Raw genomic sequence first — 51,985 nt, 5'->3', positions numbered from 1 at the left:
CAAATTAATAATTATTATTGTAACTATATCTTATACATTATCGACACGCGGATATTTATTTAAAAATGCTTTATTTGCATCCAGTATTATTTCAAAATATTCCCAATACGAATCGCTAAATACTTTTAAATTTTCAATAAATATATCATAATATCCACTATCTCGCTGAAACTCTAATAATAATTGCTTCATTCGAGTTTATGTATTCTAAATATTTCTCAATAGCTTCTTTGTTTTCTTCTATATACATATCTATATTATTTACCGAATCTATTATGGCTGAATTAACTCCCTGCATATTTACTTCTTCATGGAATTTGAAGGTAGTAGTCGGCAATAGTTTTGGTAAGCGTTCGGCAAAAAAAGATATCGAGAATTGAAAGAGGTTGTAACGGAATCACTGAAACATCTAAAGGTCTGATAATAGATATTGTAAATAAAGTGATTACCCGGAATGTCAACAGATTATTGATGCTTGATGGCGCAAAAGCAGTGAGGAAGATTTTCGGAAATAGAGAGGAACTACTAAGATGTCAACTGCATAAAGAGCACACTTTCAGAAGGTTATTCGCCTGAATCTGTTTTCATTCATTTTATCCCGTTCATCAACCGTGTGATTTTGTAGGAAAAGAGAAAGAAGCAGAGTTTTATACTTATCCCCTACTCCCTCGTTTTTATAAAGTCTGAATTTAAAGTTCTGTTGTCGAAAAAATTAAAAATGGTATGAACATGAAAATAATACTCATACCATTTTTTGCCAAACCAGACTCACACTTAATTGTTATTTCCAACCATTCGGAATGTCATCATAGTTTGAAAGTTTTGTACAGTTTCTAAAGCAATACGAAAATCCTTCCACATTTGGACGCAGCCACAAAGCAGGTGCTACGCCTGTTAAGTTTTTGCACCCATAAAAACACCAAGAAAAGTCAGTAACATTGACATTGTTGTCAAACAGTCCTTCAGGAATTTCTGTTAAGCTACTACAATCTCTAAAACAACCGCTAAAGTCTGTTACGTTAACATTATTTGCAAACAGTCCTTCAGGGATTTCTGTTAAGCTACTACATCCTCTAAAACAATCATCAAAGTTTGCTATATTAATATTATTTGCAAATAATTCTTCTGGTATTTCTATTAAATTGACGCAATTACTAAAGCACCAATTAAAATTAGTTGCATTAATATTATTTGCAAATAGCCCTTCCGGTATTTCCGTTAAGCTGATACATCCACTAAAAGAACCGGAAAAGTTACTTACATTAATATTATTTGCAAACAGTCCTTCCGGTATTGCTGTTAAGCTGATACAATCATCAAAGCAACCTCCTAAGTTCGTTGCATTAATATTATTTGCAAACAATCCTTCCGGTATTGCTGTTAAACTACTGCATTCACTAAAACACGCAGCAAAATCTGTTGCATTAATATTATTTGCAAATAGCCCTCCTGGTATTTCCGTCAAGCTACTGCATCCATAAAAACAACCTCGAAAGCTTGTAGCATTAACATTATTCTCAAACAGTCCATCATAAATTTTTGCTAAGCTGGTGCAACCATAAAAGCACCAACTAAAGTCTGTTGCATTAACATTATCTTTAAACAATCCCTCAGGGATTTCTGTTAAGCTAGTACAACCATAAAAGCACCAACTAAAGTCTGTTGCATTAATATTATTTTTAAATAGGCCTTCAGGAATTTCTTTTAACTCAACGCAATCAGCAAAGCACCAATTAAAGTCTACTGCATTAACATTGTTTGAAAATAGTCCTTCAGGAACTTTTCTCAATTTACGGCACCCTCTAAAAAAAGCATCAAACTCAGTTTCTCCAATATCCGGTAAAGGCGTGAGCACTTCAATCACATTCGTATCATATGAAAATTTAATTGGCAGATAATCATATGAAAATTTAATTGGCAGATAATCATAGGAAAGAACTTTTACTGTATATATACCTTCTTTTTCATATTTATGAGATATTGGTGAAGATTCTGTTATCCTGCTTGTTGTGCCATCACCCCAGTCAACATCAATATAATATTTTTCCTGTTCTTTTGGCGTCCATAAAATAGGAAATACGTATGATTGTCCCTCATATACACTAATTTTGAACGCAAATACTCCTTCATGGGTTTCTGTAGGAGTTGGAGTAACTTCCACTGTCGGAGTCGGTTCTATTGTCGGCTGCATATCCTCAACCGGGAATTTGCTTATTTCCTTAAGTAAGTACCTTTTCAACAGGGAGAAATCTGTCGAGGTTACTTTACCGTCACCATTCAAGTCAGCCGGAGTAATATCATCAAGCGTTCTTTGTTTGAGCAATACTCTCTTCATTATCGTTAAATCGGTTGAGTTAATTGAGCCATCTGCATTCAAGTCACCGTACAGTGTAGCGGCACCGGCAGACATCATGCTAATAGCCATAGTTGCAGCGATCATTACCAGTAGTAATAGTAATCCTTTTTTTCTCATTTGTGCTTCCTCCTTTTTTTGGTTTTATTTTATCTTTGAGTTTATCACTCAAACCTTGATTTCTATTTGAATCATCTTCGAAAAGCAAACAACACGAAGATATATGCATAATAAAACCTTTTTCCAAAGTATATGACTTTTACACCAAAAGCAAATTTGCATATTTATTCGGCTTGAATATTATTTAGTCCTGAATATATGAATATATTGAATGCCCCAAATTTAACATTTCGCCATATATTAGTATATTTTTAATCTATAATGATTATAGTTAACTTTTCCATCATTGATATATTGTTATAAATATTACCATAGCAAAAGATATGCGTCAATATATCTTTGAATAAAAAGTATATTGACCCATTATAAAGGCTTTTTCCAGCTATTCCAGCCACTCTTTCTTTTTTATCTTAATATTTTCATCCTATCTACTATATTCTAAAAATGATTTTTAAAGCGCATCAATGTCAATTCATTGCGCTTTTAAACATAAAAAAGGTATGAACAGCGATAATACTGTCCATACCTCTTTTGGTTATTATCATAATTGTTACTTCCAATTATTTGGAATATCATTATTATTGTAATTCTCTAACGTCATTTCAATAGAGATTAATCTGTTAAGTTTATCACTCAAATCTATTAATTCCTATCAAACTGCCCTCCGGAATATTCCGGATACATCATTTTGCGAATTTGCGATTTTCTAATATCTGCAATATAAGCACGGCAATATGCAAAGCCATTACACAAACACCAATAATGCTCCCGGAGTTAAACAGTAGCCATGATAACAAATGAGATATTATACATATAATCAGCAAAATTTGCACTGCACTTCTCACATTTACTTTCTTCATCCCGGCCAAGAGCAATAAAAGAATAATAATTGACAAAAATGCAGTAATAATCGAAAACCAATTTCCGTATCCCCATGGCATCATACTAAAATACGAGAAATAACTCGTCACCCGCTCTGTCGGACTGGGTGCAAATGTCATAGAAACTCCAAACGGCAACGCCATTAAAATTATTGTAATCAGCATACAACATACAGATACAATTTTCCTCATCATTGCCTGTCTCCTTTACCTTTCTCAGTGCTTGGCTATAACCTTGTCCAAAACGCAATTTTTCTATCTTTGCAGAATAGCTGTTTTCCGAATCACCTTTTACATGTTTAAATTAGATTCCTGTTTCCACCTCAATAATCTCTTATAATAATTATAATATATTCCTATAATATTTGCAAATTACCTTCAAGCAATCGGCACCCACAGCTCATTTTTAATTTTATGTCCTAGCCCTGGATAACGTTCAATGCAAGAATTGCAATTTGAAGGGATATCAGCGGAAAATCCTTTAGCTGCACACCATTTTCTCTTACAGCATTACGAGTCACAGCATGCAGCTTTTTAAATGCCCTTGTAAAAGCATCAAATGAGTTATAACCATATTTCAATGCAATATTAATAATCTTTTTAAACTACTATTATACTCATAATAATCAGCTATCTTTTTAAAGCAATTGTCAATTTTCCATCTTCATATGAGATATGAAAAGAGGACTTTATACTATCTTTAAAAATACTGCCTGTTCTGAAAATTGAAAGCATAAATCCTATTAAAGCAGAATTTATTATTAGATCTGTTTTACCGTATGAAATGAAAGGTAACGATAATGCCGGCAATATCCCATACCCAAGGTTGAAAATAATATAAATGATCACTTGCAAATCAAAAGTAAGCATTACCGATAACGATACCAAAGTTCCCAAAACACTTTTTTGCTTAGCAACATGATACAATCCAAGAATAGAAAATGATATAAAAACAACTAATATCCCACCAAATGTAATCCAACCAAAATTGTACGTCAATGTAGCAAGAATATAGTCTGTGTTAAAAGCAGGTATCACGGGAACATTACTACCAAATTGAGCCGGTACGGTTCCCTTTCCCGCAAATTTAGAATTCGCCAACAAATCTCTTATAAGACAGTAAGCATAACCTGCTCCACTCCGGTCGGAATATGGATTGACTGCAATAAGCAATCTGTTTATTAAATCAGGATTTCGTATTATATGTATAACATCTGCAATAACAGTAATAACAGCAGGTATAAAAGCAAATAATAAACCTTTCTTTTTATCGATTCCAAACCATCCCTTTACAATAGATAAGCAAAGTATAACAAGTGCCGATATCGTAAACAAAGCAAAACCGGTAGACGACGGTACAAGTCGTAAGATAATTGCAAAGGGAATATAACCTATACCGCATAATATAATACCTGTATATCCCTTGTGCCGCAAAGCATAAACGAGCAATGAATATACAAGCGGTAATATTAAAGAAAGGTAGCTAAAACTTACAGACAATCTGCTAAACCAAATTCTGCCTCCAACCGGAGTACCTAACAAAAGGCCTAAAACTAAAGCTGCAAAAGTGACAAAATAGCATTCTTTAACGTATTTGCCCAAAAAAGAGAAGTTAATTAAATAACATATTAAAAATACAGAAAAAGCAATAATATAAGAAACAAGGCCCAATCCGGGCAAAGAGTATCCGGTAGAATCAATGAAGTAGTTTGAAATCATACCCGTCAACATCAACATGGCAGTAAAAGCAATCATTGCCCACTGAGGCTTCGGTCTATGAATTTTATCCAGCTCCCTTCCAATGGAAACTGCATCACCCATTTGCAATATTGCTTTCTGTGTTGCAGTTTTTTCATCTTCCCCCTGTGAAATATATGCGTCTCTTTGATCACAAAGATGATTTTCAATTTCTTCCGTAACAATATTATGAGCCTTTTTCCAGCGTATTTGATCACAAACAGTCTTACTATATTGCTTTATTTCATCAAATGGTTGCATAGCTTACCCCTCCATTCAGAATCTTGTTGACTGCAGAAGAAAAAGTAATCCACTCTTGATGTTTTTCCTTAAGATGTTTTTTGCCTTTAGAAGTAAGATGATAATACTTCCTTACCTTACCATTGCTTTCCTCTTTTTCATATGATTCAACAAAACCATTGTCCCTGAGATTGTGTAAAATAGGATAAAGTGTGCCTGCTTTTAAATTGAAAGTATCGTCAGATTTTTGAGCCAAGGTTTCAATCATTTGATACCCATACATATCTTTTTCTTCAAGGAGCTTCAAAATAAGTATTGTCGTACTGCCTGCCATCAGGCTCTTGTCAATAGACATATATAGACCTCCTATATATAGATAATCTACATATATTATATATGTAGATTATCTATATGTCAATAAAAATTATTAAAATTATTCAACCACTGATTTTCAGACGAATTTGTAAAAGTTTTGATTAATTAGCAAAAATATAAAAGATTTATTGCCGGATTTTATATTATATAAAAATAACCTTTCCTACTTTTACATCTTGAGATTACATAATACGACTAATTTAAAAGCGTAATTACCGATATTTCCGGCAGATTGAATACCCTAATTGCAAAATCACCGTTGCCCAATCCTCTGTTTACAATTAATGTCTTGCTATTAACTTAGTACTTACCAGTATCATATTTAGGGAAAAACTCTCTTTCAGGCGAAAGCAATCCGCCGATAAAAGATATTCTTATCATGCCTCCATGAATATGCCAAGACGGGGTCAAATCTGCTCCCCAATTAGAATAGCTATCAGCATAGAGTGGGTTATGAGTCAGTAAAATGTTATATGGACCGGTATCGAAACCGCCTAAAATGATCCGAATTTGCTCAGTGTCAAAAAACACGTTTTAAATCCTGTTCATGATTACCGACAAATATAATTGCAAAATTAATAAAGACTTCAAAATCATTATCTTTTGCATTAACCACGTCTCCCGCCATAACAATAATATCAGGATTTTCTCTTGTAATTTTCTTTACAAGTCTATTATTGTTATTTCCGAAGTTCTTATTTGTGCAAATCAGATAATTGCAATATTTTAAAGCCTTTAAAAGATGTCGGAATTTAAATCACAATATCATATCAATCATCGCCCATATATGGATGTACTATTAAGCTGTAATGAATCATATGTTTGTTTAATTTCATAGCCTCATCTATCTTTTCAATAAGAAGTTCAAGCTCTTTTGATTTATAGTGGTTATTTGCATCTATAATAATATCCTTAAATTTTTTAAGGGATTCCGGTGGAATAATCGTTACTCCACAATAAGCCAACCCCGCTGATGGCTGCGTCGAATCCAAGAAATAAGTATCCATAAAAGAAAAATCATACTTATATTTTCTAATTATTGGTCCTATATATCTGTCACTAACAGGAATACAATTGAAATCTTTAGGCTCATAATCACAATAGCATTTGCCCTCTTCAAAGAAATCTATTATTCCAAAATCATGATTATCTATCATTTCAAATTTATGCTTATCCAAAGTATCACGCTCCCATAAAATATATATGCATCCCCTTAAGAAAAAATAACTAAGTTGTACATTATTTTAGATCAATTCCGAAAAATTCTTTATAAAGTTAAACAAGCTAAATAGTATGTTCGTACAAATACTGCCCATACCATTTAGCTTGTGATTATTTTTTCTTTTTAATTATTATCTCCAGATACTTGGAATATCTTCATAGTCGGATAGTTTAGTGCAAATCAATTTAAGTAATTGAACTATCTGCGTTTAAACCCTAAGTGCATATCTTTTTTCTACATTTATTAGCCAAAATATACTTGTATCAAACCGACCCATATTCCGGCTTATTGTTGATTTTTCAGATATTCAATATACTCTTCCAAACAGAATCCCTTTGATTTTATAACTTCTGCATGTTCTTTCCCGACGTATCTGAAATGCCACGGTTCATATACGACCTTTGTTATCGATTGCTTGCCTTCAGGATACCTCAAAATAAACCCATATTTATGGGCATTCTCCATAAGCCATTTGAAAGCTTTCGTATTCTCAAACTCAAAATTTGCATAATTGAAATCCACAGCCAAGCCAATCTCGTGCTCGCTTGTCCCGGGTTTTGAAACTGAAGTAACTGCCAATTTCTCAGCTTCTTCTCTTGATTTTCCTGAATCCATATACTGCTTGACCTTATCATTATACAATCTTTCCTGGGCACTTCTGTCTCTATATCCCGACTGAACCCATATGACGCCCCTGGTTTCACGCCTGCAATCCTCAATAAGCTTTTTAAGGTCGCCTATGGCCCTTGAATCAAACGTTCGGAATTCATCCAAACTTGTTAGTTCAAAAGTATAATCATCGGGCACCGGATTATCCGCATTCACCAATATCAAACGCCAATCATCGATTTTCTTTGATTTTATATCTTCTTTTTCTTCTTCGCTGTCATCCTTTGCTTTTTTATCCGTGTAATCTTCATTCATGCCGTTAATGAGTGTATTGTCTGCATTAACGCTATTGTTATTCGCAGTATCGGCCTCATCCGTTGTACCTATCGCATAAGAGTTGACAAGCTTTTCTTCATCTTTACTCTTTCCTTTATTCTGAAAAAAAGCAACACTGCATACGGCAATTAACGCAAGCATGACCAATGTCCTAATTCGAGCATACCTCAACCTTTTTTTCTTTCTTGAAAAAATTTTTCTTTTGTACATTTTTCCCACCCTTACAACACCGTATAAAAATATATAAGCCTCTGAAATCCATATAATATAGAATTCTATCACTTATTTGTCGTTTTTGGAAGAAAAGTTTTATCTTTTTTTAAAAAATTTAGCGATTGAAACATATTTTTAATATCTTTTTAAAAAATATTAATAGAATAACATCAATATTATGAAAAATCCCTGTGCATATCCATGAAATCAGGTATTGCACAGGGATTACATATGTTTTTACAGCATTCTATTTAACTTTATAAACCGCCTCATCCGAGAAAGCAAGTCTTTGACGGGAGATAGGATCTATTACTTCTATCTTCCCTACAACTTCATAGCTTCCGCCGTCAAGATTCTTTAAGGATACATTCAAGCGAATTTTCTCGCTCGGCTTTGTAATCAGCGTATCCTCTATAATAACCTTTAGATACAACACACCTTTATTATCTACCAAATACTTGTAATTGTAACCTTCCAGTGGAGGCGTATTTCTATCGGTCAGGAGCTGAATATTGTTTACAACGGTCTCGGGATCAATAAAGCTTCCATCCTTTTTAATCTTTATGTTAAGCTCATAATCCTCGGTTCTAAGGTCACTATCCGGTTCTTCCGGTGCATTGATCGTCACATCAAAAGAAGCTTCGCTTCCGTTATTCCGTCTTCCTGAGAATACCGGCTCCTCAACCTTACATTGTTCAGTCTGTACAGTGTTTCTGCCATATCACGGGTATACTTCGCACCCGATTCACTCGCCTTCACTATAAAGTCATAACAGCGGAGATTTGATTTCTTGATGTTGAATTTATACGTTACCACTTCTGTCTGATTCGGTTCAAGTTCAATTTTCTTCGGATATCCGTTTTCATCTACGGCTTTAATCCATGGATGAGTCTGTTTATAATTTTTAAAGTCGCCGGTAGGCACCAAATTCCAGAGTTTGGTGTCATACTCGTAAGTAACATCATAAACCTGTTTCTTCGCTCCATTGTTTGTAAATGTAGCTTCCACAGAGAACTCACTGCCTCCGTCCCACTGGTTGGCAGTTGTCTCATCAAAGCTGACATCTATCTTTGACATCCATCCCAAAAGATTGTAGCAGAACTTGTAGTCCTCAACGGCTTTTCCGCCGCCGCGGTCTACAAACTTTGATATACCGCATCCGATATCGTTTGTAGTTATTACTATTCTTCCGTCAGGTGCATCCTCGTTATCTATATTTCTTACCGCCATGTTTGGTAGTATTTCACCGGTATCCGTATTCTCAATATTGAGAATTACAATATCCTCGGGCAGCAAATCGTCAAGATACCTGTTGTCATCGTTGAGCCATTCTTCACCGTCACCCAGCATTGATATTTCTGTGTTCTTGTTGTATATGCCCGGTGCAAATACACGGGATGTCTTTTCAGGATTGATTGTATAAATATTGTCAAACAGTGCGTGCATTTTTCCGTCTTTGTCCAAAACCGGAATCTGAGGATATTTGCGGTTGTGTCCCGGATGCAGGGATACGAACTTGACTTCTTCCGTAAATCCGTCCCCGGACTCAATTTCAAGTCCTTTGCAGTTTTCCCACCACAGTTGGCCTCCTGCTTTAAGGAATGCTTTAACCTTATCCTGGACATCCTTCGAATATGTTATTTTACCGTGGGATGTCTGGAAGAGAAGGTCATAATCTTTTGCAATCATTTCCGGTGTCAAATTCGGATCATCCAAGTCAACCTCCCAATATTTGAAGAACTTAGACTTATTTATATTTTCGGTATAACCCACTGTACCAAGATAGGTTATATCTGCTTCAAGGTCGGTTTGGGCCTGAGCCACGCTCTTTAAGTCCTTAAAATATGCACAAAAATCGCTGTAGCTGCTGTTGTCGATTCCCGGTATCTTGGATGAGTTAAGGTGCATTATATCCTTGTATTCACTCTTGTTAAAGGCAGGCGGATGGGGATTTACCAACTCCCAGTCCATAGGCTTGTTTATGTTCCTGTTCAAAAGCTCCATCAAAGTAAAGTCGGGATTGGAGTCGTTTACTGCTATGTTATTTATCGAATCCCATGCCGGTGCCGGCAAAATAAGAATTCCCACATTTATATTTCTCTTTTTGGCCGTTATCCTCGGTACGGACAGTTTTTCCCCTTGCTTTGGCTTTTCAAAATTGTTTTCATCAAGATTTAAAGCATTGTATATAAACGCTGCGGCTTCTCCTCTTGTTACCGGATTTTTCGGGTTTAGATTTCCAAATTGGTCACCCTTCATCAATCCCTTCTCCAAAGCCAACTCCACAAAATACCTGAAGGAATCGGTAACCTTGCCGGCATCCTTATCCTTATACTTGTTCAGCATTGCTGAAGGCTCAAGATACGGATCCAGTACAAACACCCTGCCGTCTTCATTATAGTCAAGGCGTCTTGCCCCTATAATTGCCATGGCAAATTCCTCACGTCTTACCTTTTTGCTCTCCTCATACTCTTTTGCACTGTAAGGAACACGGGTGTTAACATCATATCTTAGCATTTTTTCTCTAAAGAAATAGTTGTAATAAGCACTCATATACGGATATGCCCAATAATTCGGAGGTACATCCGACAAGTTTCTGTATCTCTCAGGACTAAATTGCTTGTCGTTTTCCGCAATGGACACTTTCATAACATTAAACATCATATATGCCACATGCTCTCCAATTATATGGTCCTGTGGCTTAAACATATCGTTTCCTTTACCGAATATAACTCCCTGGCTTGCAAGCTCCATTACAGGGATATAGAACCAATCTTTGATTTTTACATCGGAAAAAGCTTTGGAATATGTTATCTTGTTGATTTCCAAGCCTGCCAACGATACATTACCCTGTCTGGACTTACACTCGATACTAAGTTTTCCGTCATCCAAAACCTTCGTGATGTACGGTCCTTTTTTCTCCCAATCAAGTCCCGACTCCTCGGTATCAATAGTATCCACCAAAGTACCGTTTATATAAAGGTCGAATATCTGACGATTTATCTCGCGAAACTCTACCGGATGAATATATACTTCGTACACGTTGTTTTTATCAAGAGAAGCCTCAAGGTTTACATTGTATCCGCTTACACTTGTTTTAACAAGATTTTGAAGGTTTCCGTCGGATACTCCTTTAGATTCTGCTATGGGTTCAAATACAAACCAATCAACCTTAGATATTAGAGTACCGTTTTTATCATCGGTCAAATACAATTCATGGATTCCGGTAACAGATTCGATAATACGTCCTTCAACTTCTCCAGAGCCGCTTTTACCGTCAACTGTTGCTATAACCTCTCCTGTAGGACTGTCAAGTCTTACACTTATTGTCCCGTTCACACCACTTGAAAAATGTGCTTTAAATTTCGCAGGAATACTTTCCTCTCCAAAATCAATGAACTTGTATAAATAGGCTCCTTCAACTGCGCCGTCACGGCTTTTTGTCATTACCGGCTCGTACGGGCTCTTTGTAAACCTGAACCAGTTCACATTAAAAAGGCCGTCCCTTTCCCCGGCAAAACCCATATATAAAGTATGTACACCTTCAATATTTTTATTAAGTTCACAGTACACATCTACATACTTTTCCCAGCCGCCAGTGTTTTCTACAAGGCAGCGTCCAACCACTTCTCCCGAGATTGAGTCAACCCGAAGCTCAATATATCCTCCTTCGGTATCACTCGAAACCCTTGCTATAAAACCTTTTGTTCCCTTTGGAAAATAGACATTATAATATGCTGTATAGTCTCCATTGGCAATATACGCCAGATTCTTTGTACCTCCTACATCCGGACAGTTTTCAATCTCCAGTCCATGGTTTTCATCGCAATTTTCCGCCTGAATGATTGAAAAGGCATTGACTGTTCCGCTGGGATTTACGGAATCGGAAGGTCCCTTGACATCCACCTTGAGGTTGCCATAGGCCGACTGTTTTTTAAAATTGGTTCCGCCATAGGTGACATCTTCGTTTCCTCCAAGATTCACCGCCATAACCGGCGTCGAAGCTTTGGTACAATACGGTTTCACAGTCTCAGCAGCAAAGGATGTCACTGCAAAGCTGCTGACAATGAAACTTACGACCAGCATTAGAGCAATTACTTTTTGCGGTTTTCCCCTCTTCATTTTTGTTTCTCCCCCTTTGTAATAAATTTTAATAAGCGATTGGCTTAAGAAACTGCCTTATGATGTACTAAATTTATACTGCCTTTACATTTTACCAAACAATCTCAGTTTTTTAAAGCTTTATATCTATTGCGGCTATATAATAGCAAAAACAGAATTAATTTAAACAAATAAAGAAAGGATACCGCCTTTAAAAACGCTATCCTTTCTCTCTGTTATAAAAACTTATAGGTCTTTATTTACTTTGCATATCAATAATAGATATATACAATCTTAGCATTTCCATCCCATTCAACTTTTGCATCCATATTCTCGGAAACAAATCTCAACGGAACCATTGTACGTCCTTCAATAACGTTTGCCGGTACGTCGAGCATTACCAATTCTCCGTTAACATAAGCTTCCTGAGAACAGTGTCAGCAGAATTTCTATGTCTTCCTTCACAATAAGAACCTGCTTTGTTTCAGCATTATAGGATACTTCAGCGCCCATTTCCTCAGATATGGTTCTTATTGGAACCAGTACTCTTCCATTGATGTTTTCAGGTTTTACATCAGGGAAAGATACCACTTTTCCGTTCATAACAACATTAATTCCGTCGGATAAAGCTGGAAGTTCGAAAGACGGACTTCCGACTATACCAATGCCTGAATTAAATCCAATAGATGGAGCCTCCGTCAATATGTTATTGAAAATATCAAATGAATTTTCTTCAGTTACTTCCGGAATCTCTACAGATACTTCTTGGTTTACGTTGTAAACTGAATTTTCAAAATCCATCGTAAAATAAATTACGCCATTTTTTTCTTCTTCATCAATAACATTGCCTAATAATGCTGCAAAATCCGCCAATCTTATTTCAAATTCAACAGTCGATTTTTCTCCTACAAAGTAACCGTCCTTGTTTATGTAGTATTTTACTGTCAAGCCTTTTTCACCAAAGAATTGAATATCTTTTATTGCTTCAAATACTTGCGTTACACTGTCCCTGTATACAGGAAGCTGTGTTGCAAACACATCCAAACCTTGATTGATTTCGTTCAAAGCCACTTGCTTTTCCTCTTCAGGGAAATCATACATATTTACAGCTGCTTCCATGTACTTTTTACCGAACTCTATTGTATCTTCCTGCAATATGAAATCATTTATAAAGGCATGCAAGAGTTTCTTTGCTGACTCATCATTCAATTTCAATTCGTATTCCGTAACACTTTCCCCTTTGTCAGTAACAGCAGAACCTTTTTTGGTTACTGCCACCATACCGGGGTCAAAGTCTTTGGCAGCTGTTTTGAAAAAGTCAAGTAACATCTCTTGCAATTCAACACTATCTTTTGTCAGGCTCTTTAAGTCAAAGGACATTCCTAAATCTTCCCCACCGAGCAAAGCACCGTAATCGATAGTAATGTACTTCTTGCTTTCTATTTGGTTCGCTGTGAAAACCGGCTGGGTAATTGCAGGAGGAAGCTCAACAATATGTATCATCTTAGGCTTCTCACCTGTGATGTCCGTATCCAGCCAGTATCCATAGTTTACGCTCAGCCCTTGCATACTCAAATTACCGTCCATAGCAATCTTCGCTTTTGACCTCTCCTCATTGGATGAATACTTTTGATTTGCTACAAGTGTAAATCCATCAAGATACGAAGCCAAAAAATCCATTGCCTTTTGTGTGTCTTCGGAAAATCCTTTACCTTTAAAGCTCAGCTGAACCTTTGTATTACCTTCATAGGATGTAATTTTTGATGTCTTCGCCAATGCCTCAATTAACGCAATTTCATCACTGGTACATGCCACCATTGATACTGCCAAAAGTGCAACAACCAGTAACATCGATATCTTTCTTGCAATTTTTCTCATTGTTTTTTACCCCCTAGTGTTATTTTGCTGTATTGATATTAAATATTTGTCCATTAGACAAATATATTAATTCGTAAAATATTATAGCATAAATTCCAAACATGTGTTATCACAAATTATAAAACTCAATGTTTATTTGTCCAACCCTTCTATATTTATAAATATATTCCGCAAAATATTCCATGCTCTTATAACTTTACCGTTACTGCCTATTTACATTATTCCTTTATATGCTCGTGATTTTTCAGATGATCCATACAATACTCATGATGGCCTTCGCAAGTCATGCAGTATCTGAAATCCATATCCGGATTGTCCTTTTCGGTTATACCGCATACTGTGCATTTGTGAATGTACTCCTTTTCTCTGAAGTTGGTCATATACTTGCTTTTCCTATATACCGACTTTCCCCTTGTCTTATATCTTAGAAAAATGTCCTTTCCGAAGAATATGAAGAAGTTCATTATCGGAATAATTATATAAAGTTTCATAATTAATGGCGATGCTATAAGCGAAGAAATAATGAGAAACCATGAAATGTAGCCCAAATACTTGATTTTGATTGGAATAACGAAAAACAAATAAATCCGGTAATCGGGGTACAAATATGCAAATGCAAGAAAAATAGACAAATTTATAAAGTTTGCTGTGGCAGGAATCGAAATAAAAAATGCTGCTACGGTTGTGCCTATCATACCAAGCAAATAATATAAGTTGAATTTGAAACTACCCCATTCACTCTCCAGCCCCGTTGCCATAATATAATAAAAATACACAGCTAAAAAGAGCCATAATACATCTTCCATTGAAGTCATCGGCGGGATAAAAACATATGTTACCAGTCTCCAAATCTCGCCTTTAAGGACATTAGACGGAATAAGATAAAGGTAACCAATGTATCTTCCGTCAAGCAAGTTTAACATGTATACAAACAAATTCAGGATGACAATGTACATCGGAAGCCTTTTTATCGCAAACTTACCAAACTTCCTTTCCAACTTGTCCAATAAACTCATAAATTCACTCCCTCAATCAAATCTTAAAAAACATTTCTCATCTTGCTATGAATAATCACTGTAATCATTTTACCAGGAAAAGCGAATAAATCCAAGAGCTGTTTTAGCCGGAAGATGTCAGAAAGGGTTTGATGTATTCCAACTCTTTTTTGGCCTTGTATGAATACAACAAATATAATGCCGTCCCCTCTTTATAGGCAGCTTCGGCCATTTGACACGACTTGTTAAAATACATACTGGCAGTCCCGTACTGTTTAAGACCTGTGTATGCGTATCCTAAATTCAAGTAGATCTGCAAAAGCTCATCAATGTCAACACTATAATTTTCCAGTGCAAAATTGGATTCAATTATACTCTCATAGTATTTTCCTATTTTAATATATGCTTGTGCTTTAAGTATTTTAGCTTTTTTCTGATACTTATGAACCTCTTTGATGGTTTTTGCTCCATGCCTGTCAATATATCTTTGAGTAATTTCCAAAGCAGTGTCGATAGATTTCAGCGCTTCCAACGGCTTTCCGGATCTTAACTGAGCTATTGCAAGAACATACCACCTATAGTAATCGTTTCTATATCTCTCCAGACTCTTTTTTAAATCCTCAATAATCCCCACATAATACGATGAATAAAAATCATCAGCCTCTACAAGTCCGCCTTCCATCCATTCCTTGTGATCCCATTGCAGTATGCAGAAATATTCATCCCTTCTGCCTTCACTCTCCGACTCGTACATTTCTTCATCAAACAGGTACATCATCAGTACAGGTTTAATTTCATTATTGACCCCTCTTCTGTCCTCAATACCTACAATTTCAGAATACTTGATGCTGGAAATCAGTTTAGGTTCCACTTCTTCCTTCAGTGAATATATATCAAGATTACTGCCCAATCTGTAGCCCATATTCCAGCCAATAAGCAGTTCAGGATAGTTGTCACCGGTAATATCCCTGACATCCGCCCAATCAAGAGTCACAATACTTGCAGTATACTGCTGCTGCCAGAAAATCTGCCACTCCCGGTTTTTATCCTGCTTCAATATAAATACCCCAAATACTTCAACTCCGTTGTTTTTAAGGTCTCTTCCCCTATATAGAGCCAGCAGCTCTGTCCGGCCATCCCCATCAATATCAATTTCCCAAACAGCGTCAGCATTTTTAGGGTTAACCGGATATGAAAACTGTGTTCCCGGAGCCAAAAACCTCCGTGCTATTGCTTTGGAATTTTCAACTTCCCCTGAAGTCATGTTTGCATACTGTGGTGGCTTTATTGCACTGGCAGGAGGCGGCAAAATGTCGCAGCCTGTTGTTGAAATCATTATTGCAGCCGCAAATAAAAATACAATGCCTATTAATATCAATTTTGCAGTAGTATGAATTCCACCCATCTTTACCCTCTCAATAACCTGTAAAATTTCGATTTCACATATTATAATTTACATTATAATGTAAAAAAAAGATTACAAAAAGGTTAAATTTCGAGCTGCACGGGTAGGATTACATCCACTGTTGTACCTTTTCCGACAGTACTTTCAATGTTCAATTCACCATTGTGAAGTTTTATAATCTCATCACAAATGGCAAGTCCTAAGCCGCTGCCCGAAACAAGACTATCACCTTTAAAAAATCTCTGTTTAACCTTCGGTATATTCTCTTTTGGAATGCCGCATCCGTTATCCTCTATTCTTATCAAAACGCTGCTTTCTTTCTTTCTTCCTATAATATCAATATACCCACCTTTTTGCGTAAATTTAAACGAATTATCTATAATGTTTATAAAGACCTGTTTCAGCCTGTTTTCATCTGCGTCAATCCATGGAAGTTCCTCGTCAACGTCTATTGTTATTGTTATACCCTTACGTACAGCCCGAGGCTCCATCTGCCTTTTTATATAACTTAAAAGCTCACCCAAATTCACGGTACTTCTTCTTAATGTAATAACTCCCGCATCAAACTTTGAAAAATCCAACAGCTCGTCCACAAGAACCGCCAGCCTCTTGCTCTCTTTCTCGATTATGTCCAACCCTTCCCTTAATTCCTCTTTGCTGTCAATATCCCCCGAATTAATTGTAATTATCCATCCCATTATTGATGTCAGGGGAGTACGAAGTTCGTGGGAAATTGACGCAATAAAATCATTTTTCATTTTTTGGTGGTTGGAAACTTCCTGAGCCATATAATTCAGAGTATCTCCCAGTTCTCCGATTTCATCATTATATCTTTTAGATACTCGTACATCAAATCTGCCCTGAGCCATGGTTTTCGCAGCAGACGTTATTTCCTTAACCGGACTTATAATTGTATTGGTCAAGGCCAGCCCTGTTAGAAAGATCAGAAAAACAATGCAAAATCCTAAAGAGACAAGAATGATTATGTGATTTTTCAGTATTTCATTTACATCAGAAAGAGTAGTAATTACTCTTACTACTCCAATGACTTTTTCGCTGTCCGGAGAAGTTATAGGCCAGGAGACCGAAAAAACCGGTTCACCCGTTTGGGATATCTTTCCCTTCCAAATGGATTGCTTGCCGCTCAATGCCATATTGATATCGTAATAATTAAGCTCCATTCCCTCCATAGAAGGCTCTATGGAATCGGCAAGCAAAACCCCTCTGTCGTCAATAATCTGAACCTGTGCCACAGTATTCCCAGGTATGTATTCCAACAATACTTTGGCATCCTTATATAACTCATAATTGTTAAGATATTGATTGTAATTATAAACTATCGATTGTGCGGAACGATTTAACTCGGCCTCAATACTTGAATAATAAAACTCTACAAGTCCATAAATCAAAATAATTTCAAAAACCAATACCGATAAAAAAGTAATAACCAGATAAGTCCCAACAATTCTGCCCTGATTCCCCGCAAGTCAATCTTCCTTTCTCAGTAAATACCCTCTCCCCCATACTGTCTCTATATATTGGGGACATGACGGGTCATCCTCCATTTTCTCTCTAAGCCGTCGGATGTGGACATCGACAGTTTTGGTGTCTCCCACATAGTCCTCACCCCACACCCAGTTTAGAATTTCATTCCTCGATAAAGCCTTATTCAAATTATTTGCCAACACCTTCAATATGCAAAATTCTCTTGGTGTCAGTTCCAAGCTCTCTCCATTCTTATACACCTTTTGAGAATTATAGTCAATTCTGAAGGGACCTATTATAACCTCATTTGAATTATCTGACTTGTTCGTCCTCCTGATAACTGCTTTTATTCTCGCCACCAGTTCCATAGGGTTGAAAGGCTTGATTATATAATCGTCAGCTCCAAGCTCCAAGCCTTTTATCTTGTCTATATCTTCACCCCTTGCCGTAACCATTATTATTGATATTTCCGGGTGTTCCTTGGAAACTCTTTTGCATATCTCAAATCCGTCAATATCCGGAAGCATTATATCCAGCAATATAACTTCGGGCTTTTCCAGTTCCACCATCCTCAATGCTTCTTTTCCGGTTTCTGCCTGGATTGCGTTAAAACCCTTCCTGTTTAAGGTTCTAACTATAAAGCTCCCAATATCGTTCTCATCTTCAACAATTAATACTTTAGCCCCCATAAACAAATCATTCCTTTTCAAACAAAATAATGCAATTGAGCTTTATTGACTTTAAAAATTATGATATCTTTCACATATTACAATACATTGAATCTTTTATTAATTATTATACATTAACATAATGAAAATGCAGAGTCCTATATTTACTTTTCAGACTATTTTACTTTATTTGTAAAGTACTAACCCCCTGAAGATGTGAGCTGTATAAAGTCGAATTTATCAGTCTCGAACAGGTTAGAAAGACCATTGTCAATTATCACTCAAAAATTACATTACTATATTTATAATACCAGAAAAATTGCATACAATCCAGATTTTGTACGTAAAATTGATCTAATTACTACAAATTCGATTTGAAGAGGTGAAAGCATAAGTATGCATTGTTGAGATATGTAGAAAGCCGTGACGCTCAACCGCAAATCAACAATCAAAATCAACCGGACCAGATAATAAAATAAAGACAACGCAATTTATGCTTTAAACCTGCAAACGTTGTCCAAGTCAATTTATTGGAGGAAAATTAGTATGAAAAAAATGCAGCCCCGCTATGGGACTAATTCCGATTTTTATAGGAGGATTGCTGCTTTGAAACAACTTCTTCAACAATCATCAATAAGTTTTTCATCTATATATTCAACATTTCTAAAACGTAGGTGATCACCCGTACTTTTAAAACACTCATGCCCCCATCTTTTAATATTGTACAATATTAATCTCTCATTTCTTGTTTAAATTGTACCCATACTGCTCATCGCGCGAACCTTTACAGTCTTTTCCGAACCCTATAAGTCTTGCATGACGAGCAGGACGTTTTTTTCTCTCTCTAATATCAGTCTGCAAGCATCTAAAAACTTATATAACATGCGGACTTTACAATATCTTTACACAACCAATGATTCCCTAAAATTTTTCCCCCTGTGTTATTCGCTTTTTATAACATTTATATATAGTTACACGCGCGTGATAAACTTTATAAAAACTTTCTTCTAACTGTATGAGGATAAGTGTAAAAGTAATGAAGGATGCAATACTGTGCTAATTTCATTGGTACCTATTAAGGACATAATCAGTTTTCAATAATGCTGCATATATAACAAGGTATGATTACCAATACGGTGGTACTGATATTTGCTATATAGTTTTCAACAACAATGCAATGTCCGTTTTCCAGACTATATTGCATTCATTCGGTCAATATTTCAATGCCATCACGCCACTTCTTGTATACAAGAACGCCAAAGCTTTATTTGATTTCTTTTCATCTTTTGAAGTACTTCGAGTTTATTATATATTAAAGCTGATATGAAATGGTTACAAAATGGTTAAAATTTTTAACTTTTTTTAAGTTTTTCTCCTTATCTTCTTATATACTTGTAGTTGACCCTGAAAAAACTTGAAATCACAGGGCCTAATGCGGAAAATCCTCCTATCAAAATCCAGTCATTGAGAGATAAAGGCACGGTTTTGAATACTTCTTGGAATAACGGCACATATACAACCCCCAATATCATTATGAGGGAACACATGACTGCCAGTATAAGCGGTATATTGTTAAAAAACGGTATTTCGAATATATTTTTTCTTTCCGACTTACACTCAAACACATGTATAAGCTGGGTTATAACCAATGTCACAAAGGCTGCGGTTCTTGCAACATGAACATTGGATGTAAAGTTTAGTATACTTGCAAATACCGCCAAAGTGCTAAAACCTATAAGAGCGCCGCGAAATACTATGAGCTGCCAAAGACCATTGGAGAATATGTTTTCCTTTGCTCCCCTCGGAGGCCTCAGCATGATATCCTTCTCCGCCGGTTCAAGTCCCAATGCTATTGCCGGAAGTCCGTCTGTAACCAGATTAACCCACAATATCTGAATCGGCAGAAGAGGCAACGGAAGTCCAATCAGAGTGCCCACAAACATGGTAAGTACTTCTCCAATATTACAAGAAAGCATATATCGGATAAATTTTCGGATGTTGTTGTATATGACCCTTCCTTCCTCCACAGCTGCAACAATGGTCGCAAAATTATCGTCACGGAGAATCATTGAAGACGCCTCTTTTGTGACATCCGTACCGGTTAGCCCCATGGCTACGCCGATGTCGGCTTCCTTGATTGCCGGAGCATCATTTACACCGTCACCCGTCATTGCAACAATATGGCCCAGCTTTTTCAGCGCCTTTACTATCCTCAGCTTATGCCTGGGCGAAACTCTGGCATATACCGATACTTTATCCACTACTTCTTCAAGCTTTCTGTCATCTATCTGTTCCAATTGTGCTCCTGTCAGCACCCTGTCACCTTCAGAAGCTATATTTAGCTCCCTTGCAATAGCTGCAGCAGTTATTTTATGATCCCCGGTAATCATTATCGGCTTAATCCCTGCAAGTTTGCATTTTCGCACAGCATCCAACGCCTCTTTCCTTGGCGGGTCTATCATCCCTATTAATCCTGCAAACACAAGGTCCTTTTCCACATCACTATGCCTGTAATTTTTCGAATCAACCTTTTAAAAGCCACGCCCAACACTCTCAGCGCTTCATTTGCCATACCGTCGTTTGCTTTAAGCACTCTTTTAACCCCGGCTTCATTCAAATCCGCAATTCCCTTTGAAGTATACAACTTGCTGCATTTCTCAATAATTACATCCGCAGCACCTTTCGTAAAAACAAAGACCTCTCCTTTGTCATTTTCGCATATTACCGACATGCACTTTCTATCGGAATCAAAAGGCAGCTCGTCAATCCTGATATAGCTTTCGTTTAGCGCTTCCTGCAAGCACCCTCCTTTTGCTCCAACCACAAGAAGAGCAGCCTCGGTTGGGTCTCCGCTCAGTTCCCATTTTTCAGTCCTGGGAATCAGTGATGTTATTTTCTCAAGAGGCCTTTTTTCTTTTAATCTCACCATTGATGCATTGTTGCACAGCACTCCGATTTCAAGAGAAAGTCTTAGACTATCGCTGCTCTTGGGGTCTATTTTTCTTTTAGCCGAAATAAACTCTCCTTCGCTGCTAAGGGCACTTCCCTTGACCTCCACAAAGCCTCCATTGGTGTAAATTTTCCTAACCGTCATCTTGTTCTCTGTCAGAGTACCCGTTTTGTCCGAACATATAACACTGGCACATCCTAAAGTCTCCACAGCCGGAAGCTTTCTTATAAGGGCGTTTCTTTTGTACATTCTCTGGACGCCCAAGGCCAAAGAAATGGTCACTATCGCCGGAAGCCCTTCCGGTACTGCCGCAACTGCAAGACTTATACCTGAAAGGAACATCGTAAAGAGTTTTTCTCCTCTCAGTATGCCAGTTATCGTAACAATTGCGCATATAGCAAGACATCCGTAAGCTATGTATTTTCCTAAACTATCGAGCCTTTTTTGAAGAGGTGTCTGTTCCGTTTCAATATTCTGTATCATATCTGCAATTTTGCCCATCTCAGTCATCATTCCGGTAGAACAGACAACAGCCTTTCCTCTTCCGCTGGTTACAATTGTCCCCATATATACCTGGCTGTTTTTTTCGTTGGCATTTGTACTTTTCCTGCCGCCGGATTCAGTCTGCTTTTCCACCGGTACGGATTCACCGGTCAGCAAAGACTCATCCACATACAGTCCGTGGGATTCTATCAAAACAGCATCTGCAGGAACCCTGTCTCCGGTCTCAAGAAGCACAAGGTCTCCCGGTACAACCCTCTCCGCGGGTATTTCCACAGTCCTTCCGTCTCTTACCACTTTAGCTGCCGGCGCTGCCAGCCCTTTAAGCGCTCCATGGTCTTTTCGGTTCGATACTCCTGAATAAATCCCATAAGTGCATTAAGAATAACGATTGACACAATGGTTATTGCCTCCGTCAACTCTCCCATAAAGGCTGAAACCAAGGTTGATGCCAGAAGAATCAAAACCATAAAGTCACTAAATTGCGCAATAAGGATTTTAAAAGGAGATATCTTTTTCTTCTCCGCTAAGACATTGGGACCGTATTTTTTATACTTTTTTTCCGCCTCTTTTTCACTCAGGCCGTATTTAACCCGGTTATCCTTATTGGCATCTTGTAGAGCCGACTCCAAAATACTCAAAACCAATCACTCCTTTTCCTTGCCTTATCCTCATGTGCTTATGCCATGTACTTTTTCCTGTCATAGTCCTATTTGTATTCAGAAAGAAAAGCAATTAGACCTAAAAGTGATTGGTTTGGAAATTAAATTGGAGTAAATACGGTATGAACTGTTAATCCACACCAAGAACCAGTATGGAATTAATGTATGGATCCGCCGTTCCCTGAAGCTGAGTTTTTTGCTCTTTCAGTATTTTTATATAATCCACTACATCCTGAGTAATTCTCTCACCCATACATACCACCGGAATACCGGGAGGATAAGCCATAACCATTTCTCCCGCTATTTCCCCTACAGACTCGTCCAGAGGAACTATCTTCTTAGGACTGTAAAATGCATCCCTCGGAGATACTATCATCTTGGGATTTTGAGGAATAAACGGCGGTTTGGGATATTCCTTTTTCTCAGTCTTTGATGAAATATCTTTTAATGCGTTTATAAGTGCAGTAAGATTCTCTTCTTTATCTCCTATGCTTACTATTGCCAGTATATTTGAAAGATCCGACATTTCGATTTGAATATTGTATTCTTTTCTGAGCTTTGCTTCCATCTCATAACCGGTATAGCCCAGGCCGGATACGCATATTCCCAGTTTCGTTTCATCAAAATCAAAACATCCGGGTGTTCCAATGAGTTCTTTTCCAAATGCATACAAACCTTCAATTTTATTTATCTCATCCTTGCGATTCTAGCAAGTCTCAAGGTTTCTTCGAGCATATCGCTTCCTTTTGTCGCAAGCTGTTTTCTTGCAATATCAAGGGAACACATCAAAAGATACGATGCACTGGAAGTATACGTAAGATTCAAAACTTGCTTTACTCTCTCGGGGCTAATCATATTTCCCCTTAGAAGCAGCAACGAGCTCTGCGTCAGTGAACCCGCGGTCTTGTGAGTACTTACAGCGCTCATATCGGCGCCAACCTCCATTGCTGTCAGAGGAAAATCGTTATGAAAAGACATGTGCGCCCCATGAGCCTCATCCACAAGAACAGCCATTTCGTGTCTGTGAGCTATTCTTACAAGGGATTTTAAATCTGAAGCTACACCATAATAAGTAGGATTGATAATGAACACAGCTTTTGCATGGGGATTCTCCTTTATTGCCTTCTTAAGACTTTCTTCCGTAATTCCCATGGCAATACCCAATTTTTCATTTATTTCGGGCTGCACATACACCGGCATTGCACCGCTCAATATAATTCCACCTATTGTGGACTTATGTGCATTCCTAGGAATTATTATCTTATCCCCGGGCTCACAAGCGCTCATAATCATTGCCTGAACACCAGCTGTAGTTCCGTTTACCAAAAATAGGCATGTTGTGCCCCAAAAGCCTGTGCTGCCAGCATTTCCGATTCATAAATAACCCCCGTTGGGTTGTTTGCAAAATCCAGATCCTCCATACCGTTTGCATCCATCCGGAGTGCTCTTTCGCCTATATACTCTCTAAGCTCCGCAAGTCCTGCTCCCTGCTTGTGTCCCGGCACATGAAACTGTATTACATTGCTATCAACATATCTTTTAACAGCATCAAAAACGGGTGTTTTGAGCTGGTCCATTCTTGGCACTATAAATCCCCTCTTTCTCGCTGAAAAACCCAAAAAATTGTAAACAAATGAATTATAGGGGAAAGCATTAAAAAAGTCAAACATTTTCTAAAATATTTTTCAAATTGGAAAAATTCTCGCTATGTACTATTATCCGGTAACTTTTTTCACTCCGTCCACCTTATGCAATTCATCCATTATTTTTTCCCTGGATATGCTTGCAGGGACTTTTACTGTAAATTTTATCAGTACATCCTTTCCTTTTTCGTCATTTATAAACTCTATATTCCTTATAGTTACATTATACTTTCCGAATATACTGCCTATTATACCGATTTGTCCGGGCAAATCTTCAGTTTGTATATAGAACACACTCAATCTTCTTTTCCTCGCAATATGCCTCTCCGTTCTTTTTAGCAAAATAAGCGTAATATAAATAATTACAGTAGCTATAATTGCTCCTCCATAAAAGCCGATACCTACTGCGATCCCGGCACAAGAAACCGCCCATAAGCTTGCTGCAGTAGTAAGGCCTCTGACGTTTGCACCCTCACGGATTATGGTGCCCGCACCAAGAAAACCTATACCGCTGATTACCTGCGCTCCAAGGCGGGCAGGATCAATATTCGTTATCCCCTTGTAATTTTCAAAAATGTATTGGGAAGTTATCATAACAAGAGCCGAGCCAACACATACCAAAATGTGGGTTCTAAAGCCGGCAGGCCTGTTCGTGCTCTCTCTTTCATAACCTATCAATCCTCCCAAAACACATGCCAAAAGCAGCCTTGCAATAACAACCAAATAGAAGCTACCGTTTTCTAAGAAAACTCTCATCATATAGCTCACCTCATTTTTGGGGATATAAAAGTTTTTAACAACAGCCTTGCGAAAAAAAGAAATGCTTCTAAAAAAAATATATACGATAAAAGTATATATATAAAGTATATATCAAATGCATGTATATCTTCAATATGCTGCCTTCATTTTTAATTTGAAACGGCAAACATGAAAATTCCCTGAAGGAAATCATGAAAATCCAGCAGGGAATTTTATGCATTAAATTATCTTCCTGTGCCCATTATTGAAATATTCTATTCATTGCACTTGCAATCTTTATCTTTGAATTCTGAAACATTTCAACAATCTTGAATTTTATCTCTATATCAATTTCTTCATCTTTATCTAATGTTGTAATAAGACAATACTCCTCGTCGCTAAGAACCTCTTTCAAATCATTCTTTACCGAATCCGGCACAGTTCCGTGAGTAGCATCCACAAAGCATAAGGGTGGAAAAAGCACACACCACCAATTTTGTCCTTCTCCATTACCGATAACAATCCTTAAAGCCTGGTAGTTTCCGGCCGGAAGACTTATATCCCCATAAACCTTGGTGGGAAAAGGATACTTCCCAAGCATAACCTTCACGTCATAATCTTTATTCTGTCTCTTAATCTCATTAAGGGCAACCTGCTTTATAGCTTCAGAGTTTTCTTCTATTATCCTTTTTGTCGTTTCCAGATCCTTGACATTTTCAAGCTTGCCCTTCATAAAGTTTATTACAACATCCCTGACATCCCTTTTTAGCTGCTGATCTTCCGGAGAATCACTGTTTGCCAACACATGCAGGCGAATTATGTTATCGGCCAGCCCGTTGCTAACATTCTCGGAATAGGATATTAATGCAACACCCGACAGAATCGTTATCAAAAGGATAACTGCCGTAAGTACCTTCGGTAATATATTTTTCTTGTTTGCGCCATTTAATGAATTTAACATAATATTATCCCCCCGTATTCGGTAATCAAACTGGTTTTAGATTAATTTTTAATTCCAAAATGGTTCCATACCCTAATTTTTTTTACAATATAAACTTTTATTGTTTAGTATAATTGTTTACAAATTGAAAACGAATTATACTATACATTAAATTATTTGTATCAAAATCTATATATAGGACAGATGAACATTATTTTGCATGAAAATATTTAAATTTTGACTTTTTTTTCAATAACTACTTTACCTGTCGTAGTAATTGTGTTACAATATTACCACGACAGACGAAGTACGTCAGGCGTAGTAATATTAAAGGAGGAATTCCGGTGATTAGCAGTGATGTAATACGGGGTTATAACGACACCATTATTCTAAGCCTCCTTATAGAAGGTGATTCCTATGGCTATGAGATTTCAAAAAATATCCGTTCAATAACAAACGAGCTATACGTTATGAAAGAAACGACACTATACTCTGCCTTCGCGCGTCTTGAAAAAAACGGATATATCGAATCCTACTACGGAGAAGAAACTCAAGGTAAAAGGAGAACTTACTACCGGATAACCCCGGAGGGAATCAAATACTATAGAGAAAAGTGCAAAGAGTGGGAACTGACCAAAAAAGTAATTAATAAATTTGTAAAGGAGATGGTAAGTTATGGAGACAATTAAAAGCTATCTTGACAACATTTTTATCAATTTACCCAAAACGAAAGAAATGGAGAGACTAAAAAGAGAGATTTACTACAACATGGAAGAAAGATATAACGAACTTAAGAACAGCGGAAAACCTGAAAATGAAGCTATCGGTATTGTTATTTCCGAATTCGGCAACATAGATGAACTGCTGGAGGAAATGGATATTTCCCCGTCTTCAAAAAGCGGAAAATATCCCGTAATAGATGATGACGTAGCAATGCAATTTATTTCACTGAAACAAAAAACTTCCTACTTGATTGCAACAGGAGTCGGGCTGATTTTTTTGGGAGTTACCCTTTTAATATTCCTATTTTTGCTGCTGGAGCGCAATCTGATTTTTCAATTTCTCAGTGAAGACACCAGAGAAATATTGCCTGTTATAATCTTGTTTTTATTCATTGTTCCAGCTGTGGCTCTCTTCATATATTCCGAAACAAAGCACGAAAAGTACAAATTCATTGAAAAAGGCGAGTTTGAAATCTCATCGAGTTTAAGAAACATTTTAAACTCGGAATTACCTGACATTAATCAAAAACAAAGTATCCGTATTATTATAGGCGTCAGTCTTTGCATACTCTCTGTCGTTGTTTTGCTTGCCTTCTCATTGTATAAACCTTTGGCCGAATTTGGAGTATGCGTTATGCTTTTAATGATAGCTGCGGCAGTATTTATTTTTATAACAAGCAGCAGTGTCTCCGATTCTTATAAAAAGCTAATGAAAACAGGCGATTACAATCCGGAAAAAATAAAACAGAATAAAGTCATAGGAGCTATTGCCGGAGTTATCTGGCCGCTTGCGGTTTGCATCTTTTTGTTCTGTGGCTTTGTTTTTAACCTCTGGCACATATGCTGGGTGGTATTTCCGATAACCGGGATTCTTTTCGGAGGCTTTGCAGCATTCTACAGCGCAATTAAAGCCGATAAATAATTAAATAAAGCAATTGCTTTAAAAACGCTGTCCGTCAACCGGACAGCCGTTTTTTATATCTTTAAGCCACTTTTATACTATTGCTGTTTATATCGTTTTTCCACTGCAGCCCTTATAAAATCCTTGAACAAAGGATGGGGTCTGTTGGGTCTCGATTTAAACTCCGGATGGAACTGAACTCCGATAAACCAGGGATGTTCTTTTAGCTCAATAATTTCTACCAGCTTTTCACTTGGAGACAAACCTGCCAAAACCAATCCTTTTGATGTCAAAAGCTCTCTGTATTCGTTGTTGAACTCATACCTGTGCCTGTGTCTTTCATATATAAGCTCGTCCCCATATATGTTATAAGTAACGGAGTCTTTTTTGATTTTGCAAGGATAAAGTCCCAGTCTCATTGTACCGCCTTTTTCATCTATATCTTTTTGCTCCGGCATAATGTCAATGACAGGATGAGGACTTTCGACATCGAATTCTGAGCTGTTTGCCATCTTAAGACCGACGACATTTCTTGCAAATTCTATAACAGCCATTTGCATTCCAAGACAAATACCAAAGTACGGAACACCGTTTTCACGGGCATACTTTGCTGCAAGAATTTTTCCTTCTATACCTCTGTCGCCAAATCCCCCGGGCACAAGTATACCGTCTGCATCGCCAAGCATGCTTTCAAGATTGCCGTCACTTAACTCTTCGGAATTTATCCACTTTATATTTACTTCAGCATCATTGGCTATTCCTCCGTGATTGAGAGCCTCTACAACACTAAGATATGCATCGTGGAGCTCAACATATTTTCCTACAAGGGCTATGGTCACAGACTTGCTCAAGTTTTTCTGCCTGTTTACCAATTCGCACCATTCGGTCATGTCCGGTTCCACACAATTAAGATTTAAACGCTTGCAAACAATATTGGCCAATCCTTCTTCTTCAAGCATCAAAGGAATTTCATATAGGGACTCCGCATCAAGATTCTGAATTACCCACTCTCCCGGTATATTGCAAAATAGCCCAATCTTGTCCTTCATTTCGTTTGAAAGTCTCTTTTCCGTACGGCAGACAATTATATCCGGCTGTATTCCAAGGCTTCTTAGCTCTTTAACACTGTGCTGAGTAGGCTTTGTCTTGAGCTCTCCGGACTTACTCAGATACGGGACAAGGGTAACGTGTATGTAAATCACATTCTCTCTGCCTACGTCACTTGCCACCTGGCGAATAGCTTCCAAGAAAGGCAGACTCTCAATATCCCCTACTGTACCGCCTATCTCGGTAATTACCACATCGGTATTGCTGTTTTTGCCAACCAGATAAATTCTATTTTTAATCTCGTTGGTCACATGGGGTATAACCTGCACAGTACCACCGAGAAAATCGCCTTTTCTTTCCTTGTTGATAATGGACCAGTATATTTTACCGGTGGTGATATTGCTGTTCTTGTTCAAATTTTCATCTATAAATCTCTCATAATGACCCAGGTCCAAGTCCGTCTCAGCTCCGTCATCGGTTACGAACACTTCTCCGTGCTGATACGGGCTCATTGTACCCGGATCGACATTAATATATGGGTCAAACTTTTGAATAGTAACTCGAAGACCTCTGGCTTTTAAAAGTCTCCCCAGTGAAGCGGCAGTTATTCCTTTTCCAAGCCCGGAAACAACACCGCCAGTTACAAAAATGTACTTAACAGACATGATTTCAATCCTCCATGAAAAAACAACTTCAGCCGGGAAAGCACTTCACGGCTGATTTGATTATTGCTTAAAATTTTATATTTTATCGTCATAAATAAATTATAAAGAACATACGATTATATTTTATATATGAGTCTTGAGAGTGTCAATAGAAATTTTTTATGCAATTATTATTCCAGGGATAAACTTCGATGGAATTATAACGGAGCAATGTAAGAAAATCTTTTTACAAGCGAAAAATCTTGATGAACTAATAAAAAAGCTGCTAACCTCGCAGACCCAAGTCCCATTTACTTTTACAGAATATGAAATTCTGCCTCCCCTAAACCTTTCAGGAACTTTCCGGTCATTATAATATTATTTTTTTAATTATAATATTCTCCCCTAAATTAATAACTTCTCCATTCCAAATCAAGTGAGTTTAAGTACACATTTTTCACAAAAACTTGTCTCCCACATGCAAATAAAAATCAAGCACAATAATAGAAGGTAATACAATAAAATAAAACTCATCACTCATTTGGAACTTTGGACCACATAGGTTAACAGCTTATCTATCGGATTTAATTTATGTCGATGAATATAATGCAAAACTAGATTAAGGAATTTTTAAAGTGTCAACCGTAAAGATTATAAAATATATATTCTTACAATAATTATACAGTTAACAAAATTGTATGTCAATATATTTTCCATATTTAATCATATATTATTTTTAGACACGTATGACAGTCTCAAATACATATTAATTCTTGAGTAATTCAACTGCCTTTTCATATTGACTGTCCCTGTCCTTCATAAGAATCAATTCATCAAGTTTATCATTCAGCTCCTGCTGTGTGGCAAAGTCTAAAACACCGTAAGAATACAATCCGCAGTCTTTTTGGAACTGTGCCACCGCCCGAACGGTTTTTTCATCCATAAGATTATCCGGTGTCCCCACATCGTATCCCAATACCGCTAAAATGCTTTCCGCGTTCAACACATCCTCGCTTTCAGTGTTCAGGGAAGGTTTTGTCACCTTTCGAAGCTTTTTTATCCCTTCAAGAACTTTATATTTTCCCTCCGGGCTATTTTCTACGTAAATGTCAGGCTCAAGCCCAACCCCGTCAATCATCCTCATTGGGAGTATAGTATTCCCCTGTTGTTATTTTCAGCCATCCGATTACTTCATCATCGGATGGATATATACCGTACTTTCCCATTAACTCATATCCGTTTACAAATATTTCTCCGGTTTCTTTTTCATACTTTTCCACTGCTTCCGGTGTCAGTATGGGATAAAGATTTTGGACCTTGCCTTTACCAAAGGTTTTTGATCCTACGAGAGTCCCCGAAGCGGTATCCTGTATGGCTCCTGCCAATATCTCCGAAGCACTTGCACTCCATTCATTCACCAATACCGCGAGTTTATATTTCAGTTCTTTTAAATTGGAATAATAAACCTCATCGATTTGCGATTCCGACTTGAAATCGAGTTTTGTAATAAGCCCATTCTTCACAAACATTCTGGCAATTGACACTGCCTGATTTACATCCCCGCCCGGGTTGTCTCTCAAGTCAAGAATTATCTTCGTTATATTTTTCTTATCCATTTGCCTAAGAGCTTCTTCCATGGCCTTGCTTGCATTGGAATTAAACATTTCCAGCTTTATATAGCCTATATCGCCATCAATTTTATAGGTGACAGGATTTAGAATTATTTCTCTTCTGGTCACTTCAAATTTTATTATTTTGTCCGCTCCATCCCTCAACACTCCTATTACAACCTTTGTACCCTTAGGGCCTTTTATAAGCCCGGCCACTTCATCTAAAGAAAAATTCTCAATACTTTTGCCGTCAACTTCAACTATCACGTCGCCGCTTTTTATGCCTGCTTCCTCTGCCGGTGAAGATGAATACACCCGGTCTATCAATATTTTTCCGTCAACTTCCGACATGACCACTCCTATTCCCGTATAAGAGCCGTTTATATCGGTAAAAAAGGCCTGTGCCTCTTCCATTGTATAATACACGGTGTAAGAGTCCATTGTATCAAATATCCCCTTCAAAGCACCTTCTATCATTTGCTTCCTAGTCACTTCGCCCTTGTATCTGTCCTCTGCCATATCGAAAATTCCTTTGAAATAGTCCGAATAAGAAATTCCCTTATCTTCTATCTCAACTTCCTCCGCATACGCAATTCCTACTCCCGAAATTAAAATACAGAAGATAACTAAAGATAACAGTACCCGTTTTAATGATTTGCCCGTCACATTCATTCCCCTTTTCTTTGATGCTATTTATCAGCACTTAATAATTTACAATCCTATCTCTGTAATCCTTTTTTAAATCATTTCTCATATAATCTATAAAATTATTGATAATTACCGCTGCCCTGGCTTTTGTAATATAGTCATTGGGCTTTAGATAGCCTTTGTCATCTCCCATTACAAGACCGATTCTATAGGCAACATAGACCGAATTTCTCGCATACCCGGGAATATCGTCACTATCCCTGAACACCGTCACTGCTCCGCTTGAAGGAGCAAGCCCTTCAAGCCCCAAAACCCTTATCAATATTGTAATGGCATCCGCTGTAGTAAGATAATCCTCAGGAGCAAAAATTTTGTCCCCTCTTCCGCTTATCATTCCCCTTTTAAATGCACTGTTTATGCTTTCAAAGTATTTGCTTCCCGTCGGTACATCGTTAAAAGGAGATATTATCTCTTCTTTTATGTTAGAAGACTTTTTGGTGGTTTTAGATTCCACAAGAAGCGAGTCTTTCGGGACTTCACTGGCAGCAAGCACAATGGCTTCAGCAAACTCTGCTGGTCATGACTTCTTGAGGGTCAAACCTTGCGGGATTTTCCTTGAATATTTCCAAGCTGTACAGCGCCTTGATATCATTTTCAGCCAGTGTCCTCTCAAATGATTCAGCTCCGGCACCAAAAGCCTTCTGCTTGTGGGAAAACTTTCAATCATAAGGCTTCCTTTTGTCTCAACCATTCTGTCGGTGGAAACACCCTGATGGTCAAACTCGGGAAGTTTTGCCGTATACTGCAGTATGCTGTTGTTGTACTGGCTCTCTACAAAGCCGCCATCAAAGCTTATGACATCCGGCTTGTTTTCAACATAGTCAATCTTCTTTGTTGTTGTAGACGAAATACTTACACTTGCAGTTCCACCCCAGCGGTCTATTACTCCGCCGCTTTTTTTCTGACTCTCTATCACATAATTTATAACTTGGGTCTCAACTGTTCCCCAAAACTGGTTATATCCATAATAATCTCCGGATATCTCAACGGTAACTTCTCCGCTGTTTGTACCGGTACCGGTCCTGTATGTCTTTCTTCCCCACAAATTCCCGGCAAAATAGTCCACTGCAGGCTTTGGATCCTTTATGTTTGTCTTTGTAAAATCATAACTTTCCAAAGTATATGTAGTAGAGCCGATTCTCACCACTTCGGTGCATCTTCCGCCAAACCCCGTCTCTTCAATTATCTGACCGTTCCCCTTTTCCGTAAGAGTAGTGTATATGACAGAAATCTTGTCAAGGTTGCGTCTTTTTCAAGGTTCTTAAGGTTGTATGTGTAATTTGACGTAATTACATTTTTCCCTGTTGTTTTATCCTGTTTCAATGTCTTTTTTACGGTCAGAGTTCCCTCAAATACTACGGGTTCACCGGTTATAAAGCATACCTCTTTATACTCAAATGAGGTCTTGCCCGGTGCCTCTCCGCTGGAGATACCTCCTTCGTATCCACCATCCCCTTCTCTTGCATATACAGGTAACCCACCTGCTATAATCATAATTATAAATATGGTTGTAATAAATGCCAATCCCCTTTTTATCATACTGCTTCGCCTCCGCAAGCTAAATATATTTAATCAACGAATATAATGTAGGCATCTCCTGTCCGATTTCCGTCCTTCTTGATAAGCCTTATACTGTCTCCTTTCTTTAGCTCGGACGGTTTTACAATGCTGTTGTTTTTCAGTATAATGCTGTTTTTAAGGAGGGTAATCTCCAATTCTTTACTGTCTATCCACATATGCAATTGTGAATCATAGACTTTTGCGTTCTGAAGTTTAAATCCTTGGGGCTCTTGCTGTCCTTCTACCGCTTCCGAATCACCTTCATTTTCAGAAACAATTTCGTAAATTTTACCTTTTGCATTGATATCACCGTAAGGTGCGGTACTAATCAACACAGCATCGGCACCGTTGGACAATACATATACCGTCCTGTTCTTATAGCTTGAATCCCCAAAGTCCGTGAAGTTCCTTTGTCCTACGACCCTTCATCATCCAGAATCCGAGTGTCATATGTGATTCTGAAAGTTCGAGGAGTGTTATAGTATTTCCAATTGACTCCGTCAAGCTCCGAATAAGACTCCAGCGTAAAGTCACTATTCTCATTTATATTTGCTATTCTTCCGCGATATATCGTAAAGAAATTCGAATCCGTTTTTTCATTTATCTTAACTACGCTGGCATAGTATTTTCCGTCGTCATAGCTTCTGTTTGCAACAACATATGCTCTATCCTCCGAATTTATGCTGCTGGCAGTAACTAGTCTGTTGTCCTTTATAATGATTGTGCCGTTGCCGTAGGAAATGTTCAGATACTCTTTCGCCAAGGTAAATTCCCCTTTGTTTCCGGCAGTGCTTGATATGATACTGTCGCTAAATACAGGAGCTTCGCTGTCTTTGGAATTTTTAACGGATACCAGTACTGCCTTTTCACTTCCGCCATAGTCTTTCTCAACGGCAATATACGCCGAACTGCCTGCAAGAAGCTCTTTTACCTGGCGCACATTTACGATATTGTCATTATAAACAAATTTATTTTCCTCAGACATCTTCAGTGTGGTAAAGCCCTTTTGCCCGGTCCTCTCCCACTTTCCGTTGTTAAACACCTCAAGGTTTTGAAGTACCATCTTTTTTGAGATGTCATCCACTGACGATACCACACCCCGGTAAATATTTGTGATGAAATGTTCATCTCCTTCTATTGTAAGCTTTTTAAGAGTTGTTGCTTTGTCTGTAATATTCAAAAGGAGTTTTACCCTGTCTCCGTCCTTTAGAGAATCAAAATCCACAAGCTTTTTATCCCTTACAATCGGAATGTTTTCATCTACATTAAGAATTTGCTGTGTACCGTCATCATAGGCCACATTTATAAGTCCTGACCTTACAGATATTACTTTTCCATATTTTACTATATAGTTGTCTACAGCGCTTATCATCTCTATTGCTCCGTTCTGGTCAAGCTTTATGTACACCGAATCACCACCCTCGATATCTTCAAGCTTTGCAGCAATATGATTCTTATATACCGTTACTTCTTCCGGATTGGAATAGTTATATGTTTTTATCCTGTTGAGGGATCCTTCCATACGCAAACCGTCTTCACTATATAAGGTTATATAGCCTAAGTGAGGGTTGTTATCCTCCACAATACCGCTTACCACACCCTGCTCTCTTAGCCTTAGATCCAGAGTATTGATTACAGTTATGATATTGTCCTGTACGGTAAGAATTGCATCCATCCCAGGTGTAATGTCTTTTATGTCTGCTGCTTTGCCTTCAACATACACCTTTACAATATTGCTGTATACCAGTTTTGTATCAACTGCTCCACTGCTGTTTCTGAAATCGAAACTTATGCTGTCCATATCAGCATCCGGGTATTCAAGATAAAATCCAACTGCTGCCTTTATCGTAGAAATTTCCGGATTTACTTCTTTTATCTTTGCAACAATATACTCTGTATCCGATGTACCGGATATCACTCTTACATACCTGACTGTTCCGTCCGCTGTCGTTATGTACTCTATTCTGTCTCCCTCTTTCAAAAGCGAGCTTGTTCCTACCCATCCATCCTTGTAAACAATAAGATCGGTGTCAGTACTTCTTATGGCAGCTCCGCCCTGCTCATTTTTATATCCGCTCCGGCTGTTGTCGGCAGACTCGGTTACAATCTTATGTAGCTTGCCGTTGCTGTTTCTTATATGGAAGGTATTGATATAAACATGGGAGTTTCCTGTAAAATCGTATTCCTTACGAATGTCTTCAACAGTACCCATTCTTTTTTCATAGCCTAAAAGCGAAAGAATTCTTTTATCTGCATTTATTATTATCTGTGCGATTTGTTCCCTGGTTACAAAGCCTGTCGGTCTGAAATAACCGTTTCCTTCGCCGTTCATTATGTTTTCAACCAGCACTGCTTCTATGTACGGAATTTTCAAAGGATCTGCGCCGGACCAATCCCGAAAGCTGTTGAAAATTTTCTGCTGCCCGTAAACGGCTCAATGCCCAAAACCTTCGAAATCCAATAGGCTACCTCTTGTCTTTGGGCTGGTGCTCTTCTTAAAAATGCCCCCGTTCCCAGTTCACTTTGTTCCGCACTGAAAGCATCTTCAAGATCCTCTCTGCTAATTAAGCCCTCATTGGCTGCAAGTCTCAGATACCCGTCAGACCACATGCTTGGAGCATAGGTCTTTTTATCCTCAATATCTCTGGCGATATCCAGAGCTTCAGCGGCCAACTGGGCGTCCTTTTCTCTTCCGGCTACCCTGTAAATAATGGCAATTGCCTCTTCCTTTGTCACATAGTTTGTGCGGCCAAACACCCTGTTGCCATAGCCTTTTACAATATCCAAAGCTGCTGCCTTATAAATAGCTTCCTTTGCCCATGTTCCCGAGTTTCTGACATCGGTAAAATTAATGTTGTCAAGGACTGCAGAAGCATTTTTTAAACCGTAATATATCTTTTCCGGCTCTTCCTCAGCATGTATGGGGATACTTAGTACAAAAGGCAAAACAAAAGAAAGTATCACCGCCATGGAAATTCCGATTCTAAGTTTATTGAAAAACTCTTTCTTCATATTCACCACTCCACCATTTTGGAATTCGCAAAGAGCTATAAAACACATTAAAAAATACTTTTCTACTCTATTTTTCTTCCATATTAAAAGCTAAAAAAATTAGCCGTACTTTATATCGGCTAATTTTAGCATATTTATTATTAATAAATTATTACAAGACATTTTGCTTAAATAATCGTAAATCCAATTTAAAATATATTTATTTTTACCTCCAATTATTCTACTGATAATCCAAAGCAAAAACCTTCGGCCAGTTTCCAATCTCCTCTTTTTTGATCTCTATTTCCTGCTTTGCAATATGCTTTCCCCCTGTTGCGGAAAGAAAATTTTCCACACCATCGACTTCAAATTTAAGAGCCGGTGTCTTATAATGCATGGGAATAATTATCGACGGCTTGATAAGATTTATTACCTCGATGGCTTCTTTGTAATCAATTGTATAAACTCCTCCCACCGGTATCAGCAGGACATCTACATTTCCAATTTCTCTTATTTGATTGTCATTTAAGACATGCCCCAGATCTCCCAAATGGCAAACGTTAATCCCGTCTATTCTAAATTTGAAAATATCATTTTTTCCTCTTTTTGCCCCTTGGCATTCATCATGGAAAGAAGCCACTCCGGTTATTTCAATACCGTCAATATTTATTTTTCCCGCTCCTTTAACATGCTTTGCATTGCCTGTAACCATACTTACATAATTATGGTCAAAGTGATCATGACTTGTAGATACTATTTCCGCTTCAATTTCCTCTACCTTGTATCCAACAGTATTATCAAACGGGTCGGTAACCACTCTTGTCCCCTTTTCCGATGTCAACAGAAAGCATGAGTGGCCCAGCCATTTAATTTTCATAATTGTTCCTCCTCGCAGCATATTATGCGTTTTAGTTTTTGCCATTTTACAAGGCCAGCAATCAAATCATATGAAATATTTGAGTATCTTTCTTTGATATTATACCAAAATTTATGCACCCAATGCAAACATTGCAAAGTTATTGGCAGAATGAATAATTATGCAAGTCCATAAAGAATTTGTTTTCTTTAACAATACCGCCATAAGGATACTGAAAAGCGGTATAAACAATATTGAATTCATCATAAATTCCACCATAAACAAATTACCCTGCATATACCATTTCGGGAAGTGAATCAAGAGAAATAATACAGCGGTTATTGCATTGGCATATTTGCTACCCATGGCTTCTTCAAACTTCTGCAGTAAAAATCCTCGAAACACGATTTCTTCGGTAAATCCTATGAGCAACACCCCGCCTATCCACGAATCCAAACTGAAAAATGGATTAAACTTAAGTTCACCGCTAGACAAAAATCTGCTGACACTCACATATACTACAATTACAACTCCGTACAAAGAGCCGTATGCAAGACCGCGCAATCTATTTTGGCTGAGTTTTACATAGTCCAAAGGCTTTTCTTCGAAAACGTACTTTAGCAGAATTAGCGAAGGCAGTGTCCAGACACCTAACTTTATGAAATTGCCACCTATCAGGTTTAAAAGAAGAGGGCCCTTTTCTATAAGAGGTTCTATAAGTATGGTATAAACTGCCCAAATGGAATAAAATACAACCAGATAAGAGGTTAAAACTTTTAATATATACCTTTTTTTCTTAGTATCGTCCATATAAAACTTCTCCATTAAAACGCATATAAATTATAAGTAAATTATATCATACCACAATTGTATAGAACAAATATAATAAATTATAATAAAATGTATAAAAAATTATTGTAAAAAATAATAAAACCCGGCCAAATCATTCATAACAATAATTTGAGCCAGGTTTTGCAAACTTCCTTCCGATCGATAAACCTTTTAATGTTCTACATCTTCTCCGGAGCTGTTATGCTCAATACATCCAGTACATTCTTTATAACAATCCTTGTGCTGTCCACAAGAACCATTCTTGCATACATCAAAGTCTCATCTTCGCCCTTTACCCTGCAAGCATTGTAGAAGCTGTGGAAGCTTGATGCAACATCAAGAACATATCTTGTAAGCCTGCTTGGCTCTAAAGTCTGGGCAGAAATTCTTATCTCCTCAGGATATTCGGAAAGCTTCTTCATTAATTCAATCTCTTCAGAAGATTTTAAGAGTGCCAGGTCAACAGAACCAACATCCGGAATTTTAAAACCCTCACTTTCCAAGAGCCTTAGCATGCTGCAGCTTCTCGCATAAGCATACTGGACATAGTATACCGGATTTTCATTTGATTTTTTAACTGCAAGATCCAAATCAAAATCCAGATGATTTCCCGATGCTTTCGTATTAAAAAAGAATCTTGCAGCATCTCTTCCAACTTCTTCTAAAAGGTCGTTTAAGGATATTGCTCTTCCCGTCCTCTTGGACATTCTGGCTATCTCACCGTTTCTGTAAAGCCGCACCAACTGGAATATCACGATGTCAAGATTGTCCGGATTAATGCCAAGGGATTTTAAAGCACATTTCATTCTTCCGGCATGTCCATGGTGGTCTGCTCCCAACAAATTTATTACCCTGTCAAACTTGCGCTTTAAAAACTTGTTGCGGTGATAGGCTATGTCAGCTGCAAAATACGTTGGCACTCCGTTATTTCTGACAATTACCTCATCCTTCTCCGCACCCAAAGCAGAAGCCGCAAACCAGACAGCACCGTCTTTTTCAACGGTATATCCGTTTTCTTTAAGAATATCCAGTGTCTCCTGAACTTCGCCATTATCATACAGAGACTGTTCGGAGAACCAGACATCAAAATTTACGCCGTAGCTTTCCAATGCTTCTTTTATTCGCTGAATATTTTTAGGCAAAGCGTATTCTACAAGGGCTTTGCGCCTTTCTTCAGGGCTAACAAGAAGGAGCTTGTCCCCATTTTCTTCGATATACTCTTTCATGTGATCAATAATGTCTTCGCCATGGTAGCCATCCTCGGGAAACTCTATAGCATCTTCACCCTTTAAAAGCTGAATATACCTTGCTTCAAGCGAAATGCCGAACTTCTCAATCTGATTTCCGGCATCGTTAATATAGAACTCCCTAGTTACATCATATCCGGCTTTCTCAAGGACACTCGCAATACAGTCTCCCAATGCTCCTCCTCTGGCATTTCCCATATGAAGAGGTCCGGTAGGATTGGCACTTACAAACTCGACCATTACTCTTTGTCCACGGCCAATATCCAGCTTTCCGTAGTTTTCTTTCTCCTTCTGAATGACCTTTAGAACATCATACAACCATGCATTTGTGAGAAAAAAGTTGATAAATCCAGGCCCCGCTGTCTCAACCCGGTCAATATATGTATTGCTGGTGTCAATATTCTTTATGATTATTTCTGCCACCTGTCTGGGTGCCTTCCTTACTGTTTTTGCCGCCTGCATGGCAATATTGGTTGAAAAATCGCCATGTCCCTTCTCCTTCGGAATTTCAATAAACAGCTCGTCTACTGTAAATTCCGGAAGTTCACCGTCTTGAACTGCCTTTGATATTGAGTTTTTAACTGTTTCTTCAATTTGCTTCTTTATAGTCTCCACTACATTCGTCATCTAACTGTCCTACCTCTCTAATAAACATATGAAAATCGTTTTCTCCACTTTTATTATCATCTATTTCAAGTTTATAATCAACCTTCACTTCCCCGCCTGAGTCGTCAACATTTATTGCAACCATGCGGGCAGTAACCTTCATGGTAAATGTACCGTACTGTGTATCATAATAGGATACATGTTTTTGTCCTTCTTCAAAAATGAACTGTGCATTGACCGTACCGAATCTCATCAATGTCACAATGCCATTGGAAATTTTAAGGGTAGTGGTGGTGCCCTCCATGCCCGTTACTTCACTTTCTTTGTATGTCACATAATATGCATTCCCTTTTTTATAGTACTTGCCTTCCGTAACAAGTTCCAATACATTTTTATCCTTATTGTCGGAAGTCTGAACCCCTTTTACCGAAATAATAACATTTTTATTCATAGTTTTCCGCCTCCATTTTTGCCGGCAGGGGCATTTTAGCCCCACCGAAAATTTAAATACTTTCCTGCTTCTAATACACAAAATGTTCTTAATTGCTTAGTGCCATTAATCAAATCTAATATCTCTCAATATCAATCTTTTCAGCAGAATGTATTTCATGATTCAAAATGGAATTGCCCAGAGATTCAAACTTATAAACACTGTCACTGGTATAATACCTGTACACAGGTCCAACTTTTTCATCTCTTTCAAGGTAATTTTCATTTATCATCTCCTTTACTGCTTTTGCTACCTCCAATGCTGAACTAACCAATTTAACACCATCCCCCATTACCTTTGAAATGGTATTGTACAAAAGGGGATAGTGGGTACATCCCAAAACTAGCGTATCAATATTTTTCTCTTTTAACGGCAAAAGATATTCCTCTGCAATTCTCAAGGCAATATCATTTTCCCACCAGCCTCCTCAACCAGTGGTACAAACAAGGGACAGGCCTTCTGATAAATTTCAACTTCCGGATCCAGCCTTAAAATAGCTTTCTCATATACTCCGCTGGTCACTGTTGCCACGGTACCGATTACCCCAATCTTCTTGTTTACTGTCTCTCTGACAGCAGTTGCCGCTCCGGGCCCGACAACTTCCACTATCGGAATATCAAAACTATGCTTAACCTGATCTAGGCTGCATGCACTTGCTGTGTTGCATGCGATTACAATCATCTTTATATCCTGATTTAGAAGAAACCGGATGTCCTGAAACGTATATTTTACTACAGTCTCCTTCGATTTGGAACCATAGGGGGCTCTCCCGCTGTCTCCGAAATATACTATACTTTCCCGAGGCAATAAATTTTTTATCTCCTTTAATACAGTAAGACCGCCCAACCCCGAATCAAAAACGCCTATTGGCCTGTTGTCCATAGTATTTTCCCCCAACTGTAATACGATTAAACTGCATAGTTCTTTATCTATTCACTATATTCTTTCAAATTGTCTTTGAATCTTTCAATAGCCAAATCAATCAGCCTTTCAATAAGCTCCGAATAAGGAATACCGGATTCCTCCCAAAGCATAGGATACATGCTTATGCTTGTAAATCCGGGTAAGGTATTAATTTCGTTTATATAGACCTCTCCGGTTTCCTTGTGCACAAAGAAGTCCACCCTTGACAGTCCTGCACAATCCAAAGCCTTAAAGGCCTTTATTGCATAACTTCTAATCTTTTCAACGGTCTCTTCCGGAAGATCCGCAGGTATTTTTATTTTAGAACTGTTATCAATGTATTTCGCCTTGTAGTCATAAAATTCATTGCCCGGAATGACTTCTCCCACTGTTGACGCTATAGGCTCATCATTTCCCAGCACAGCACACTCAACTTCTCTTCCGTTGATAAATTCTTCAATTAGTACTTTTCTATCATATTTCGCCGCATAAATCAATGCTTCTTTCAGCTCATTTTTATCATGTGCTTTTGTCACGCCTACGGAAGAACCGGCATTGGACGGTTTTACAAATATTGGGTATTCGAATTTTCCCTCTATTTTGTCAACTACACTCTCAATATCCCCGGCAATCTCCTTTCTTGTAAAATACAGATAGTCTGCCTGAGGTATTCCTGCCTTTTCGAAGATTATCTTTGCATAAATCTTATCCATTCCCACTGCCGACGCCAGCACTCCGCAACCCACATAGGGTATACCTGCCAGCTCAAAAAGTCCCTGTATGGTTCCGTCTTCACCGTTGCAGCCGTGCAAAACCGGAAAAACCACATCTATCTTTTTGCCTTTTCCATCACTTGCCAAAGTTTTGTCAAGCTCTCCCGTATCATCTTTAAGACTTACTATGCTGTCTACCAAGTTCATTTTGTCGGGAATACTTCTTGTCCCATCCTTTAGTGCAATTTGCTCCCACTCTCCGGAAGGAATTTTATCAATAGGTCCGTTATAAGGAAGCCATTTTCCGTCTTTTGTAATTCCCATCATTGAAACATCAAATTTATCCGAATTAATGTTCTTCAGTATGGATGCCGCCGATATTCTTGAAACTTCGTGTTCCGATGACTGTCCGCCAAAAATAACTAGCACTCTCTTTTTGTCGCCCATATATTTTCTCCCCTTATTTTTTGGATGCAAAACACTAGTAAATATATATTTCTCATTTTACTATTTAAGTACATCAACTTCAAGATTTACGACAAAATACTATCCACTATTAGAATTTTCTAAAAAATAAAAGAATATAAATAACTTCATTGTTAATGAGGCAATTTGTGAATTTAGGCAACGTTAACCGGGCGCAAAATGAATCTAAAGACGCCTAATACATTACCAATAATTACACTTTCACAACATGAGAAAAACAAAGCAAAAGAATAAACCGAAAATTACAAACTGCATAAAAACATGCAAAATTCGAGACGAGTATACATAATACATACTACAATTTTATTATACCATAGCCATTATCCCATGTCCATACAGTAAATTTCGAGGTAATAAAATCATTTATTGCCAAAATTACACTAATAAAAAACTCGGAACATCGAGTCCCTTCGCTTTTGCCTCTTTCATTTCATTCCAAGAGGCTAAATAACAATACAGGGTCTTCCTGTTTCACACAATCCAAGAAAACCCTGTATTATAATTAAATTTTATATAATCATATACCCAGCAACCATGTTGCAATTGAAAAATATACGGTAAGTGCCACAGCATCAACCACAGTTGTTATTAACGGACCTGCCATAATTGCAGGGTCAAGTTTAAGTTTTTTGGCCATGATAGGAAGGATACCGCCAATAACTTTAGCCAACACAACTGTAAAAAATAAGGTTGTGCATACAGTTACAGCTACTAGTAATTCAGCCTTTTCAAAAAAATATATCCTTACAAAATTTACAACGGTTAGAACTATTCCTACAAGACAGCTTACCTGGATTTCTTTCCACAAAACTTTCAAAGCGTCCTTTGCCCTTATTTCTCCCAAAGCCAAGCCTCTGATTATGAGTGCGGATGATTGGGAACCGGCATTTCCACCGGTGTCCATTAGCATTGGGATAAAGGAAGCAAGCACCACAACCGTCTGCAGCACTTCATCAAATTTTCTTATGATATTCCCTGTAAAGGTTGCAGAAATCATTAATACCAAAAGCCAGGTTATTCTGTGCTTTGCCAATACCAATGCATTTGTCTTTAAGTATTCTTTTTCAGAAGGCTCCATTGCGGCCATTTTCTGGAAGTCTTCAGTATTCTCCTGCTCAATAACATCAATAATATCATCTATTGTTACTATTCCAACGAGTCTTCGTTCATTATCAACTACCGGCATGGAAAGAAAATCGTATTTTTTAAACAATAATGCAATCTCTTCCTGGCGTTCATGTGTATTTACATATATTACGTCTGTTTCCATAATATCTTTAATTACTACCGACTCGTCACTTAATATTAGTTTTCTGATTGATGTTACGCCTTCAAGCCTTCTAGAGTCATCCAAAATATAACAGGTATCAATTGTCTCTTTGTCTATTCCTGTCTCCTTGATATGCTGCAAAGCCTGTTTTACCGTCATCTCCTTTTTTAAGTCAACATACTCTATGGTCATTATGCTTCCAGCCGAATCTTCAGGATAGTTCAAGAACTGATTTATAAGTTTTCTGGTTGTTTCATCAGTATTCTCAAGAACCTTTTTTACAATGTTTGACGGCATTTCTTCCAAAAAGTCAATTGCGTCGTTAAAGAACAGTTCATCTATAATATTTCTGATTTCGCTATCGGTAATGGATTCAATAATATATCTTTGCAATTCATAAGATATATATGAAAAAACCCCTGCTGCAATATCTTTTGGAAGTATCCTGAATATCACCAATAGCTTCTGCTTGTCCATTTCCTCAAAAAGCTGAGCAATATCAACTACATTCATATCTGCAATCTTATTTCTTACTTCGGCATATTTGCCTTGCTCAATAAGGTTGAGAATCATCTCCTTCATTGTGCAGCCCTCCTTTAATAGAGCCACACCACCAGATTGGTAGCTATGGCTCCAAACATATTATATTTTTTAGTAAAACAACAGGGTAACGGCTCAGAATCCACAACTACCACCTCCTTAAAAATATTCTGCCCTCTCTAAGCTAATATATTAATTAATTTTGCCTTGTCAAATGATTGGCTACTTAAGCTGCTGCCTCCATATCATATTTTCTATGTACTGTCTTTGAACTTCAATTTGAATTTTCGAATATACTTTTGTATAAAAAATTCCAAGAAAAATAAATGCAACGATCAGCAACACCAAACCTATCCACCCATATGAACCGGATTTCTTGGATTTCTTTCTGCTTGTGCCATAGAGCTCTTCTGCTAATGCCAACTGCTCACTGTAAGTTCTAAGTCCTCTTCTTTTCATTTCTTCAAACAACTCTTGAGTATTTATTTTATTTGAATAATTTTTGCTTGTCTTCTTGTAAACTACATATGTCTTGGCAACTTTATCATGTAATGACTGCCTCTTTCCACTAACTAACGCTATAACAATATAAATAATTGAAATTGGAGGTACCACCACAGCCGGAAGTTTAACCAGTGCTCTTAAAATCACCTTGACAATGCTGCTCTTGCTATCACTGACAACTTCAATACCAAGGATTAGCTTTCCCGGGGTGGCAGATAAGCCTGAAGCCACAAAACCGATTTCATATATCAGGAATAACATCAAAAACCAAAAGTAATAATATCCATTAAAAAGATCAGAATTTATATTAAATCTTCCTTGAGATATATTAATTGATCTTTCAATAATTACGTCAAGAGAGATTCCTATGCCCAATATATCCAAAGCCATTATCAGTCCAAAATATAACCCTGCAAGTATAAGCGAGTCAAGAAGCAAAGCAAAATATCTTCTTAACACTCCACTAACACTCATCTTTTATTCCCCCTATTTAAAAAAACTAAATCAAATTTGCTAAGACCCTTTAAAATAAAGCATAGACTTTTGTTTTTTGACTTCACTATTATAACAAAAGGTCAATAGAAATGCTATACTTTGTTAATTGAATTTTATAGTATAATATATTTAATTATAAAAAAGTAAACGGAGGAGATTATAATGCCTTTTTACGATTTGAAGTGCTCAAAATGCGGACATGAGTTCAATGTAATGGCAAAAATGAGCGAACGGGCCGAAAAACTGATTAAATGTCCCAAATGCGGCTGCAATGAGCTTGAGGCCGTCTTTAAAAGCGTAAATATTATACAATCCAGAAAATCCGAAGGTGGAGAATGTCCCAATATTCATAAATGCGGAGGATGCTGCCATCACTAATGCAGCATCCTTTGAATAACGTTTTGAATAAACCTTGACTATTCAAGATATTCTATGTATGTTTCTTCAAATTCGTCACTAAAGGTCTCCTTAGCTTCTCCATCGGAAGCTTCATCGTAGGTTTCCTGCCATTTTTCATCGTCCGGGATTTCCTCATAGGTCTCCTGTGCACTGCTATCCTCAGAATCGTCAACAAAAACCTCTTCTTCATCTGCTGCTTGTGCACCTGTTTCTATGCTTTCGGTTTTACTGCTGGCACCAGTCGCATCCTTGCTGCCGGAAGATGATTCATCTTTTTGTCCGCGGCATCCTTATTGCTGTTTACTGTTCCCGTCGGTTCCGCCTTGTTGCTTATAAGCTGTGCACTTCTCGGAAACTCAGTATTGAATCTGAAATTTCCTTTGAAGTCGGCAGATGACTTTCCCTCTATCAAAAACTTAACCTTGCTTATCTCCTTAAGCTCTGTCAATGAGTTTACAATGGAATAAATTGTCATTCTCTCTTCTGCTTTCCCTCCCGGGTGATTGTCTCTAAACTCTTTTGTAAAATCAACAATGGCAACATCACCTTCAATCTTTATTCCCGAGCGAAGCTTGGCACCTTCCGGTATTGTGGGCTTCATTCCGGCAACCTTGGGTCCTTTAATCAATTCATTGACAATTATTTCCGCAAGATGATTTACGCTTTTGGTAGTTTCGCTAACCGGTATATATCTTATCTCCAGCTTTAGTTTAGAATTATCCTCATTTGCAAAATAAAGGCGTATTGGTGATTTGTCGGCGATTTGCTGTGCATCGTCCTCACTTAGTACAATACTGCTGGCAACATATGCATCTTCATTATCTCCCAATCCAAATTTGTTAGTATCTGAACAACCTACACAAAAGGATAATATCATGATGCAGACAGTAATAATAGATAAAAGTCTTCGCATTTAACCGGACACCTCACTATAAATTCTTTATAGGATATTTTTATGCCGGTTAGACTTCCAGTATTCTTATCCAAATAAAATCTTATCCAGCTTCCTCAAAAATAGCGACAGTAGAACTTGTACCAAGCCTTTCGCATCCCGCATTTATAAACTCTACTGCCTGTTCAAAGGTTTTAATTCCCCCCGATGCTTTTATCTTCATATTCGGACCTACAGCTCCCCTCATAATACAGATGTCTTCCAAAGCTGCTCCTCTACCGTTAAATCCGGTAGAAGTCTTCACAAAATCCGCCCCTGCCTCTTCTGCAAGTTTGCATGCCTGCACTTTTTGAATGAGATCAAGAAGAGCTGTCTCAATAATCACCTTTACTATGACCCCTTTTTCATGGGCAACAGAAACAACGCCTTTAATATCATCCCTTACATAGTAATAGTCCTCTGCCAAAAGCTTACCGATATTTATTACCATGTCCAGCTCTTCCGCTCCATTTTCCATGGCTTCCACCGCCTCAAAAACCTTGCAGGCTGTTGTTGCTGAGCCGTGGGGAAAACCTATGACAGTACTTACTTTTACCTTTGAGCCCTTTAATGCTTCCCTGGCCAATGCTACATGGCACGGCTTGACACAAACTGAAGCAACACCGTATTTTACTGCAATCTCACATTCTCTTAAGACATCGGCATCTGTGGCATCAGGCTTCAAAACGGCATGATCAATCATTGAAATTACTGTATTTTTATCCAAAAGACCTTCATCCTTTCTCATTTTGCATTGTTTTTGGCAACAGTTCTTCAAATTCTACGGTATATTTTCGCCAAACATTCTGGAAATAATATCTTTTTAACATTTACTTTATCATCCTTTCTAGAAACTTTCAATCTCAAGAACATAAAAAATTGACATTATATACATCTATAATGCCAATAGTTTTTTATCATTTGGATTATATTTTTAATGAAAATTATATAGCCTTGGTATACCTGTCTGCAAAGCAACTGGCACAATAGCTATCCGGCTTTATTTTAGGAATAAAGTTAAGTCCGCTTACCATGCCTACCATTTCATTTATGAGTGCTTTTGTCTCTCCTTTTTTACCTATATCAATATGGAATTCAAAAGTTACACCTTTGATAGAGGATTGTCCGTCATTCCCCAAAGCTTTATATATATGGTCTATCTTCTCTTGGTCAAACAAATATGCCAATTGGAGGCTTATGCATGTTTCCATATAGATTTTTTCCCGAAGGTTCTTTATAGGTCTTGCCATCAGACTTTTGTGAAGAAACCCAATAGCTCCTTTTCCAACCCTGTGAACATGAATGCATGTGACAAAAAGAGTACCGTTTGCCACATGGGAATCAGTTCCTATAGAAATTCTATATGAACTATTGGTATCTGCCTTAATAAACTTTATAATTTCCTCAAAAGCTTCTTTGAAAGTAACGTTACCTTTGCCGAGACTGCGGAAAATACTATTTTCATCGAATTCTACAGCGTTGCCTGACAGCATATCTCTCCCTCCATCCCTATAAAGCTTAAACCGCAAGCTTTTTGATAATATAAAAAACCCAGTGACAAAGTCACAGGGTCATAGACATAGTTTTGCTCAAGGTACTATGTTTGAGGAAATCAACATACAGGTGCCGTTTAAAAATATGTTTTTGTATACTTTTCACACCCATAGTCTTATCCGTCCTTTCACATAAAATACCTTATATAACTATATTATCATATGTAAACTTCAAAATCAACCATCCAGATTATGCCATTTTGGTTCCGTAATCAAAGAGCGCTTTTCTCAATTCGCAAACTATTTACATATTCAACCATTCTCTTTCCAGCAAGAGCTCCCTGTCCCACAGCTGTTGCTATCTGTTTAAAGCCGCCGGTACAATCTCCCGCCGCAAACAGCCCTTCAAGGTTTGTCTGCTGGTTCTTGTCAACCACTACGGCGTTTCCTTCAACAATTATCCCCAGCTTTCTTGCAAAATCAACGCTGGAAGGACTTTCATATGCTATAAACAATCCGTCAATATCTTCGCTGGTACCATCCTTGAAGAAAATCTTTTGGAGAAATTCATTTCCGTCAATCCTGTATATAGCCTTTGAATTAATATTAAATTTTTTTGCTGCCTCGGCAAACTTTTCGGATACCTGAAGCTCCTTGCCGTCGGTATATATTGTTATATCCTTTGTAAAAGAAAGAAGTTCCATAGCTTCATGCACCACATAGTCTCCGGCTCCCACAACTCCCACCTTGAGGTTGTTGTAGAAAAATCCGTCACAGGTAGTACAATAACTTACCCCTCTCCCTTCAAAGTCCTCCAGATTCTCTATTCTTAGCTTCTTTTGAGGTTGGCCGGTAGCTATAAGAACAGCTTTGCCCTATACCGATTGTCGGAGGTCAAAACTTCGAAAAATTCATTCTTTTCAATACTGATTACTTCACTGTCAATTATCTCAGCCCCCAACCTTGATGCCTGTTTTTCGCCTTCTTTCAAAAGCTTTTCTCCGCTTATTACCTCTGAAAATCCATAGTAATTCTCTATTTTCTCCGCCTTTATGAGAGCACTGTCACCCTTGCCTATAACCAATGTTTTAAGGTTTGCCCTTACCGTATACAGTGAAGCGGAAATCCCTGCGGGTCCTTTTCCTATTATTATCACATCATACATAAGTATTTTCCCCCATTTTTATCCAACATTATTGTGATTTATCATTTTGCTATTTTATATTTTATATTGTATTTCTTATTTTTCCAATATATTTTGTAGGCTTTTTTTGATTTACTACTTTCCATTAATATATCTTTCCGCCATAATTCCTGCGATTGCTCCATCTCCAACGGCAGTAGCAATCTGACGGATTTTTTTCTCCCTAACGTCTCCGGCGGCAAAAACCCCCGGAATGTTCGTTGCCATATCCTCATTTGTCAGAATATATCCCTGTTCATTCATCGCAACTTTGCCGGCAAAAGGTCTGTCTTAGGCAAAGTACCTATATAAACAAAAACACCATCCGCCTCTATTTCTTCAATCTTTCCTGTTTTTGTATTTTCAACGGTAACACTTTTTACGAAATTATCTCCGTTAATTTTTCGCACCTCAGAATCCCATATAACACTAATATTCGGATTGTTGAGCACTTCGTCCAGGGCTGTCTTTGACGCTTTGAAATAATCATGCCTGTTCACTATTGTAACATGCTTGGCATATCGAGTCAGAAATACAGCCTCTTGGGCAGCAGATTCTCCTCCTCCGACTACAATAACATTTGCATCAAAGTACATCGCTCCATCACATGTGGCACAATAATGTACGCCCCTTCCTCTAAACTCCTTTTCTCCCTCAGCCGGAAGCCTTCTTGGAGCCGCACCGGTTGCTATCAGCACAGCCTTTGCATAATAGTCCGTATTTTTAGTTGTAATGAGTTTTTCCTTTCCTTCCAAATTTATATCGGATATTTCCTTGAGGTCGTCAATATGGGCACCAAAGTCCAGCGCCTGCTTTTTCATATTTTCCATCAGGTCAACACCCCTTACCACACCGTTGGTGCCGGGGTAATTTGCAACGTGGAAAGTCGTAGCCACCTGTCCTCCAATGAGTCCTTCATCCACAACCACAGTATGAAGCTTCGCTCTGGCCGCATAAATTGCTGCAGTTAGACCTGCCGGGCCGCCGCCCATTATCAGGAAATCACAATATATCTTTTCCCTCTGTTCATCTTTGCAAACATCCCCAATAACCCTCTCTATGGCTGCAATAACTCCGGGTTGCTTATGTAGCCGTTCAATCGGGTGCAAACCTCTTTGCCGTCTTTGTAGAAAAGAACCGTAGGGCTGCTCTTTACTTTCAAACTTTCTCCCAACTGGCGGTTCTGCTGGCGATAAATCTTAACAAACTTCATGTGTTTGCTGTATTTTTGTGCTGTCCTCTCAAATATCGGAATAAAAGAATCGCAAACAGGGCAGCCTTCGGTATAGAATAGGACAGCTGCAGGAACATTACTTTTCAATACATCCTCTTCAAAACTTTCCACCGTTGATTTAACTATTATATCCTCCATGCTATAGCCTCCCGAACATTATTTTAGCTTTTCAAGTATATCCAAGAGCACCTTTCCCCGTCTTGCCCCCTCCATATAGGTGACTATGCTTCCATCCCTGTCTATAACATAGGTCGTGGGAATACTGTATATTCTATAGTCTTGTGCAACACTTCCCGTTGTATCCAACAACACCTTCATGGTATATCCGTTATCTGCAATAAATTTCCTTGCCTTCTCCTCGGTCTCTCTGAAGCCGTCGGTAAGATTTACTGCCAAAATTACCGCATCCTCTCCTTTTGAAAACTCCTTGTGCACCTCTTCAAACTCAGGCATTTCCGATGTGCAAGGGCCACACCAGGATGCCCAGAAATTCAAAAACACAATTTTCCCCTTATAATCAGACAGTTTCACCGTATTGCCGTCAAGGTCTTTTAGGGTAAAATCCGGTGCCATTATCTTGTTCTCTTGCTCCGTACCGCCATCCTCATCTTTAGCATTTCCATCCTTATTTATATCGTCAGAAATTTTATCTCCTATATTTTCTGCCGAATCGCCTCTGTTATATACAACATATGCACCGATTAGCAAAAATGCAAGTACTGCCACCCAGATTATAATATTTACTGTTTTCTTCATATTCATATTTATCTTCCTTTCAAATAAATTATATTATATTAAGAAGCATTGCCGCTCCCAAGAGTATCAGCAAAACCCCGGAAATAATATTAATTATCCTCATATTTGATTTTATAAATTGGAAAGCTTCTTTGATACTTTCAAAAATCATAGCCGAAACAATAAAAGGTATGCCAAGACCGAGAGAATACACCACAAGAAGCAGCAATCCCTCTGCCATTGTGGAAGAATTTGCGGCCAAAGCCAGAATCGAAGCCAAAAAATAACTTATGCAGGGCGTCCATCCGAATGCAAAGCAAAATCCAAAGATGACCGACCCAATGAATCTTAATCTGTCAAACTTGTATTCAAACCTCTTTTCCCTGTTTAAAAAGCCTATATTTAGTACTCCGGTAAAATTGAGTCCAAAAATGATTATTACAATTCCGCTTATGATTTTCAAAACATCTCTGTAACTTTTAAGAAATGCTCCCAAAGAAGTAGCTGCAGCCCCCAATACTGTAAACACAATCGTAAACCCCAGTACAAATCCAAGGGAATTTATCAAAAGTCTTTTTTTGTTCTTCCCGTCTTTGTCTTCCTTACCGGTAAATCCGGCCAGGTATGAAAAGTATGCGGGAAGCATCGGAAATATGCAGGGAGAAACAAAGGTTAGTATACCCTCCGCAAAAGCCGTCAAATAAACAGAACTGCCCAACTATATACACCTCTCTTTAAAAAAACGCTTTTCTTATTATTTACCACACAATAAACGAGCTTAATACATTAAAAATAATTTTTTAAAAATATCAATCCTTTATATATATTAATTTG

At 37.8% G+C, this 51,985-nt stretch carries 39 protein-coding genes and 7 pseudogenes; 4 read left to right on the top strand and 42 right to left on the bottom strand.

What is annotated here, in order from left to right; all coding sequences use genetic code 11:
* Positions 1–157: 157 nt before the first annotated feature.
* Complete coding sequence (locus tag JCM21531_RS18910) at positions 158–298, bottom strand: hypothetical protein (protein ID WP_157833659.1); 141 nt, start codon at positions 296–298, stop codon at positions 158–160.
* A gap of 44 nt (positions 299–342) precedes the next feature.
* On the opposite strand from JCM21531_RS18910, the gene JCM21531_RS19145 reads away from it, so the two are divergent.
* Positions 343–576, top strand: coding sequence for a hypothetical protein (locus JCM21531_RS19145; protein WP_131464435.1), 234 nt, complete (start codon positions 343–345; stop codon positions 574–576).
* A gap of 205 nt (positions 577–781) precedes the next feature.
* Here JCM21531_RS19145 and JCM21531_RS07900 read toward each other — a convergent pair whose 3' ends face one another.
* From JCM21531_RS07900 to spoIIR, 17 genes and pseudogenes are all read right to left on the bottom strand, one after another.
* Positions 782–2,473, bottom strand: coding sequence for a dockerin type I domain-containing protein (locus tag JCM21531_RS07900; protein WP_038288877.1), 1,692 nt, complete (start codon positions 2,471–2,473; stop codon positions 782–784).
* 1,327 nt (positions 2,474–3,800) lie between these two features.
* Positions 3,801–3,953, bottom strand: a pseudogene (locus JCM21531_RS18900) (AraC family transcriptional regulator); the annotation flags it as partial.
* 31 nt (positions 3,954–3,984) lie between these two features.
* Positions 3,985–5,352 (bottom strand): FtsW/RodA/SpoVE family cell cycle protein, encoded by a 1,368-nt coding sequence (locus JCM21531_RS18310; protein WP_094184761.1) that lies wholly within the window; start codon positions 5,350–5,352, stop codon positions 3,985–3,987.
* Entirely contained in the window at positions 5,339–5,686 is a 348-nt protein-coding gene (locus JCM21531_RS07875) for a PadR family transcriptional regulator (RefSeq protein ID WP_038288872.1), read from the bottom strand. Before JCM21531_RS07875 ends, JCM21531_RS18310 begins: the two co-directional genes overlap by 14 nt.
* A gap of 790 nt (positions 5,687–6,476) precedes the next feature.
* The gene (locus tag JCM21531_RS07865; RefSeq protein WP_243467417.1) at positions 6,477–6,884 is read right to left on the bottom strand and encodes a hypothetical protein; all 408 of its coding nucleotides are present in this window, start codon (positions 6,882–6,884) and stop codon (positions 6,477–6,479) included.
* A 329-nt stretch (positions 6,885–7,213) separates the two neighbouring features.
* Positions 7,214–8,083 (bottom strand): D-Ala-D-Ala carboxypeptidase VanY, encoded by an 870-nt coding sequence (locus JCM21531_RS07860; protein WP_038288871.1) that lies wholly within the window; start codon positions 8,081–8,083, stop codon positions 7,214–7,216.
* A 250-nt stretch (positions 8,084–8,333) separates the two neighbouring features.
* On the bottom strand, positions 8,334–8,714 hold the full coding sequence (locus JCM21531_RS21375; protein WP_243467416.1) for a hypothetical protein: 381 nt from the start codon (positions 8,712–8,714) through the stop codon (positions 8,334–8,336).
* Positions 8,711–12,208 carry a carbohydrate-binding protein gene (locus JCM21531_RS07855; protein ID WP_243467415.1) on the bottom strand — a complete coding sequence of 1,166 codons (3,498 nt, stop codon included), beginning with the start codon at positions 12,206–12,208 and terminating at the stop codon, positions 8,711–8,713. The genes JCM21531_RS21375 and JCM21531_RS07855 overlap by 4 nt, the downstream gene beginning before the upstream one ends.
* 251 nt (positions 12,209–12,459) lie before the next feature.
* Positions 12,460–12,790, bottom strand: a pseudogene (locus JCM21531_RS24840) (copper amine oxidase N-terminal domain-containing protein).
* Between the two features lie 1,493 nt (positions 12,791–14,283).
* Complete coding sequence (locus tag JCM21531_RS07845; protein WP_038288868.1) at positions 14,284–15,081, bottom strand: rhomboid family intramembrane serine protease; 798 nt, start codon at positions 15,079–15,081, stop codon at positions 14,284–14,286.
* A 103-nt stretch (positions 15,082–15,184) separates the two neighbouring features.
* Positions 15,185–16,465 (bottom strand): VCBS repeat-containing protein, encoded by a 1,281-nt coding sequence (locus tag JCM21531_RS07840; RefSeq protein ID WP_038288865.1) that lies wholly within the window; start codon positions 16,463–16,465, stop codon positions 15,185–15,187.
* A gap of 83 nt (positions 16,466–16,548) precedes the next feature.
* A complete protein-coding gene (locus JCM21531_RS07835) occupies positions 16,549–17,892 on the bottom strand; it encodes an ATP-binding protein (RefSeq protein WP_243467414.1) in 1,344 nt (447 codons plus the stop codon).
* 60 nt (positions 17,893–17,952) lie between these two features.
* A complete protein-coding gene (locus JCM21531_RS07830) occupies positions 17,953–18,639 on the bottom strand; it encodes a response regulator transcription factor (protein WP_038288861.1) in 687 nt (228 codons plus the stop codon).
* A 1,355-nt stretch (positions 18,640–19,994) separates the two neighbouring features.
* A pseudogene (locus tag JCM21531_RS23635) lies at positions 19,995–22,710 on the bottom strand (calcium-translocating P-type ATPase, SERCA-type).
* Positions 22,711–22,861: 151 nt separating this feature from the next.
* Positions 22,862–24,320: pseudogene (locus tag JCM21531_RS07820) on the bottom strand (aminotransferase class I/II-fold pyridoxal phosphate-dependent enzyme).
* A gap of 126 nt (positions 24,321–24,446) precedes the next feature.
* The gene (locus JCM21531_RS07815; protein ID WP_038288860.1) at positions 24,447–25,133 is read right to left on the bottom strand and encodes an MgtC/SapB family protein; all 687 of its coding nucleotides are present in this window, start codon (positions 25,131–25,133) and stop codon (positions 24,447–24,449) included.
* Between the two features lie 241 nt (positions 25,134–25,374).
* Positions 25,375–26,073, bottom strand: coding sequence for a stage II sporulation protein R (spoIIR, locus tag JCM21531_RS07810; protein WP_054847047.1), 699 nt, complete (start codon positions 26,071–26,073; stop codon positions 25,375–25,377).
* A 323-nt stretch (positions 26,074–26,396) separates the two neighbouring features.
* On the opposite strand from spoIIR, the gene JCM21531_RS07805 reads away from it, so the two are divergent.
* Positions 26,397–26,741 (top strand): PadR family transcriptional regulator, encoded by a 345-nt coding sequence (locus JCM21531_RS07805; protein WP_038288858.1) that lies wholly within the window; start codon positions 26,397–26,399, stop codon positions 26,739–26,741.
* Positions 26,728–27,696 carry a permease prefix domain 1-containing protein gene (locus JCM21531_RS07800; protein WP_038288856.1) on the top strand — a complete coding sequence of 323 codons (969 nt, stop codon included), beginning with the start codon at positions 26,728–26,730 and terminating at the stop codon, positions 27,694–27,696. Before JCM21531_RS07805 ends, JCM21531_RS07800 begins: the two co-directional genes overlap by 14 nt.
* 77 nt (positions 27,697–27,773) lie before the next feature.
* On the opposite strand, the gene pyrG is transcribed toward JCM21531_RS07800, so the two are convergent.
* The 17 genes and pseudogenes from pyrG to JCM21531_RS07735 all read right to left on the bottom strand — a co-directional run bounded on the left by pyrG (position 27,774) and on the right by JCM21531_RS07735 (position 45,155).
* Positions 27,774–29,387 carry a CTP synthase gene (pyrG, locus tag JCM21531_RS07795; protein ID WP_038288855.1) on the bottom strand — a complete coding sequence of 538 codons (1,614 nt, stop codon included), beginning with the start codon at positions 29,385–29,387 and terminating at the stop codon, positions 27,774–27,776.
* Between the two features lie 745 nt (positions 29,388–30,132).
* The gene (locus JCM21531_RS21345) at positions 30,133–30,510 is read right to left on the bottom strand and encodes a peptidoglycan-binding domain-containing protein (protein WP_243467411.1); all 378 of its coding nucleotides are present in this window, start codon (positions 30,508–30,510) and stop codon (positions 30,133–30,135) included.
* Complete coding sequence (locus tag JCM21531_RS07785; protein ID WP_243467410.1) at positions 30,497–31,642, bottom strand: S41 family peptidase; 1,146 nt, start codon at positions 31,640–31,642, stop codon at positions 30,497–30,499. The genes JCM21531_RS21345 and JCM21531_RS07785 overlap by 14 nt, the downstream gene beginning before the upstream one ends.
* A gap of 37 nt (positions 31,643–31,679) precedes the next feature.
* On the bottom strand, positions 31,680–32,177 hold the full coding sequence (locus JCM21531_RS21340; protein WP_243467409.1) for an S-layer homology domain-containing protein: 498 nt from the start codon (positions 32,175–32,177) through the stop codon (positions 31,680–31,682).
* A 24-nt stretch (positions 32,178–32,201) separates the two neighbouring features.
* The gene (locus tag JCM21531_RS21335) at positions 32,202–32,831 is read right to left on the bottom strand and encodes a hypothetical protein (protein ID WP_243467408.1); all 630 of its coding nucleotides are present in this window, start codon (positions 32,829–32,831) and stop codon (positions 32,202–32,204) included.
* A 35-nt stretch (positions 32,832–32,866) separates the two neighbouring features.
* Positions 32,867–33,223: a hypothetical protein gene (locus tag JCM21531_RS21330; RefSeq protein ID WP_243467407.1), complete on the bottom strand. Its 357-nt coding sequence runs from the start codon at positions 33,221–33,223 to the stop codon at positions 32,867–32,869.
* 29 nt (positions 33,224–33,252) lie between these two features.
* A complete protein-coding gene (locus JCM21531_RS21325; protein ID WP_243467406.1) occupies positions 33,253–33,600 on the bottom strand; it encodes a hypothetical protein in 348 nt (115 codons plus the stop codon).
* Positions 33,601–33,659: 59 nt separating this feature from the next.
* A complete protein-coding gene (locus tag JCM21531_RS07775) occupies positions 33,660–35,618 on the bottom strand; it encodes an S-layer homology domain-containing protein (RefSeq protein ID WP_243467405.1) in 1,959 nt (652 codons plus the stop codon).
* A complete protein-coding gene (locus JCM21531_RS21320; protein ID WP_243467404.1) occupies positions 35,615–36,256 on the bottom strand; it encodes an S-layer homology domain-containing protein in 642 nt (213 codons plus the stop codon). The genes JCM21531_RS07775 and JCM21531_RS21320 overlap by 4 nt, the downstream gene beginning before the upstream one ends.
* A 220-nt stretch (positions 36,257–36,476) precedes the next feature.
* Complete coding sequence (locus JCM21531_RS07770; RefSeq protein ID WP_038288850.1) at positions 36,477–37,112, bottom strand: MBL fold metallo-hydrolase; 636 nt, start codon at positions 37,110–37,112, stop codon at positions 36,477–36,479.
* A 111-nt stretch (positions 37,113–37,223) separates the two neighbouring features.
* A complete protein-coding gene (locus JCM21531_RS07765) occupies positions 37,224–37,901 on the bottom strand; it encodes a CPBP family intramembrane glutamic endopeptidase (protein WP_038288848.1) in 678 nt (225 codons plus the stop codon).
* A 200-nt stretch (positions 37,902–38,101) separates the two neighbouring features.
* Positions 38,102–39,796, bottom strand: a complete 1,695-nt coding sequence (gene argS, locus JCM21531_RS07760) for an arginine--tRNA ligase (protein WP_038288846.1) — start codon at positions 39,794–39,796, stop codon at positions 38,102–38,104.
* Positions 39,759–40,226, bottom strand: coding sequence for a YwiB family protein (locus JCM21531_RS07755; protein ID WP_038288845.1), 468 nt, complete (start codon positions 40,224–40,226; stop codon positions 39,759–39,761). The genes argS and JCM21531_RS07755 overlap by 38 nt, the downstream gene beginning before the upstream one ends.
* A gap of 115 nt (positions 40,227–40,341) precedes the next feature.
* Positions 40,342–41,147, bottom strand: a pseudogene (gene murI / locus JCM21531_RS07750) (glutamate racemase).
* 47 nt (positions 41,148–41,194) lie between these two features.
* Positions 41,195–42,328, bottom strand: coding sequence for a D-alanine--D-alanine ligase (locus JCM21531_RS07745; RefSeq protein ID WP_038288842.1), 1,134 nt, complete (start codon positions 42,326–42,328; stop codon positions 41,195–41,197).
* Positions 42,329–42,884: 556 nt separating this feature from the next.
* The gene (gene mgtE, locus JCM21531_RS07740) at positions 42,885–44,219 is read right to left on the bottom strand and encodes a magnesium transporter (protein WP_038288840.1); all 1,335 of its coding nucleotides are present in this window, start codon (positions 44,217–44,219) and stop codon (positions 42,885–42,887) included.
* Positions 44,220–44,399: 180 nt separating this feature from the next.
* A complete protein-coding gene (locus JCM21531_RS07735; protein WP_038288839.1) occupies positions 44,400–45,155 on the bottom strand; it encodes an RDD family protein in 756 nt (251 codons plus the stop codon).
* Positions 45,156–45,338: 183 nt separating this feature from the next.
* On the opposite strand from JCM21531_RS07735, the gene JCM21531_RS07730 reads away from it, so the two are divergent.
* A complete protein-coding gene (locus JCM21531_RS07730) occupies positions 45,339–45,554 on the top strand; it encodes an FmdB family zinc ribbon protein (protein ID WP_038288837.1) in 216 nt (71 codons plus the stop codon).
* A 232-nt stretch (positions 45,555–45,786) separates the two neighbouring features.
* Here JCM21531_RS07730 and JCM21531_RS07725 read toward each other — a convergent pair whose 3' ends face one another.
* From JCM21531_RS07725 to JCM21531_RS07690, 7 genes and pseudogenes are all read right to left on the bottom strand, one after another.
* Positions 45,787–46,488, bottom strand: a complete 702-nt coding sequence (locus JCM21531_RS07725; protein WP_243467403.1) for a GerMN domain-containing protein — start codon at positions 46,486–46,488, stop codon at positions 45,787–45,789.
* A gap of 82 nt (positions 46,489–46,570) precedes the next feature.
* Positions 46,571–47,254, bottom strand: coding sequence for a deoxyribose-phosphate aldolase (gene deoC, locus JCM21531_RS07720; RefSeq protein WP_038288835.1), 684 nt, complete (start codon positions 47,252–47,254; stop codon positions 46,571–46,573).
* Positions 47,255–47,450: 196 nt separating this feature from the next.
* Positions 47,451–47,999 (bottom strand): ribonuclease H-like YkuK family protein, encoded by a 549-nt coding sequence (locus tag JCM21531_RS07715; RefSeq protein ID WP_038288833.1) that lies wholly within the window; start codon positions 47,997–47,999, stop codon positions 47,451–47,453.
* A gap of 272 nt (positions 48,000–48,271) precedes the next feature.
* A pseudogene (locus tag JCM21531_RS07710) lies at positions 48,272–49,164 on the bottom strand (NAD(P)/FAD-dependent oxidoreductase).
* Positions 49,165–49,278: 114 nt separating this feature from the next.
* Positions 49,279–50,554, bottom strand: a pseudogene (gene trxB / locus JCM21531_RS07705) (thioredoxin-disulfide reductase).
* Positions 50,555–50,572: 18 nt separating this feature from the next.
* Positions 50,573–51,178, bottom strand: a complete 606-nt coding sequence (locus tag JCM21531_RS07695; RefSeq protein WP_243467402.1) for a TlpA family protein disulfide reductase — start codon at positions 51,176–51,178, stop codon at positions 50,573–50,575.
* A gap of 22 nt (positions 51,179–51,200) precedes the next feature.
* The gene (locus JCM21531_RS07690) at positions 51,201–51,869 is read right to left on the bottom strand and encodes a cytochrome c biogenesis CcdA family protein (RefSeq protein WP_038288830.1); all 669 of its coding nucleotides are present in this window, start codon (positions 51,867–51,869) and stop codon (positions 51,201–51,203) included.
* Positions 51,870–51,985 lie beyond the last annotated feature (116 nt).

It is taken from the genome of Acetivibrio straminisolvens JCM 21531 (assembly GCF_000521465.1).
In the GTDB taxonomy this organism is placed as follows: domain Bacteria; phylum Bacillota; class Clostridia; order Acetivibrionales; family Acetivibrionaceae; genus Hungateiclostridium; species Hungateiclostridium straminisolvens.
Note: the sequence above shows the minus strand (reverse complement) of the source record. Positions and strands in the feature narration are given on the sequence as shown.

Coding starts and splice junctions, on each gene's coding strand:
- JCM21531_RS07765 (WP_038288848.1), bottom strand. CDS start 37,901: ATGGACGATACTAAGAAAAAAAGGTATATATTAAAAGTTTTAACCTCT.
- JCM21531_RS07725 (WP_243467403.1), bottom strand. CDS start 46,488: ATGCGAAGACTTTTATCTATTATTACTGTCTGCATCATGATATTATCC.
- JCM21531_RS07730 (WP_038288837.1), top strand. CDS start 45,339: ATGCCTTTTTACGATTTGAAGTGCTCAAAATGCGGACATGAGTTCAAT.
- JCM21531_RS07695 (WP_243467402.1), bottom strand. CDS start 51,178: ATGAATATGAAGAAAACAGTAAATATTATAATCTGGGTGGCAGTACTT.
- spoIIR (WP_054847047.1), bottom strand. CDS start 26,073: ATGTTAAATTCATTAAATGGCGCAAACAAGAAAAATATATTACCGAAG.
- pyrG (WP_038288855.1), bottom strand. CDS start 29,387: ATGTCTGTTAAGTACATTTTTGTAACTGGCGGTGTTGTTTCCGGGCTT.
- JCM21531_RS07800 (WP_038288856.1), top strand. CDS start 26,728: ATGGAGACAATTAAAAGCTATCTTGACAACATTTTTATCAATTTACCC.
- JCM21531_RS07745 (WP_038288842.1), bottom strand. CDS start 42,328: ATGGGCGACAAAAAGAGAGTGCTAGTTATTTTTGGCGGACAGTCATCG.
- JCM21531_RS07755 (WP_038288845.1), bottom strand. CDS start 40,226: ATGAATAAAAATGTTATTATTTCGGTAAAAGGGGTTCAGACTTCCGAC.
- JCM21531_RS21320 (WP_243467404.1), bottom strand. CDS start 36,256: ATGAAGAAAGAGTTTTTCAATAAACTTAGAATCGGAATTTCCATGGCG.
- JCM21531_RS07770 (WP_038288850.1), bottom strand. CDS start 37,112: ATGAAAATTAAATGGCTGGGCCACTCATGCTTTCTGTTGACATCGGAA.
- JCM21531_RS18310 (WP_094184761.1), bottom strand. CDS start 5,352: ATGCAACCATTTGATGAAATAAAGCAATATAGTAAGACTGTTTGTGAT.
- JCM21531_RS07845 (WP_038288868.1), bottom strand. CDS start 15,081: ATGAGTTTATTGGACAAGTTGGAAAGGAAGTTTGGTAAGTTTGCGATA.
- argS (WP_038288846.1), bottom strand. CDS start 39,796: ATGACGAATGTAGTGGAGACTATAAAGAAGCAAATTGAAGAAACAGTT.
- JCM21531_RS21345 (WP_243467411.1), bottom strand. CDS start 30,510: ATGAGGATGATTGACGGGGTTGGGCTTGAGCCTGACATTTACGTAGAA.
- JCM21531_RS07900 (WP_038288877.1), bottom strand. CDS start 2,473: ATGAGAAAAAAAGGATTACTATTACTACTGGTAATGATCGCTGCAACT.
- JCM21531_RS07815 (WP_038288860.1), bottom strand. CDS start 25,133: ATGATGAGAGTTTTCTTAGAAAACGGTAGCTTCTATTTGGTTGTTATT.
- JCM21531_RS07860 (WP_038288871.1), bottom strand. CDS start 8,083: ATGTACAAAAGAAAAATTTTTTCAAGAAAGAAAAAAAGGTTGAGGTAT.
- JCM21531_RS21330 (WP_243467407.1), bottom strand. CDS start 33,223: ATGATAAAAAGGGGATTGGCATTTATTACAACCATATTTATAATTATG.
- JCM21531_RS07840 (WP_038288865.1), bottom strand. CDS start 16,465: ATGGGTGGAATTCATACTACTGCAAAATTGATATTAATAGGCATTGTA.
- JCM21531_RS18910 (WP_157833659.1), bottom strand. CDS start 298: ATGCAGGGAGTTAATTCAGCCATAATAGATTCGGTAAATAATATAGAT.
- deoC (WP_038288835.1), bottom strand. CDS start 47,254: ATGAGAAAGGATGAAGGTCTTTTGGATAAAAATACAGTAATTTCAATG.
- mgtE (WP_038288840.1), bottom strand. CDS start 44,219: ATGAAGGAGATGATTCTCAACCTTATTGAGCAAGGCAAATATGCCGAA.
- JCM21531_RS07735 (WP_038288839.1), bottom strand. CDS start 45,155: ATGAGTGTTAGTGGAGTGTTAAGAAGATATTTTGCTTTGCTTCTTGAC.
- JCM21531_RS07855 (WP_243467415.1), bottom strand. CDS start 12,208: ATGAAGAGGGGAAAACCGCAAAAAGTAATTGCTCTAATGCTGGTCGTA.
- JCM21531_RS07875 (WP_038288872.1), bottom strand. CDS start 5,686: ATGTCTATTGACAAGAGCCTGATGGCAGGCAGTACGACAATACTTATT.
- JCM21531_RS07830 (WP_038288861.1), bottom strand. CDS start 18,639: ATGGGGGCTAAAGTATTAATTGTTGAAGATGAGAACGATATTGGGAGC.
- JCM21531_RS07715 (WP_038288833.1), bottom strand. CDS start 47,999: ATGCTGTCAGGCAACGCTGTAGAATTCGATGAAAATAGTATTTTCCGC.